Genomic DNA, 56595 nt, shown 5'->3' with positions numbered 1-56595 from the left:
TGAGTGGAGTGAGCACCGGTGCCGGTCACGAGCGCACGAGTCGCGCGATCGCCGCGGAAGCCTCGCGGATCTTCTCGTCCGCGACCTCGCCGCCCTCGCGGCTCGCCTCGGCGACGCAGTGGGTCAGGTGGTCGTTGAGCAGGGCGAGGGCGACGTTCTCGAGTGCTTTCGTCGCGGCGGACACTTGCGTGAGCACGTCGATGCAATAGGTGTCGTCCTCGATCATCCGATGGATGCCGCGCACTTGCCCCTCTGCTCGCCGCAACCGCTTGAGCAGATCCTCTTTGTCGTCGACGTATCCGACCATGCTTCCTCCAATACCCCTCACGGGTATCAGCAAGCATACCCCCTTGGGGTACCGAGGTGGTCGATGCGTCGGCGACGCCCTACTTCTCGACCTGCACGATCTCTCCCGACGCGATCTTGGCCCGGTAGCCGAAGATCTCCTTGCGGATGACGCGGGCCAAGAAGTAGAGCCCGAGGATGTTGGGAAGAGACATCGCGAAGATCATCGAGTCGGAGAAGTCGATCACCGGCTGCAGGGAGAGCGAAGCCCCCACCACGGTGAAGACGCAGAACACGATCTTGAACACGAGCTCGGCTCGAGCACTGTCGTTGAAGAGGTATCCCGTGGCCTTCATGCCGTAGTACGACCACGAGATCATCGTCGAGAAGGCGAAGAGGATGACCGCGACTGCGAGCAGGGTGGGGAACCACGGCGCGACAGTGGCGAACGCCGCCGACGTGGTCTCCACTCCCGGCTCGCTCGAGGTGTCGGCCCACGTTCCCGTGATCACGATCGCGAGAGCGGTCATCGTGCAGATCACGACGGTGTCGATGAACGGCTCGAGCAGGGCGACGAAACCCTCGGTCGCGGGCTCCTTGGTCTTGACCGCGGAGTGCGCGATCGCCGCGGAACCGACCCCGGCCTCATTCGAGAACGCGGCCCGACGGAACCCCTGGATGAGCACACCGACGATGCCGCCCGTGATCCCCTCCGGGTTGAAGGCGCCGACGAAGATCTCCCCGATCGCGCCGGGAACGGCTCCGAGGTTGAGGAAGATCACGGCGAGACATCCGGCGACGTAGATGATCGCCATGAACGGCACGATCTTCTCGGTCACCTTCGCGATCGACTTGATCCCCCCGATGATCACGGCACCGACGGCGACCGCGAAGACGAGGCCGATCACGAACCGCCAGTCGGCGAGGAAACCGTCTTCGCCACCCGTGACGTTGATGATCTGGCTCGTCGCCTGGTTGGCCTGGAACATGTTTCCACCGCCGATCGCGCCGCCCATGCAGCAGATCGCAAAGAACACGGCGAGCACCTTGCCGAGACGACGGTGGCCGATCTCGGCGAGACCGTCGCGCAAGTAGTACATCGGGCCGCCCGACACGGATCCGTCGGGGCGCTCGCGCCGGTACTTCACCCCGAGCATGCACTCGGCCATCTTCGTGCTCATGCCGAGGAAGCCCGCGAGGATCATCCAGAAGGTCGCGCCCGGACCACCGAGCGAGACGGCGACAGCGACACCCGCGATGTTGCCGAGACCCACGGTTCCCGAGACGGCGGTCGTGAGCGCCTGGAAATGCGACACCTCCCCCGCATCCTTCGGGTCGGAGTACTTGCCTCGCACGAGGTCGATCGCGTGCTTGAAACCGCGGATGTTCTGGAAACCGAGGTAGAGCGTGAAGAACGCCGCCGCGACGATGAGCCACACGACGATGATCGGCACCTCGACGAAGTTCTCACTCTCGGGGTCACCGAACGGGATCGAGTAGAAGATGATCCCGCTGATGAGGGTCGCGACGGGGCCGACGGCATCCGCGATCGCATCGTCGACGCTCGATGCACGCACCGCATCCGTGGCGCCCGCGGCCGTTGCTGCAAGGGCGGTGAGGGCGCTCACGGGATCACCGTCACAGGGGTCGCGGCGATCTGGATCAGTTTGGCCGGGGTACTCCCGAAGAGCACTTGCTTGAGCTTGGAGTCACCCGTGCGGCCCACGATGATGTGGGCGCCGTTGAGGCGGGCGGCCATCGACACGAGGACCTCGGCCGAACTCCCGTGCACGACCTCGGTCGCGGGGGTGACCTCGAACTCGCTCGCCGCCGCGAGAGCGGGCGAGATGATCTGCGATTGCGCCGCCTCGAGCTCCAGGGTTCTGCTCACCGAGCGATGCTCGTTCTCCGCGGGGGTCGTGAACGAGTACGGCGACCACGGGATGACGTGCACGAGGGTGAGCGTCGCATCCGACTCCGACGCGAGGCGAGCGGCGAACGCCACCGCCCGGCGACTGGATGAGCTTCGATCGACCCCGACGAGTAGTGACGACACTGTCTTTCCTCTCTTTTGGGCCCGCCCCTCCGGGGGAGCTCGACCCGCTGGCCTCGAGTGAATGCGTTCACCCTACGTCGCGACGGGGACCCAGACGAAGACGTAACCGGCAGTTAACGTGCGGTGGGCGAGCGGCAGGAGCACCCACCGAGCACGCACCGGGCAGGCAATAAGATCTCTCCCGTCGTCACGAGAGCATCGGTCGCGGTGCGGGAGCGGAATAGAGGTGGGCGTGGGGTCGAGCAGTCGCGTCGCGCGCACCGTGCGCGGTATCGCCGCCGCCGTCATCGCGACCCTCGTCGCCGGGGTGTTCCACGCGGCGGGTGGCGGCGCCTTCCCCCCGGCACCGATCCTCGCTCTCGCTCTCGCGTTCGCGGTGCTCCTGTGCATCGCCCTCGCCGGGCGTCGCGTCTCGAGCTGGCGACTCGTGCCCGCGGTCGTGGGGTCTCAAGCCCTCTTCCACCTCGTCTTCTCGATCGGCTCCCCCGCGTCGAGCGCCGGCCACACGGCGACCCCCGGCGACGCGGTCAGCCACGGTCACGCCGGGCACGCACTCGAGACCACCCTTCCGACGAGCGCCCTCGCCGATGCCGGCGCGTCGACGACGGCTCTCTCGCTCGATGCCGTGATGACCCTCGCCCACCTCGCGGCCGTCGTCGTCACGGTGCTCGCCGTGCGCTTCGGTGAGGCGGCATTCTGGTCGCTCGTCGACACGGCTCGCCTCGTGGTCGCGCCGCTCGTGCGCGTCGCGTCGGCGGCCATCGCCCTCGCGGTCGCGCCGGACATCCGCCCGCGGGGCACGCGGATCGACTCGCGCGGCTTCGTTCCCGTCGCCCGCGCCGACGACCTCTCGGCGCTCGGACTCCGTGGCCCGCCGTCGGTCGCCGTCTTCTAGAACTCCGGGCATCCGCCCTCGCGACGTCTCAGCTCGATCATCGATCGTGCGCGTCGCATCCCGACGACGGTCTCGTCGTCGACCATTTCTCGTGCCGCCTCGAGCGCGGCCGACAGCACGCAAGGAACACCATGAACACTCGCACCATCACCCGTTTGTCCGTCGCCGGCACCGCCGGTCTTCTCCTCGCCGTCGCGAGCCCCCTCGCGGCGAGCGCGCACGTGACCATCGACCCGGCGAGCGCCGAACCGGGGAGCTACACCGTCATCACCGTCAAGGTGCCGAACGAATCGGCTACCGCCGAAACCGAGAGCGTGGAGATCGCGCTGCCGACCGACACCCCGTTCTCGAGCGTGCGCTACGTGCCCGTCGCCGGGTGGACGACCGAACTCGTGCGCACGACCCTGCCCGAACCGGTCGAGGTCGAGGCGGGCGAGATCACCGAAGCCGTGACGTCGGTGGTCTTCACCGCCGAGCCGGGGTCGGAGATCGCCGACGGCGAGCTTCAGCAGTTCGAGCTCTCCCTCGGCCCGGTGCCCGACACGGGGTCGATCGTGCTGCCCGCGACGCAGACGTACACCGACGGCGACGTCGTGTCGTGGTCGGAGACCGAAGCCGACGCGCAGTACCCCGCGCCCGTGCTCTACATCACCGACGAGCCTGCCGGTGACGACCACGGCGCGCACTCCTCCGGCGACAGCGCGGACTCGAACACGGATGCGGCCGACTCGGCGAGCAGCGGGTCGACCGACGCAGGATCGACCGAGACATCCGCAGCGACCGACGTCGTCGCACGCGTGATCGGTGTCGTCGGTTTCGCCGTCGGCGCGATCGGAGTCGTGCTCGCCCTGCTCGCGCGTCGCAAGACCGCGAACTAGCGCGCGACCTCGCGGCCCGCACCGCTCCGGTGCGGGCCGCCCTCCCGCCGCAGGCCGCCGCCGCGGGCCGCGAGTAGGACCCCACCCGCGGCACGCCGCACCCACCGCGCCGAACCCCGCGCGCCGGCCGACGACTCCTACCCCGCGCACGAACCGCGCTAGTCACAGCCACACACGGCAGGATGAGCGCATGACCTCCCCCACCGTTCTCGTTGTCGGCGCCGGTATCTCGGGACTCGCGTGCGCTCGCGCCCTCCGCGACGCGGGGGCGACGGTGCGGGTCGTCGATCGGGGTCGCGCGCCGGGGGGCCGGATGTCGGGACGCCGGGTCGACGGTCGGGCGATCGATCTCGGCGCGTCCTACTTCACGGCCGAACCGGACAGCCGGTTCGAGGCGGTCGTGCACGACTGGCTCGCGCGCGGGCTCGCTCGCGAGTGGACCGATACGTTCCGCACGGCTGGCCCCGACGGCATCCGTGATTCGCGGTCGGGTCCGATGCGGTTCGCGTCACCCACAGGTCTGCGCGATCTCGTGATCGACCTCGCCGAGGGGCTCGACGTCGTGGCCGGGGAGACGGTCGAGGAGGTCACGCCGGCCACGGGTGACACCGCGTCGGTGTCGGTTTCCTTCACCGGCTCGACCGGCGCCGAGGGTTTCGACCACGTGGTGCTCGCGATGCCCGACCCTCAAGCGCGGCGGTTGCTCGCACCGGGGTCCCGCGCGCTCGACGTACTGCACGGCGCAGACGGGTGGCATCCGACGATCGCCGTCGCTCTGACCTTCGCCGAGCACGAGTGGGCGTCCGACCTCCACGGCGCTTTCGTCAACGACTCCCCCGAGCTCTCGTTCGTCGCCGACGACGGCGATCGCCGCGGTGACGGGGCGCCCGTGCTCGTCGCGCACTCGAGTGCCGAACTCGCCCACGCCCACCTCGACGACCCCGATGGGGCGATCGCCCCGATCACCGAGGCCGTCTCGCGGATGCTCGCCCTCACCGCCGCGCCCGTCGACGCGTTCGCGCACCGCTGGACTTTCGCGCGCCCGGCAGCACCCCACGACGACCCGTTTCTGCTCGACGACCGCGTCGGCGTGTGCGGCGACGCGTGGGGCGGCAAGGCGTCGGTCGCCGCGGCGTGGACCTCGGGCGACGCTCTCGGGCGCGCGATCGCTCGGGCGAGCGCGTTCCCGGGCTGACTCCGACCTGAGCGCCGCGAGCGCGATCATCGCGCGATGTCGAACACCGTCACGTTCGCGGCGTTCGCCCCGATCAGATCGGCGACGTCGAGGTGCACGGGATCGGGCAGGTAGGCGTCGCGGGCGTCGACGGTCGTGAAGCGCACGATGAACCCGTAGTCGTGAGCCCGTTCGAGGCCTTCCGTGCTCACGCTCGGACCCTCTGTCACCGAGTCGACCCCGGCGATCGTGGTCACGAAATCACGGACCTTCGCCCGCACCTCGTCTCGCGCTGCGATCGTCGCGGACTCGGCCCACTGGACGAGGACGATGTGGTCGATGGCGGTCACTGTCGGGGCTCCGATGCTGGAGCGCTCTCGGTGAGAGCGCGGATGAGGGATCGTGCGTCGTACGGTCCATGATGCCTCTCTCCGTTGATGAAGAAGGTCGGCACGGACGTGATGTCCATCGCCTCCGCATCGAGCACGTCATCGCGGACGCGCGCCGCGACCTCGGGCGAGTTGAGGTCGCGCTCGAACCTCTCGACATCGAGGCCGAGCTCCGCGGCCCGGCGCACGATGTCCGACGGCAACTGGTTCTCCTGGTCGGCGAAGAGGCTGCGCTCGTACTCGAAGAACCTGCCCTGGAGCGCCGCCGCCTCCGAGGCTTCGGCGGCGGCGACCGCGTTCGGTTGATAGCTCGCGAGCGACGCATGACGCCACACGTAGCGCACGCGGTCGCCGAGTTCCCGGCGCACCTCCTCGACCGCCCCGGTGGCCTTGAGGCAGAAGCCGCACGGGAAGTCGCCGTACTCGACGATCTCGAACGGCGCGTCGTCGGAGCCGAAGATGTGGTCACGCGACCGATCGACGGGCCGCACGAGCGTGTGCCCGACCGACTCGGCCGGCCGCGCGGCATCCGCGATCCTGAAGATCACGGCCGCGATCACGAAGGCGATGATCGACGCGGAGAGCACCCCCACGCGCGCTTCGTTGCGCACCGCGCCGGTGATGCCGACGAATTCGCCGATCACGAGCGCCGCGATGATGCCCCACGTGACGGGTGAGACGAGTGCCGCGGCGAGGATCCCGCCGCTCAACTGGACCCGGCCATACGGCACTCCTCGCGAGGGCGAAATGGCGGGGGTGCCCCCATCCTGCTCCTCGCGGGGGCGCAGTCACATCGTTTTCGTTCCGGTCTGAGCGAACATCGTCAGCGCCCGACGTAGGCCGCGAGGTGCTCCCCGGTGAGCGTCGACGAGGCCGCGACGAGGTCGGCGGGGGTGCCCTCGAACACGATCCGGCCGCCGTCGTGACCCGCCCCGGGTCCGAGGTCGATGATCCAGTCGGCGTGAGCCATGACCGCCTGGTGATGCTCGATGACGATGACCGACTTGCCGGAGTCGACGATGCGGTCGAGCAGACCGAGCAACTGCTCGACGTCGGCGAGGTGGAGGCCGGTCGTCGGCTCGTCGAGCACGAGAACGTCGCCCTTCTCCGCCATGTGGATCGCGAGCTTGAGTCGCTGCCGCTCGCCCCCCGACAGGGTCGTGAGCGGTTGCCCGAGGCTCAGGTAGCCGAGCCCGACATCGACGAGGCGGTCGAGAACCGCTTTCGCCGCGGGTGTGCGCGCCTCCCCCGTGCCGAAGAACTCGGCGGCGTCGGTGATCGGCATCGCGAGCACCTCGCTGATGTCGCGACCGCCGAGCAGGTGCTGCAGAACGGATGCCTGGAACCTCTTGCCCTCGCACACCTCGCACGTCGTGGCGACCGTCGCCATCATGCCGAGGTCGGTGTAGATCACCCCGTTGCCGTTGCACGTGGGGCACGCGCCCTCCGAGTTCGAGCTGAAGAGCGCCGGTTTCACCCCGTTGGCTTTCGCGAACGCCTTGCGGATCGGCTCGAGCACTCCCGTGTAGGTCGCGGGGTTGCTGCGCCGCGAGCCGCGGATGGCACCCTGATCGATCGAGACGACGCCGGGGCGTCGAGCGACCGAATCGTGGATGAGCGAGCTCTTGCCCGATCCGGCGACCCCCGTCACGACGACGAGCACGCCGAGAGGGATGTCGACGTCGACATCCCGCAGGTTGTGGGCCGTCGCCCCGCGGATCTGCAGCTCTCCCGTCGCGGGGCGGATCGTCTCTTTGAGGGCCGCGCGATCGTCGAGGTGCTGCCCCGTGAGGGTGTCGCTTGCCCGCAGACCCTCGACGGTGCCTTCGAAGCGGATCGTGCCCCCGTCGGTTCCCGCGCGCGGTCCGAGGTCGACGACGTGGTCGGCGATCGCGATCATCTCGGGTTTGTGCTCGACGACGAGCACGGTGTTGCCCTTGTCTCTGAGCCTCACGAGGAGCGAGTTCATCCGCTGGATGTCGTGGGGGTGGAGCCCGATCGTCGGCTCGTCGAAGACGTAGGTGACGTCGGTGAGCGACGACCCGAGGTGGCGGATCATCTTGGTGCGCTGGGCTTCGCCACCCGAGAGGCTCCCCGCAGAACGGTCGAGCGAGAGGTAGCCGAGGCCGATCTCGACGAAGGAGTCGAGTAAGTGCCGGAGTGCCGCGAGCAGGGGCGCCATGGTCGGCTCGTCGAGGGTCTGCACCCACGCCGCGAGGTCGCTGATCTGCATCGCGCACGCGTCGGCGATGGAGATGCCGCCGACCTTCGAGGAACGCGCCCCCTCGTTGAGTCGCGTGCCCCCGCAGTCGGGGCACGCCGTGAACGTGACGGCCCGGTCGACGAACTCGCGGATGTGAGGCTGCATCGCCTCCCGGTCTTTCGACAGGAACGATTTCTGGATCTTGGGGATGAGCCCCTCGTAGGTCATGTTCATCGACTGGAGCGACACCTTCGTCGGCTCTCTGTAGAGGAAGTCGGCGAGCTCGGTCTCGGTGTAGTCGCGGATGGGCTTCGCCGGGTCGAGGAAGCCCGACTCCGTGAAGATGCGCACCATCCAGCCCTCGGCGTTGTAACCGGGGATCGTGAGGGCGCCGTCGGCGAGCGACTTGGCGTCGTCGTAGAGCTGCGTGAGGTCGATGTCGCTGACCTTGCCCATGCCTTCGCAGCGCGGACACATGCCCCCGGTGATGGTGAATTCGCGTCGCTCCTTGACGGTTGCGCCGCCCTTCTCGAGCGTCACCGCGCCCGCGCCGGAGATCGACGCGACGTTGAACGAGAAAGCCTGGGGTGATCCGACGTGCGGGTCGCCGAGGCGACTGAAGACGATGCGCAGGAGCGCGTTGGCGTCGGTGGCCGTGCCGACGGTCGAGCGCGAGTTGGCCCCCATCCGCTCCTGGTCGACGATGATCGCTGTCGTGAGGCCCTCGAGCACGTCGACGTCTGGCCGGGCGAGCGACGGCATGAACCCCTGCAGGAACGCGCTGTAGGTCTCGTTGATCATGCGTTGCGACTCGGCCGCGATCGTGCCGAACACGAGCGAGCTCTTGCCCGAGCCCGAGACCCCGGTGAAGACCGTGAGACGGCGCTTCGGGATGTCGACGCTCACGTTCTTCAGATTGTTCTCGCGTGCACCCTGCACCCTGATGATGTCGTGGGTGTCGGCGACGTGCGGCGAAATCGAGCTCATCGGGTCTCCTCCGGTGCGGGCGGTGCTTGATTCAAGCAGGTGCACCCGACATCGGGAAAGGGCACGGCCAGCGGTGTCTAGGCTTGCGGCAATGGCTACAGTCATCCTCGTGCGGCACGGTCGCACCACAGCAAACGCGTCGGGACTTCTCGCGGGCCGCACCCCCGGTGTCCGACTCGACTCCGTCGGGCTCGAGCAGGCGGCGCGCACGGCCGAGCGGCTGAGCGCGGTTCCGCTCGCCGCCGTCGTGTCGAGCCCCCTCGAGCGGTGCCTCCAGACCGCGGGGATCATCCTCGATCGCCAACCCGGCACGACCGGCACGCCCGGCCCCCCGGCGGTGACGACCGACGACGCCATCACCGAGTGCGACTACGGCGAGTGGCAGGGACGCACCCTCGCCGAGCTCGCGAAGGAACCGCTGTGGTCGGTCGTGCAGAACCACCCGTCGGCGGCGGTGTTCCCGGGGGGCGAGTCGCTGCAGGCCATGCAAGCGCGATCGGTCGCCGCCATCCGTCGCACGGATGCCGTGATCGAAGCCGAGCACGGGCCCGGAGCCGTGTGGGTCGCGGTGAGTCACGGCGACATCATCAAATCGGTGCTCGCCGACGCTCTCGGCATGCACCTCGACCTGTTCCAGCGCATCGGCGTCAACCCGGCCTCGGTGTCGATCGTGCGCTACGGCACCGCGAGGCCCGAGGTCATCGCGACCAACACCGACTCGGGCGACCTCGCGTGGCTGCGGGCGGCGGCGCCGACTGTCGATGCCGCCGTCGGAGGCGGAGCGGGCCCTCAGCCATCTGCTGGCTGACGCTCCTAAGCTGACGTCATGGCCACACTCGTGCACGAATTAGTCTGGCCCGACCGCGTCGTGGTCGGCACCGTCGGGAGCCCGGGCTCGCGATCGTTCTACCTGCAAGCCCGTAGCGGACGCAGGCTCGTCTCGGTCGCTCTCGAGAAGGAGCAGTCGGCTCTGCTCGCCGAGAAGATCGACGAGATCCTCGACCACCTCATGACGACCGACGGCAACCCGTTCAGCGTGCCGTCGTCGACGCCGATCGAACTCGTCGACAACGAGCCGCTCGAGCAACCAGTCGAGCAGCAGTTCCGCACGGGGACCATGAGCCTCGGCTGGGACCCGTCGACCGTGCAGCTCGTGATCGAGATGTTCCCGATCGTGGAGGCCGATGCCGACGACCGCGACCCGTTCGACGACGCCGACGAGGAGCGCGACGACACCGTCGAGCCGTCGGAGATGGTCGTCGTCAAGATCCCCGTCGGCACGGCCAGGGCCTTCGCCAAGCGCACTCGCGAGGTCGTCGGGGCCGGCAGGCCGCTGTGCCCGTTCTGCGCGACGCCCATCGACCCCGAGGGTCACACGTGCGTTCTGCCTGACGGTTTCTGAGGGTGGCCGATGTCGGCGCCGACCTGCTGAGCGGCGACCTCGCGCTCAGCGGCCGCATCACGACAGCCTCGAACGCGACGTTCCTCGGAACCGTCGGCGACACCGTCGTGGTCTACAAGCCGATCGCGGGAGAGAAGCCGCTGTGGGACTTCCCCGACGGTGACCTCGCGCACCGGGAGGTCGCGGCCCACCTCGTCTCCGAGGCGTTCGGCTGGAACATCGTGCCGCGCACGTGGTTGCGCGACGGCCCCCTCGGCGAGGGGATGGTGCAGCTCTGGCAGGAGCTCGACCCCGAGCAGGATGCCGTCGACCTCGTGCCTTCCGGCGCGATGCCCGAGAGCGGCTGGCGTCACGTCTTCGACGGCACCGACGAAGACGACCGGGCCGTCGCGCTGATCCACGAGGACACCGCAGCCCTGCGACGGATGGCGGTGTTCGACATCGTCGTGAACAATGCCGATCGCAAGGGCGCGCACATCCTGCCGATGGCCGACGGTCACCGCTACGGCGTCGATCACGGCCTCACGCTGCACTCGGAGCACAAGCTGCGCACGGTGCTGTGGGGGTGGATCGGCGAGGAGCTCTCGACCGACGAGCGCGAGGGTGTCGAGCGCGTGCGCGAACAGCTCGACGCGGGCCTCGGCGAGAGACTCGGCAGCATGATCACCGACTACGAGGTCGAGGCCCTCAGACAACGCTGTGAGCGGTTGCTCACCCGCGGCGCGTTCCCGCCGCCGCGCGGCCAGATGCCCGCGGTGCCCTGGCCGCTGTTCTGACCCGAGCCTGCCTTCCGATCCTCAGAACAACCCCGCCGCGCCTCCCCAGTCGTCTGCGGAGGTGCCGCCGCCGCGGCGTGACCCGAGGTAGGCCCCCACGACCGCGGCCCCGAGATCATCCGTCTCCGGTGCCACGACCGACCCTCCCACGCGCCTCGCCATCGAGTCGATGAAGCGCGCGAGTCCGCGATCGTCGCCGAGCCTGAAGAAGGTCGTGTGCGCGCCGAGCCTCATCGAGTTGTCGAGCTCGCGCACCGCGACCGCGATCGTGAGCGGCGCGGGCGGGTAGTCGAAGAACACCTCTCCCCCCGGCTCGAGGTGCGACGTCGGTTCACCGTCGGTCACGATGAGCAACACGGGCTGCGCATTCGGATGCTTGCGGAAATGCCTGTTCGCGAGAAGCAGCGCGTGGTGCAGGTTGGTGCCCTTCTCCCACTGCGCGTCGAGGCCCACGAGCTCGTCGATCTGCATGACCGAGGCGGTGCGGCCGAACTGGATGAGCTGCAGATCGTCGCCGCGGAACCGGCTCGTGATGAGGGTGTGCAGGGCGAGTGCCGTGCGTTTCATGGGCACCCAGCGGCCGTCCATCGCCATCGAGAACGACGTGTCGACGAGCAGCGCGACGGCGGCCTGAGTGCGGGCCTCGGTCTCTTGGATCTCGATGTCGCCGACCTCGATGCGCACGCCGGAGCCGGTCGGACCACCCTCGCCCGCGGTGCGCGTCACCGCGTTGGTGATGGTGCGGGTGACATCCCACGGCTCGGTGTCACCGAACGCCCACTCGCGAGTGGCCCCCGAACGATCACCCGCCGCTCCCGCCTGCCGGAGGTCGCGCTGACCCTGCTTGCCCGAGAGCTTCTGCGCGACGTCGCGCAGGAGCGACTTGCCGAGCTGCCGCATCGCCTTCGGGGTCATCGTGAGCTGACCGTCGCTGCCGCGCTTGACCGTTCCGGAGTCGCGCAGTGCCTTCTCGAGCTGCTGGAGGGTGCGCGCATTCACGGCCGCGTCGGAGCCGAGCTGCTTGCTCAGGGTGTCGAGGTCGATGTCGTCGATGCTCGACCCGCTGTAGCTCTGTGCGAGCTGCTCGGCGAGCTCGTCGAGGTCGGCGATGTCCTGGAAGACCCCGGTGCCGTCGCCGAGCCCGAGACCCTGCTCGCCGTCCATGCGCTCGGAACCTCCCCAGTTCTCGCCGGGCCGCAACTGGCGGAGCGTGTCGTCGAGTTGCCCGAGAGACGACATCAAGTCGGGAGACCCGAAGGCCTGCTCGGCGAGAGCGTCGAGTTCGGCGCGCTGCTCGGGGGTCATCGAGTTGCGCATGCGCTGTGCTGCGGCGGCCCGCTGAGCGAGCGCATCGAGCAGCTCGTCGATCGACTCGGGACCCTCGGGAAAGAACTCGCCGTGCTTCTGCATGAAGTCGTCGAACTGCTCGGGAGTGTCGTCGCCGCGCTGGTGCGCGGCGAGCAGCTCGTTGAGGTCGTCGAGCATCGCCGTGATCGCCGCACGGTCGGCGTCGGTCGCGTTCTCGAGAGCGTTCTTCATTCCCGCGAAACGCTGCTCGAGCATCTCGCGCCCGAGGAGATCTTTGATCCTCTCGAAGTCCTCGCGCGCGGCGGGGCTCGTCCAGTCGTAGCCGCCGAGTTCGCTCACGGCGGCGGCCGGGGAAGCGGGGAGGTTGTCGAGCTGCATCTCGGCGAGCGCGCGGTCGCCGTCATCCATCGCCGTGTCGCGCGAGAGCTGCCCCCTCTCGGCGAGAACCGCACGATCGAGGAGCTGTTTGACCTCCTGGAGCGTGCCGTCGAGGTTGTGCTTGCGGGCGAGGTCGCGCCGCTTCTCGGCGACACGCTGCGCGAGGTCGTCGAGGCCCGTGAGGTCACGGCCCCCGCGGCGGAGGAACTCGCGCAGCGCCTGCTCGGGCGAATACCCCGCCATCACGTCGTCGCCGATGGCGCCGAGCGCCTCGGTCAGGTCGACGGGCGGAGCGAGAGGGTCGGGGCCGTCGACGTAGTGGCCGTAGCGGATGTCGCGCGTGAGCCGGCGATTCGCTCTAGCCATAGATCGTCTCGCCTCCCCCACTCTCCTTGCTCACGCGACGGCCGAGGTAGAGCCCCTCGAGAGCGAGCTCGATCGCGCCGGCACGTTCGCCGTCGTTCGCGGCGCCGAGTCGCTCGCAGATCTGGTCGTAGAGCTCCGACTCCCCGAGCGCGGGGAGCCCGGAGAGGAAGTCGCGGGCGGCGACCTGCTCCCCCGTCGTCACCATGACGCCGCCCTCGATCGCGTCGACGAGCACGCCGAAGTCGAGTCCGCGGAAGTGGGCGCGCACCGTCTCGGCGGTCGCGGTGCGCAGGAGATGGTCGAGGATCTCGTCTTCGCGCCCCTCCTCGCCCGACTCGAACTCGATCTTGCCCCCGAGCACGTCGACAGCGGTTTCGAGGTCGACGGGCCGCGCGACCGCGTCGTCTTCGCCCTGGCGCGTCGCCCGGTGGATCGCCGCTGCCGCGATCGTCTCGGCACCCGCGATGGAGAAGCGGGCGCTCACGCCGCTGCGCTGGTCGACCGATCCCGAGCCGCGCAGCGCCCGAGTGAATCGCGCGAGGATCTCGACGAGGTAGTCGGGCACCTCGGCCACGAGCTGGGCCTCCTGGCGGATGACGGCGACCTCGTCGTCGAGCTCGGTCGGGTAGTGGGTGCGGATCTCCGCCCCGAACCTGTCCTTGAGCGGAGTGATGATGCGGCCGCGGTTCGTGTAGTCCTCGGGGTTGGCGCTCGCGACGACGAGCACGTCGAGAGGCAACCTCAGCACGTACCCGCGGATCTGGATGTCGCGCTCCTCCATGACGTTGAGCATCGCCACCTGGATGCGCTCGGCGAGGTCGGGCAGCTCGTTGATCGCGACGATGCCGCGGTGGCTGCGGGGAATGAGGCCGAAGTGGATGGTCTCGGGGTCACCGAGACTCAGACCACCCGCGACCTTCATCGGGTCGACGTCGCCGATGAGGTCGGCGACGCTCGTGTCGGGTGTCGCGAGTTTCTCGACGTATCTCTCGCCTCGACTGCGCCACGAGACGGGGAGTTCGTCACCGAGCTCCTCCGCCCTCCGGATGCTCTCGACGGTGATGGGCTCGAACGGGTGCTCTCCGAGCTCCGACCCCTCGATGACGGGGGACCACTCGTCGAGGAGCCCCGCGAGGGTGCGGAGGATGCGTGTCTTGCCCTGGCCGCGCTCGCCGAGGAGAACGATGTCGTGGCCGGCGATGAGCGCGCGTTCGAGCTGCGGGATGACGGTCGACTCGAATCCGTGGAGCCCGGGCCAGGGATTCCGACCGTCGCGGAGGGCCGCGAGGAGGTTGCCGCGGATCTCTTCGCGGAGGGACGTGGCCACGTGGCCGGATGCGCGCAATTCGCCGAGTGTGGCGATGGTGGGGCGGGTCATGGCGTCAGGCTACGCCTGCTTTTCTGGAGCGGACCCTGAGCGTCGTGCGGCGGGGTGCACGCGCGGTTTCCCGCGCGGCGGTGCCGTCGATTCCCTCACCACGAGTTTCGTCGCGAGCTCGATGTGCATCGACTCGACCGGTTCGTCGCGCGTGAGTCTGAGCACTGTCCGCAGGGCCGTTGCACCGATCTCGAAGAGGGGTTGGGCGACCGAGGTGAGGCGCGGAACGGTCTGATCGACGAGCGGTGTGCCATCGAAGCCCACGACGCTCAGGTCGTCGGGCACCCTGATCCCCCGACGGTGCGCCTCGGTCATGACGCCGATCGCGATCGAGTCGCTCGCCGCGAAGATCGCGGTCGGCAGGTCTCCCGTGTCGCACAGCGCGGCGAGCCCCTCGGTTCCCGTCGCGCTCTCGAAGGGCCCGTGGCGGATGACCGCGGGGTCGGCCGTGATTCCCGCGTCGGCGAGTGCGGCGTGGTAGCCGTGCAGTCGCGCGCTCGCGCAATCGGCACCGAGCGGCCCACCGAGGTAGCCGATGCGTCGGTGGCCGAGCGAGATGAGGTGGTCGACGGCCGCCCGACCGCCGGCCCAGTTGGTCGACCCAAGGGTCACGACGTCGTCTTGCGGCGTGCTGAACGGGTCGATGAGAACGACCGAGATGCCGTGCGCGCGCAGCTCATCGAGTTGGGTCGCGTCGACCTCGCTCGCGACGAGGATGAGGCCGCGCCTGCCTGCGGCGCTCAGCCGCTGCGCCCACACCGCGCCGTCGGTCGACGGTGCCTGCCGGGAACTGAGCGTGCTGATGACGACCTCGACGCCCTCCGACGCGGCGACGTCGACGATGCCCCGCATGACCTCGACCGAGTACGCGGAGGTGAGGAGGTCGGTCACGAGGTCGACGAGCGCCGGCGCGGTCGCAGCTCTCCGGCGCTGCTGGGGAGACGCGTATCCTCGCGCGCGGATCGCGCTCGTGACCCGCCGGCGCGTGCTCTCGGCGACGTCGGCCCGACCGTTGAGCACTTTCGAGACCGTCGGCACCGAGACGCCGGCGTCGGCAGCGATCTGCCGCAGGGTGAGCTTGGGTGTGTTCGTGGCCACAGCTCAGGGTAGCGAGAATCCGAAACTTTTCGCTCGGTGTCGGCGAACTCGGCGCGCTTGACCGCCGTCATCGCACTGGGTAGCGTCGTGGATGTCGGCTCCGCTTGCGAAAAGTTTCTGCCGACACGTTCAGCCACTGCGATATCGGGCTGCTTCGACGGCGAAGCGGTGAGTTGACACCCACGCCCACCCTCGAAAGACGAGAACACCATGACACCCAGCCTCAAACGCGCCCTCATCGTTCGAGGGGGGTGGGATGGCCACCAGCCCGTCGAGGCGACGGAGATGTTCATCCCCCACCTCGAGGCCCACGGTTTCGAGGTGAGCGTGCACGAGTCGACCGCCGTCTACGCCGACGCGACGGTCATGGCCGACATCGACCTGGTGGTGCAGTGCAACACCATGACGACGATCGAGAAGGAGGAGATCGCGGGGCTCCGTGCCGCGATCGAGGCGGGCACCGGGATGGCCGGATGGCACGGCGGCATCGCCGACTCCTACCGCAACACCGCGGACTACCTGCAGCTCATCGGCGGACAGTTCGCCCACCACCCCGGAGTGCACCCGAGCGAGGCGAAGGGTGAGCAGGCCGACAACTACCTGCCCTACCGCATCGACGTTCTCGAGTCGGCGGCCGACCACCCGATCACGCGCGGCATCGAGAGCTTCGACGTCGTGACCGAGCAGTACTGGGTGCTGAGCGACGACTACAACGACGTGCTCGCGACCACGACCCTCCCGGCTCGCGAGTGGGATGCCTGGAACCGCCCCATCACGTGCCCCGCCGTCTGGACCCGGCAGTGGGGCGCCGGTCGCATCTTCGTGAGCACCGCGGGCCACAACGTCGCCGTTCTCGAGAACGAGACCGTGCGCACCATCATCGAGAGGGGACTCCTGTGGGCGAGCCGTTGAACGTCGGGATCATCGGGTGCGGGAAGATCATCGCGCAGTACCTCGAGACCTTTGCGCGACTCGACGACGTGCGCCTCGTCGCCGTCGCCGACCTCGACCTCTCGAGGGCACAGGAGGTCGCCGACGCGACCCCCGGAACCGAAGCCCTGAGCGTCGACGAGCTGCTCGCCGACGACCGCATCCGAGTCGTCGTCAACCTCACCGTTCCGGCGGCGCACGCCGAGGTGTCTCACCGCATCATCACGGCGGGCAAATCGGTCTACGTCGAGAAGCCCATCACCGCGACGACCGACGAGGCCCGCTCGGTTCTCGCCGCGGCGGAGGCCGCGGGCGTGAGAATCGGCAGCGCCCCCGACACGGTGCTCGGCTCGGGCGTGCAGACGGCCCGCAAAGCCATCGACGACGGGCTCATCGGATCCCCCATCTCGGCGACCGCGACCATGGTGACGCCGGGCCACGAGCGCTGGCACCCCAACCCTGACTTCTACTACGTGCCCGGCGGCGGGCCGCTCCTCGACATGGGGCCGTACTACGTCACCGCCCTCGTGACGCTGCTCGGTCCGGTCGCTCGCGTCGTCGGGGCCGCGAGCGCCACGAGGTCGACGCGCACCATCCAGTCCGGTGAGCGCGAGGGAGAGGTCATCCCCGTCTCGACGCCGACGCACGTCACGGGCCTGCTCGTGCACGAGTCCGGCGCGATCTCGACCCTCGTCACGAGCTTCGACGCGGTCGCGACGACGGCGTCGAACATCGAGGTGCACGGCGAGAGGGGCACCCTCGGAGTGCCCGACCCCAACCACTTCGCGGGAGACGTGCGGCTCTGGTCGCTCGGAGACACCGAGTGGACCACGCTCCCCGTCTCCGCGGGCTACACGCGGGCGGCCCGGGGCTACGGTGTCGCCGACATGGCGTGGGGGGCGGATGCCTCGGGCCCGGGGGAATCGCGAGCGAGCGGCACCCTCGCCTTCCACGTTCTCGAGGTCATGGAGTCGCTCCTCGTCTCGGCGCAGACCCTCGAGTACGTCACCATCACGACCACGGTCGAGAGGCCCGAGGCGGTGCCGCTGACCGAGAAGTGACGCTGGCCGACCGGTGATCGCCGAGCCCCGACCGATCAGCGCAGCAGGGTGGTTCCGAGGGCGGCGAGAACGCCGAAGGCGACACCCCAGATGATGATCGAGATGGTCTGCCAGAGGATCACCGCGTTCTTCGACGCCCCGAACGAGACCATGGCGGCCGAGGTGATCTGGCTCGGCAGGATGGTCTGACCGAGGAGGCTCACTCCGGGGACCCCGAAGCGATCGAAGCGCTGGCGGAGTTTCTCGCGCCGCGGCGACAGCTCCTTGGGTTGGGTCACCTTCGAGCGCACACCGTGGGCACTGAGGACGAACACGACCATCGAGATGACGTTGCCGACGACCGCGGCGACGATCGCGACGACCGGGTTGATGCCGGCGAGCACGCCGATGACCGCACCACCGTAGGACTCGATGAAGGGGATGGCGGACGCGAGCATGACCCCGAGCCACTGCAGCACGGGCGGGAGCGAGGCGGTGAAGTCTTGCAGGGAGTCGATCACGGGGTGCCTTTCGTCGGGGTGCGCCAGCAGACGAATTCGCGCTGGCTCGGTGGTTCCGCTATCGAGTCTCGCGGGCGGGGGTGCCCGGGTGAAGTGTCGCGACGTCACCTCGGTGCAGGCGTTCTCGCACGGGTGACCGTGACAAATGTCACTGGCCTAGCCTGTGGGGATGGACGCTGACCGCACCCGACCCCGCCCCGCACCGGGGCGCGGCGTGCAGGCGACGTGGACATACACTCTCGGGTCGATCGTGTTCATCTTCGTCGCGCTCGACGCCGTTCTGCTCCTCGCGACGCTCGCGGGTTTCTCGATCACCCGGTCGCCGGTCGACGCGATCCTCGTCGCGCTCATCCTCGTCTCGGGTGCGCTCCACGTGAGGTACACCTGGTTCTTGAGGGTGGGGCTCCGGGGCGGGCTCCCGCGCACGGTGTGGACCGTCGCCCTCGTGGTGCCCGCCGCGCTCACCGCCCTCGTCGGGCTCGCGGCCCCGGGGGCGGCCCTGATCTCGGGTGTCCCCCTCTGGATCGCGGTCAACCTGGTCGCCGCTCTCGTCGACAAGCGCCCGCGAAACCTGCTGATCGCCGCGGGCGCCGTCGTCGTCGCGGCCCACGGCGCCGTCGTCACGGCGACCGAGGGTTCCCTCCCCCCGAGCGAGACACCCGGTTTCTGGATGCTCCTCGTCTACTCGGTGCTCCTGCCGCCCATCCTCCTCAGCAGCCTGTGGTGGTGGGACGTCGTGCGCACTCTCGACCGGCACCGCTCGATGGCCGGGGAACTCGCGGTCGCGCAAGAACGCCTGCGGTTCGCATCCGATCTGCACGACATCCAGGGGCACCACCTGCAGGTCATCGCCCTCAAGACGGAGCTCGCCGAGCGGATGCTGTCGGTCGACGTCGAAGCCGCGCGCGAGCACGTGCACGCGAGCCGCCTCATCGCGAAGCAGGCCCTCGAGGAGACCCGCTCGCTCATCGCCGGCTATCGCGAGGTCGACCTCGAGCAGGAGCTCGAGAACGCCCGGGAAGTGCTGACAGCCGCGGGCGCCGCGTGCAGCCTCGACGTCGCCGAGCTCCCCCGCGACCCCGAAGCCCAGCGCACCCTCGCGCTCGTCGTACGCGAGGCGACGACGAACATCCTGCGCCACAGCGGGGCGACGAAGGCCTCGATCCGCATCGCCCCGTCAGATGACGGCTCGAGTCTCGTCGTGAGCAACAACGTCCTCGCCGACTCGGCGACGCCGGGGCAGGCCGCGAGCACCGGCCTCGACGGCCTGCGGGCTCGACTGGCCGCGCTCGGCGGCACCCTCGACGTCGAGGCGGATGCCGCGGCCGACCTCTTCGAGCTGCGCGCGTGGGTGCCGGCTCGCGCGGAGGTGACCACGTGAGCGAGACCGGAGCGCCGGGCGCGGAGCACGCGGGCCCGGTCATCCGCTTGCTCGTCGCCGACGACGAGCACCTCATCCGCGGGGCCATGTGCGCCCTGCTCGGGCTCGAGGTCGACATCGAGGTCGTCGCCGACGTCGACAACGGACTGTCGGCGATCGACCGCGCGGTCGAGACCCGGCCGGACGTGTGCCTCCTCGACCTCGAGATGCCCGGAGCCGACGGTCTCGAGGCGGCGTCACGCATTCTCGCCCTCGTGCCGACGCGAGTGATCATCGTCACCCGTCACGCGCGACCCGGAGTGCTGAGGCGCGCCCTCGCGGCGAAGGTGTCGGGTTTCGTGCCCAAGTCGACCCCCGCCGAAGACCTCGCCGACGTGATCCGCGCCGTCGCGGCCGGCAAGCGCTACATCGATCAGGAGATCGCCGCGACCGCCCTCGCGGCCGAGCGCTGCCCGCTCACCGACCGCGAACTCGACGCGCTGCGCGTGAGCCAGTCGACGCGCAGCGTGCAGGAGATCGCCGACCGCCTGCACCTCGCACCGGGAACCGTGCGCAACTACCTGTCGGCGGCCATGACGAAGCTCGATGCGAGCTCACGTCACGAAGCCGCCGACATCGCGTGGCAGCACGGCTGGATCTGACGACGTCGGCCCCGATCAGCGCCGCACGGCGTCGATCTTGAGCATGCGCGCGATGACGCTGTCGAGCTGGCTGTCGTCGAAGATCTTCTTCCAGTCGTCTTTCACGATCGACTCGCGCCCGTAGTCCATGGCGATGTGGCAGGCGTCCGAGAACGGGTTGGAGCCGCGCAGACCGTTGGTGAGGGCGATCCAGGTGTGGCCGTAGAGCATCGCGCGAGCCGCTTCGTACGGCACGCCGACGCCGTCGACGGTCTCCTCGAGCGCCTCCTTGAGGAAGGCGCCGATCATGCACGCGATCGTCTCGACGAGGGTCGGCTCGAGCACGGCGAGCTGTTTGACGGTCACGTAGTGCACCGCGATGACGGGGGCGTAGATCGTCGAGATCACGCCGGTCGCGAGTTCCCGCACGGGCGACGACTCGTCGACGCCCTCGAGGGCCGCGATGACCTCCTGGGGTGCCGCCACTCCCCCGAACGTGTCGGCCCACTCCTCTTTCGTTGTGCGCTCGAGGAAGACCGAGGGGTGGCACGGGTGCGCGACCGCGTAGTGGATGTCGTCGCGGCTCGCGAGGAGCCCGGCGTAGGCGGCGGCGGGGTCGAGGGTGAGGATGATCGCGCCGCTCTTCATCGCGGGCACGACGCTCTCCGAGACCCGTCCGAGCACGACGTCGGGAACGGCGAGGATCACGACGTCGGCGTTCGCGACGGCCTCCTCGGTCGGCGTGACCGTGCGCCCGAGCGACTCGATGAGCTCGACGCCCGCGGGCGACGCTTCGCTGTAGAGGGCGGTGTACGAGCTCTTCGCGAGGTTGTTCGAGACGCGCTGGCCCATCTTCCCGCCCGCGCCGATCACGGCGACGGTGATGTCGGCCGATCCCTGACCGTCGGCGTAGGTCACGCTGGTCTCGGGTGCGGTGGTCTCGGTTGCGCTGGTCTCGGTTGCGCTGCTGTCATTCGCACTGTGCAGGGTGTCAGTCATTGTTCTTCCTCCTGAGGTGTTCGATGGTCTTCGTTGTCCACTCGGCTTCCAACCGGCTGGTGGTCTCGGGGTCGCCCTGCCAGGGCAACCAGTGCTCGACGATCTGGTTCACCGACGTCGTGCCGCCGTCGCGGGCGTCGAGGGCCGCGCGGATGCCGTCGTAGTCGAGGCGCCCCTGACCGAGGGGCGTGCTCGTGAGTGCGAAGCCGACCCAGCCGTCTTTGCGCGAGAACGCGAAGTCTTTGACGTGCCAATTGGCGACGTGGGGCAGGCACCGAGCCGTGACGTCGGCCGGGTGCTCGAGGTTCGCGACGGTGTTCGCGGGGTCGAGCACGATTTTGAGGCGGGGGCTCGCGATGGCCTCGACGAGCGCCACGAGGTCGCTCGACGTCACCTGCTCGTAGGTCTCGAGCGCGAGGGTGACCCCGGCCGCCTCGAACTGCGGGAGCACTTCCCGCAGTCGCCGCTCGACCTCGACGGCGTCCGGGCGATCGTCGCCCGCCGTCCACATCGTGCGCACGAGGGTCGCCCCGAGAATGCCGGCGATGTGCAGATAGCACTGCAGAGCCTCGGGGTCGGTTCCGCGAGTGCCCACCTCGAGCGTGACACCGAGGTCGTCGGCGAGCGAACGCACGTCGGCGAGCTCCCCGTCGCTCAGGTGTGCGAGAGGGGCGTGGTCACAGATCTGGAACAGACGGATGCCGAGGGCCGCGGTGTCACGGATGGCGTCGTCGAGCGTCATCGCGTTCGGGTTCGTCGCAGACATCCGCCAGAAGTAGGCGTAGGTGCTGAGCCCGATCATGAGTCGACGTCGATGCCCACGGGTGCCGCCGAGCCGTCGTACTCGCAGATCGCCGCGACCTTGTCGGCCGACGCGCTCGCCGTGTCGAATCGGTAGGTGAGCCATTCCCTCGCGAGGCGCCTCATGAGTTCCACGCCGATGACCCTCTGACCCATGCAGAGCACCTGCGCATCGTTGGAGAGAACGCTGCGCTCGACGGAGAACGAGTCGTGCGCCGTGACCGCGCGCACTCCCGGAACCTTGTTGGCCGCGATCGCGACGCCGAGCCCGGTGCCGCAGATGAGGATGGCGCGGTCGGCTTCGCCGGCCGCGACCATGCGAGCGGCCTCGACGGCGATGTGAGGGTAGGCCGTGTGCGACTCGGCGTCGACACCGACGTCGACGATGCTCGCGACCCCGGTGTTCGCCGCGAGATCGGCCTTGAGGATCTCTTTGTAGTCGAAACCCGCGTCGTCGGACCCGAGGATTATGCGCAACTGGTCGGTCATGATGATGCCCTTTCGGTGGAACTGAGGTCGGTCGGCGAGTCACGGTCGGCTGCGGCGGCGAGCACGCCCGCGACCGTGCGGGCGATGAGGGCGAGGGAGGTCGCGCCGGCGTCGGGCGTGCCGAGGCTGCGTTCGGCGTGGGGGCGGGCACGGCCCATCTTCGGCAGGAGGTGAGCGGTCGCCGCAGCCGCGTCGTCGGCGACGGCCGCGGCGACGGCCCACGCGGTCGCGAGGTCTGCGCCCGCCTCCACCTCGGCCGTGAGCGCGCTCTCGAACGGCACGAGCACGTCGACCATCGTCTTGTCGCCCGGCACGGCACCGAACTCGAGGATCGCGCGCGTCGCGGCAGCGATTCCCGCGGCGACGGAGTGACGGTCGGGCGCCGCACCGTCGGTCACGGTCGCCCCGATCGTCTCGAGGGCGGCCCCCCAGAGCGCACCCGAGGTGCCACCAGCACGATCCGACCAGGCGTCGCCGGCGATCGACAGCACGGTTCCCGCGCCGGCCCCCGCGTCGGCGGCCGTGCGCGCGGCGGCGAGCGCCGCCGTCACTCCGCGCTGCATGCCGATGCCGTGGTCGCCGTCACCGGCGACCGCGTCGATGCGTCCGAGTTCGTCTGCGTGGTCGTCGATCGTCTCGGCGATCGCCTCGAGGGCGGTCACGACGGTGCGCGCGGCCGCGGCGGACTCCGCACTCGCGACGGGGATGTCTGCGACCGCGAGAATGGGCGCGTCGAGGTCGTCGACCCGCTCCGCCGCATCCACCGACCCCTTCTTGTATGCGGGGGCGTCCGCGGGCGCCGCCCACAGCGACTCGAGTTCGTCGTCGAGCCAGAAGAGCGTCAGCGAGACTCCCGCCATGTCGAAGCTCGTGACGAGTTCGCCGACCTCGGGTTCGACGACGTCGACCCCGGCCGCCGCGAGGAGCGCGTCGACCTTCGCGTAGACGACGAAGAGCTCTTCGTACTTGACCGACCCGAGCCCGTTGAGGATGACCGCGACGCGGCGCCCGGCCACCTCGGTGACACCCTCGGGCAGTTCGGCGAGGAGGGAGTCGACGAGGAGCGCCGCGAGTCCGTCGGCCGTCGGCACGTCGGCCTCGGCGATCCCCGGTTCGCCGTGGATGCCCATGCCGATGGCCATGCGCCCCTCAGGCACCGTGAAGAGCGGTTCGCTCGCGCCGGGGAGCGAACACCCGGAGAACGCGACGCCGAAACTGCGGGTGTGCTCGTTGGCCTTGGCCGCGACGCGTGCGACCTCGTCGAGCGACCAGCCCGCCTCGGAGGCGGCCGCGGCGACCTTGAAGACGGTGAGGTCACCGGCGATCCCGCGACGCTTGTGCTTCTCCTCTGCGGGAGCGCTCGAGATGTCGTCGGTCACGACGACCGTGCGGGTCTCGATGCCCTCGGCGACGAGCCGCGCCTGGGCCGCGTCGAAGTTGAGCACGTCGCCCGCGTAGTTGCCGTAGCTCAGAAGCACACCGGCGCCGTTGTGCGCCGACTTGGCGACCGATCGCACCTGCTGCCACGACGGAGACGCGAAGAGGTTGCCGAGAGCGGCGCCGTGGGCGAGCCCCTGGCCGACGAGCCCCCCGAATGCCGGGTAGTGACCCGACCCGCCTCCGATAACGAGCGCGACGGTGTTCGGCGTCGACCGCGTCGCGCGGACCACACCGCCGTGCACGCGGCGCACCCAGCGCGCGCTCGCGGCGACGAAGCCGTCGATCATCTCGTCGGCGAAGTCGTTCGGATCGTTGTAGAGGCGTGTCATGAGGTCTCCTGAGGGGCGAAGTGGTCGGTGTCAGCCACAGCTCGGGGGCGCAGGCGCTGCGCCCCCGGCCGCGTGGTTCGGCTGACTCAGTCGAGCCCGGCGCTCGCCGTGAGGGTTTTCGCCTCGGCGCTGTCGACGAAGCCCTCGGGCTTCTTCATGCGGCTGAGCACGACCATGAGCACCGCGGACAGGAGCATGAAGAAGCCGACGATGAACATCGGCACCTCGTAGTTGCCCGTCCAGTCGGTCACCGCGCCCGTGATGTACGGCGCACTGAATCCGGCGAGGTTGCCGATCGTGTTGATGAGCGCGATGCCCGCGGCTGCGGCCGCTCCCGTGAGGAACTGGGTCGGGAGCGTCCAGAAGTTGGGCAGCGCGGCGAAGATCGCCATGGCCGTGATCGCGATGACGGCGATCGTGGCGGCCGGGGATCCCGCGAAGAGAGCGAGAGGGATGCTGAGCCCACCGACGACGGCCGGCCCGACGATGTGCCAGGTCTTGAGTCCGCGTCGGGTGGCGTCGCGCGACCAGAAGTAGAGCGCGATCGCGGCGGGCACGTAGGGGATCGCCGTGATGAAGCCGCGCTCGATGACGGTGAACTCGGTGCCGTACTGCTCCTGGAACCCCCCGATGATCGTGGGGAGGAAGAACGCGAGAGCGTAGAGGCCGTAGACGAAGCCGAAGTAGATGAGGCTGAGCATCCAGACCCGGCCGTTGCCGAAGACCTTCCACACGCTCGGGTGCTTGCCGTTGACAGCCGACCCCGTCTTCGTCGCCGCTTCGCGCTGCAGCGCTCCCGTGAGCCAGACCTGTTCCTCGTGGGTGAGCCACTTGGCGTCTGCGGGCTTGTCTTTCAGGTAGAACCACGCGATGACACCCACGACGATCGCGGGGATCGCGACTCCGGCGAACATGAAGCGCCAGCCCGCGAGGCCGAAGATGCCGTCGAAGCTGATGAGCCAGCCGGCGAGGGGCGCACCGATCACGGTCGTGAGCGGCTGTGCCAGGTAGAAGAGGGCCAGGATCTTGCTGCGGTGCGCCGCGGGAACCCAGAGGCTCAAGAAGAGGATGGCGCCGGGGAAGAAGCCGGCCTCCATGACGCCGAGCAGGAAGCGCAGGGCGACGAGCTGCTCGAAGTTCTGCACCCACGTGAAGAGCAGCGCGACGATGCCCCACGAGACCATGATGCGGGCGAGCCACTTGCGCGCACCGAAGCGGTGCAGGGCGAGGTTCGACGGCACCTCGAGCAGGATGTAGCCGATGAAGAAGACGCCGGATGCGAAACCGAACTGCGCGGCCGACAGGGCGAGGTCGGCCTCCATGCCGTTGGGGGCGGCGAACCCGATCGCGGTGCGATCGAGGTAGTTGATGAAGAACATGAGTGCCACGAACGGCACGAGGCGGATGGCGACCTTGCGGATCGCGGATTTCTCGACGGCGCTCTGCGCCTCCGCCGAACGGGGTGGGGTGTCCACATCGACTCCTAGGTGATCTAACGACGTTGTTGGATGGCGCCCCGCCGACGATGCGGTGGAGTGCGCGAGATTCATCGTGCCGACTTCGTTAGCGGTTGTCAACCGGTTGACCAATACTGGCGCCGCTTGGGCGCCCCGTGCCGCGCGGCCGATGCGCACCGCCTCGTTAGGCTGGGTGCGTGCCCGCCTACCCCGACGACGATCCGATGAACCTGCGGCTCGAGCTCGAGGTCGTCCCCCAGGGGACCGCCGTCGGCGAAGTCGTCAAACAGCTCATCGGCCTCCTGACCGCCGGCGAACTGACCCCGGGCTCGAGACTCCCCCCGGAACGCCTCCTCGCCGAGCAGCTCGGCGTCGGCCGTTCGGCCGTCCGGGAGGCCCTCGCGGCCCTCGAGATCCTCGGCATCGTGTCGGTGCGCCCCGGCTCGGGCACCTACCTGCGCGACAACACCTCGGAGCTGCTCCCGACCACCCTGAGCTGGGGCATGATGCTCAACGCCGCGCGCACGCGAGAGCTCATCGAGGTGCGCAGCGGTCTCGAGATGCACGCGGCGACTTTCGCCGCCGAACGAGCCGGAGACGACGACATCGCGAAGATGCGCGGATTCGTCGAGGTCATGCGCGACAGCATCGACGACATCGACACCTTTCTCCAGGCCGACATCCGCTTCCACCTGCAGATCGCCATCAGCGCCGACAACGTGGTGCTGCGCGACCTACTGCAGAGCACGCGGTCTCTGCTGCGACTGTGGGTCGAGCGCGGACTGAGCGAACGGGATCAGGCCGAAGCCGCCTACCGCGAGCACCTCGCGGTGTTCGAGGCGATCGAAGCGCGCGACCCCGCGGCGGCGTTCACCGCGATGCGCGACCACATGGCCACCGCGGGGCACCGACTCGAGAGCGCGAGCGCCGCACCGCAGGCTCCGCGCTAGCGCGGAGTGGGAGCTCCCCCGGCGCCGGTCGAGCCGCCCGACTTGCCGTACCTCTTGCGCACGAAGGGCAGGACCTTGCGGATGACCATCCAGGCGATCGGAATGAATCGGAACATCGTTTACTCTCCCAGAGTCTTGCCGTCGGCGCCGAGATAGTCGCGCCACGAGCGTTTCGGAGTCCAGCCGAGCAGTCGCCGGGCTTTCGCGGTGGAGATGCCCGAGGCATCCGGTCGGTCGATCTCGCGCAACTCGATCTGGTCGCCGTAGTTCTTGGCGAGCATCTCGGCGAAGTCGTGCCCGCCGACATTGTCGGGCGACGCGATGTAGAAGAGTTCGTGGCCCGCGAGGTCGGACTCGGTCGCGAGCACGATGGCGTCGGCGAGGTCGTAGACGTCGATGTAGCTCCAGAGTCCGGGGCTCGGTTTCGACTCCTCGGTGATCTGCGGGCCGAGGTTGTGCTCGTAGTTGCCCTCGAACTGCACCCAGCTCGGGCGGATCGAGATCGTGCGCATGTCCGACCTCTCGGTCGCGGCGACCATGAGCTGCTCGCCGAAGTGCTTCGAGAGGGCGTAGGGGTCTTGCGGGTGCACGGGGTGGTTCTCGTCGATCGGGGCGTACTCGGGCAAGAAGTCCCGCTCGGCGAAGAAGAAACCGGGCACGGTCTCGCTCGAGATGTAGACGAACCGTGAGACGCCCGCACGCACGGCGGCCTCGAGAACGTTGAAGGTCGCCATGAGGTTGGTCTGGAACACGACGTGGGGCGCGTTGCCGGTGGGCTCGGGGATCGCGGCGATGTGCACGACGGCGTCGACGTCGCGCACGACCGCGTAGGCCTGGCCCGCGTCGGTGAGGTCGGCTTGCGTGTACTTCGGGTCGCTCGCGGGTTTGCGGTCGAAGTTGGGGCGCGAGAGGTCGGTCGTGCGCACCTCGTGGCCCGCGTCGACCATCGCCAGGGTCACGGCACGACCGACCTTGCCGTGGGCGCCGGTGATGAGGACCTTCATTGTGTCTCCTAGGGATCGTGGCACCCGCCGACGGATCCGATCGGAGTCGAAGGATCGGTCAGGCCGCGGTGACCCCAGTCAACTTACCCCGCTCCGCCCGGGTCATCGGGGGGATCGACGACAACAGCTCGCGCGTGTATGCGTGATTCGGCCTTTCGAAGATCTGCTCGACGTCGCCGACCTCCACGGCCGACCCGTGGTACATGACCATCACGCGATGGGCGAGGTTGCGCACGACCGAAAGATCGTGCGAGATGAAGAGGATGCTGAGCCCGAGACGCTCCTGGATGCCGACGAGGAGGTCGATGACCTGGGCCTGAATGGTGACGTCGAGCGCGGAGACGGGCTCGTCGCACACGAGCACGTCGGGGTCTCGCATGAGCGACCGTGCGATCCCGATGCGCTGGCGCTGACCACCGGAGAACTGGTGGGGGAAGCGGTCCATCATGTCGGGCTGCAACCCGACGAGCTCGAGCAGTTCGGCGACCCGGTCGCGACGGGATGCCGCCGTGCCGACCCGTCCGACGGCGTGGGGCTCGGCGATGACATCCTTGACCCGCATTCGCGGATCGAGCGACGTGTAGGGGTCTTGGAACACCATCTGCACTCCCGCTTGAGCGCTCGGGCGCCGCCCGCGGGTGCGGCGCGTGACGTCGCGCCCCCGATACATCACGGTGCCCTCGTCGGCGGACTCGAGGCCCACGATCATGCGCGCGAGCGTGGACTTCCCGCTGCCCGACTCCCCCACGATCCCCACCGTCTCCCCGCGCTTGAGGGTCAGGTCGACCCCGTCGACGGCGCGCACGGCGTTGCGGCGCAGGAGCGGGCCGGTCGTGAAGACGCGAGTGAGCCCCGTGACGTCGAGAACCGGGGCATCCGCGTCGAGCTCGGGAGGGAGCACTCGCGCACGTTCGGGCTTCGGGGCCGAACCGAGCAATTGTTGGGTGTAGGGCTGGGTGGGGAAGGCGAAGATCTGGTCGGCGTCGCCGTGCTCGACGACGCGCCCGCGATGCATGACCACGAGTCGGTCGGCGACCTCGGTCACGACCCCGATGTCGTGGGTGATGAGGAGCACTCCCATGTCGAGACGCTGCCTGAGGTCGTGCAGCAACCGGAGGATCTGCGCTTGCACGGTCACGTCGAGCGCCGTCGTCGGCTCGTCGGCGATGAGGAGTCTCGGTTGCAGTGCGATGGCCATGGCGATGAGGATGCGCTGACGCATCCCGCCCGAGAACTGGTGCGGGTAGTCGTCGACGCGCGCGGCCGGTGACGCGATGCCGACGAGGTCGAGCAGTTCGATGGCCGACGCTCGCGCACTCTTGCGGCTCGCACCGCGGTGCACACGGAAGATCTCGCCGATCTGATCTCCGATGGTGAGCACGGGGTTGAGCGACGAGAGCGCGTCTTGCAGCACCATGCTCATGCTGTCGCCGCGGAGCCTGCGCCGCTCTTCGGCGTTGAGGGAGAGCAGCGACACGTCACCGAGGTCGAGTCGATCCGCTGTCACGATCGCGGCGTCGTCCTGGATTCCCATGATGGCGCGCGCCGTCACGGTCTTGCCCGAGCCCGATTCGCCGAGCAGGGCGACGAGCTCTCCGGCCCGCACGTCGAGGTCGAGACCGGAGACGGTTGCGAGGGGGCCGGAGGTGCTCTCGAAGGCGATGTCGAGACCACGCACGGTCAATACGCGTGCGGACTCGGGGGTTGATGCGTCCATGCGTCCATCTTGCCGCCTCCATCGCGCCGGAATGTTTCATGCAAATAAACTTTGTGCCGAATTGACCCATTCTGATTGACATATCTGCCGAACAAAGAGGATTCTCAGTTCAGCAAGAGGATCCGGCGGGCGCCTGCCCGCCGCCCCACACGTGCATGACTGAACGGAGAACCCCGTGCTCGAACCAGCGGAGCGCTACACCGGCTACACGGCATACGACTACTTGGAGAAAGGCACCGACTACCGCGCCTTCGAGTACGCGAAACAACTCGGCAGAGTTCCGGAGTACTCCGGACTCGATTTGACCCCCGAGCAGGCCGAGAGGTCGGCGCGACTGCTCGAGAACGAGACCGTGATCTCGCTGCACGAGCACGTGCAGGTGTTCCCCCAAGACATGGGTCAGCTGCGCGACCACATCCGCCAGGGTCGCGAACCCACCGGATACGAGGGGCTGTCGCGGTCGGGCCTCACCGCGGTCTTCGACAACGGGATGGACGGCACGTGCTGCATCTCGAGCGACGCGGGCTGGAAGTACCAGGACGTGCTCCACGACCTCGGCGTGCGCATGGCCGACCTCGCCCACCAGGACTTCGTCATCAAAGGCGAGACGCTCAAAGACATCGAGTACGCCAAAGAGACGGGTCGCATCGCCCACGTCTTCGCACTCGAGGCCGCGACCCCCATCGAGAACGAGGTCGACCGCCTCGACGTTCTCTACGGGTTCGGCGTGCGTCAGATGGGCATCGCCTACTCCGAGGCCAACTACCTCGGGAGCGGGCTCAAGGAGCGCGGCGACGGCGGCCTCACCTACTTCGGCGAGCGCGCTGTCGCCCGCATGAACAAGCTCGGAATCGCGATCGACATCTCGCACTCGGGCGACCGCACGTGTGTCGACGTCATCAAGGCGTCGAAGAAGCCCGTCTTCATCACGCACGCCGGCGCCCGCGGGCTGTGGCCGACCAATCGCATGAAGACCGACGAGACGATCATCGAGTGCGCCAAGCGCGGAGGGGTCATCGGCATCGAAGCCGCGCCCCACACGACGCTCTCGCCCGCGCACCCCAAGCACTCGCTCGAGTCGGTCATGGACCACTTCTCGTACTGCGTCGACCTCGTCGGCATCGAGCACGTGAGCTTCGGGCCCGACACCCTCTACGGAGACCACGTCGGCCTGCACCACGCTTTCTCGGCGCAACTCTCGATCGGCCAGGCCCACGGCCACGTCGACTACGAGGAGGTCGACTACGTCGACGGCGTCGAGAACCCCACCGAAGCCATGGGGAACATCATCAGCTGGCTCGTCAAGCACGACTATTCCGACGACGAAATCCGCGCCGTCGTCGGTGGCAACACGGTGCGGGTCCTAGAGGAGGTTTGGGTCTGATGCGTCAGAGAAGAGTCATCGTCGCCGGCATGGCGACAGCAGCAGTACTGGCATTGAGCGCGTGCGCTCCGCAAGCGCCGGAGAGGTCGGGTGAGTCGACCCCCGAGGCGGGGAACGACACCCTCACGATCGCGACGACGACGGATGTCGTGAACTACAACCCGCTCATCGGCAACAGCCGGAGCGACTACTGGATCACCAACCTCATGTACCCCCACCTGCTGAGCATCGGCGACGACGGCTCGAAGGAGCCGGAGCTCGCGACCGAGTGGGGTTACGTCGACGACACGACGGGGTACTACGAGATCCGCGACGACATGACCTGGAGCGACGGTGAGGCTCTCGACGCCGACGACGTCGCCTACACGATGAACGCCGTCAAGCAGGATGCCCCCGCCGGAACGTTCTACGGGCAGATGGCCAACTTCGAGTCCGCCGAAGCCGTCTCCGACACGCGCATCGAGATCGAGCTCACGCAACCGGATTCGTCGATCGTCGAGGAGATCGGCTTCTGGGGCAACGTCGTGCCGCAGCACGTCTTCGAACCCGGTGGTTCTGTCGCCGAGTTCGCCAACGACGGGTCGGACGGCGGCTGGGTCAGCGCCGGACCGTTCCTCCTGACAGACGCACAAGCGGGCCAGTCGTACACTCTCGAGCGCACCGAGGACTATCCACTCGTCGAGGGCGGAACCCCGATCCCCGCTCAAGTGGTCTATCGAGTGTTCCCCGACGTCAACACCGAGATCCTCGCGTTGCAGAGCGGCGAGGTCGACGCGATCGCCAACTCGCTCCCGCCCGCCCAGGTCGAGCAGCTCGAGAACACCGACGGCATCGAGATCGTCGAGGTCACCGGACTCGGGTACGCCCACATGACCTACAACATGACCAATCCCGACCTCGCGAAGACGGATGTGCGCCGGGCTCTCGCCCACGCCGCCGACTACGAGGCCATCCGCAACGTCGTATTGCAGGGCCAGGCCGTGTCGACGGGGTCGAGCCCCCTCATGCCGGTGCTCGCCGACTACTACGACGAGTCCATCACCGAGTACGAGTACGACCCCGAGATGTCACGCGAGCTCATGGAGTCCGCGGGATACGAGGCCGACTCGAGCGGCATGTTCCCTGTGTCGTTCCGACTCATCTACTCGTTGCAGGACCCCGTGACGAGCCAGTGGGCTCAGCTCGTGCAAGACGGCGCCGCCGAAGCCGGGATCACGATCGAGTTGCAGGGCACGGAGCGCAACACCTACCTGGCTCAGACCAACGAGGGTGACTACGACATCTACGCCGGCAACTTCGCGATCATGGACGACCCGGTGACGAACTTCGCGCTGTCCTACCTCCCCGACGGGGCGATCAACTACACCTACGTCGACGACGATGAGCTCAATGCTCTCATCGCCGAGGCGGCGGAGACGTTCGACGAGGAGGAGAAGATCGCGATCATGCGCGAGGCCGCCGCGATCGTGCACGAGGAGGTCTACGACAACATCATGTACACGCAGAACCTCTACGTGGCGCACAGTTCGGAGTGGGCCGGATTCATCTCCAAGCCGAGCGAACTGCTGTCGATCGTCAACCCCGTGTCGCTCGCGAACGCCTACCGCGTCGCCGAGTAGCCGGTCGCCGAGAGATAGAGAGAGGCCGCCCGCGTGTCTATAGCCCTGTTCGTTCTCCGCCGTCTCGGCAGGGGGGTGTTCACGATCCTCTTCGCAGTGACCGTGACCTTCCTCCTGCTGCGGCTCCTCCCCGGAGACCCCGCCCTGGCCATCGCGAGCCCGAGCATGACAGACGAGACGCGGGCGGCCATTCTCACCCAGTACGGCCTCGACCAGCCGATCATCGTGCAATACGGCCTCTACCTGTGGCAACTGCTGCAGGGCAACCTCGGAACATCGTTCACCCAGTCGATTCCCGTCGTCGACGTGCTGCTGCAGAGACTGCCCTGGACCCTCCTGCTCACGGTGAGCGCACTCGTGCTGACCGTCGTCATCGGCATCCCCCTCGGCGTGATCGCGGCCTCCCACAAGAACCGCTTCCTCGACCGCTTCGTGCAGGTGTTCGGAGTCACGGGGCAATCGCTCTTCGTTCCGAGCGTCGGTGTGGTGCTCCTGCTCGTCTTCGGTCTCAACCTCGGGTGGTTTCCGATCGGCGGAGCCTTCAGCGACGGGGTCTACGGAATGGAGTGGTACGCCTCCGTGCTCTCCCACCTCGTGCTCCCCGCGCTCTCCCTCACCCTCATCCAGCTCGGGAGCTATGTGCTCACGATGCGCGGCACCCTCATCGACGCTCTCGGTGACGACTACGTCACCCTCGCGAAAGCGAACGGGCTCTCGCCCCGCCGCATCCTCTGGAAGCACGCCCTGCGCAACGCCCTCCTCCCCGCGACGACCCTCATCGGACTCCAGCTCGGTTTCGTCGTCGGCGGGGCCGTGCTCACCGAGACGGTGTTCGCCTACCCGGGCATCGGTCGCGGCATCTACGAAGCGGTGACGCAACTCGACTTCCCCGTGCTCCAGGGCGCGTTCCTCCTCCTCGCCATCACCGTCGTGATCGTCAACATGCTCACCGACATCGCCTACGGATTCCTCGACCCGAGAGTCAAGACCTCATGACCGCTCCCCTGCCCGAGTCCGAGCTCAACCCGACCTTCGTCGAGTCCGCGGGAACGAACGGTCGGCGGGCGAGCCGCGCCACGTGGCACGCGTTCCGCAAACAGCCGCTCGGCATGATCTCGCTCGTCATCCTCGGGGCGCTCGTGCTCGTCGCGATCTTCGCGCCGCTGCTCGCGCCCTACCCCGCGAGCTACGGCACCGAGGTGCTGCGGCCCCCGTCGTTCGACAACATCTTCGGCACCGACTCGCTCGGCCGCGACGTGTACGCCGAAGTCGTCTGGGGCACGCAGCAGTCCGTGCTCGTCGCCGCGGCGGCGTCGGCGATCGCGATCGTCTTCGGCACCCTCGTGGCCGTGATCGGCGCCTACGTCTCCCGCCTCGATACCGTCATCAGCGTCATCGTCGACCTCACGCTCTCGCTCCCGGTTCTGCCGCTCATGATCCTCGTCGCGGCCCTCGCCGGACCGAGCACGTCGACGATCATCCTCGTCGTCGCGGCGTTCTCCTGGCCCGAGGTCACGAGGCTCGTGCGCTCTCAAGCCCTCACGGTCGTCAAACTCCCCTACATCGACGCCGCGCGACTCATGACGCGCAATCACGCCTGGATCCTCGGCCGCCACGTGATCCCCGCGGTCACGCCCGTGATCGTCGTCTCCGTCGTCGTGACCGCCTCGCGCGCCGTGCTCTCCGCGGCGGGCCTCGCCTTCCTCGGGCTCGGCGACCCGACGACGTGGTCGTGGGGTCGCATCCTCTACGAAGCGCAGACCTCCGGGGCGATGGTCTCGGCGTGGTGGCTCACCCTCTTCCCCTCGCTCGCGATCCTCGCCCTCGTGCTCTCGGCGACCCTCCTCTCGATCAGCTACAACGACGCCAGAAACCCGCGGAACCATGACCGCTGATGCCCTCACCGAGGCGCCGTTCGACCCGCGACTCTCGGTCGCGACCTACGACGCGATCCAGCGCCGCGTGATCGACCGTCTGGGCGACGAGAGCCTCCCCGCGATCGTGACCGACGACCCCGAAGACGTCTCCTACCTCACGGGCTTCTTCCACCACCCCGGCGAACGCCCCGTCGCCGTGCTGCAGACCGCCGACGGGCGCACGATCCTCCTCGTTCCCGAGCTCGAACGCCAGCACGCCGAGGAGCAGCATTCGCGCGCCGAGATCGTCGCGTTCGCCGAGTACCCCGGTCTGGAGAACCCTTTCGCACCCCTCGCCCGAGCGTCGACGGCGCTGCGCGGACGGGTCGGTGTGACGACATCCATCACCCTCCACCGCCTCGCGATGCTGCGCTCCGCGTTCCCCGACGTGGAGTGGGTGCCGACCGACCTGATCGGACGAGCGCGCCATGTGAAGTTCGCCGAGGAGGTCGCCCAGCATCGCGAGGCCGCGCGCATCACCGACCTCATGCTCACCTCGGGAGTCGAACTCGTGGCCGACGCGGTGTCGGCGGGAGGCGCTCTTCCGTCGGAGGCCGAACTCGCGAGCCATGTCGGCCGCATCGGTGTCGGCACGATGTATTCCGAGCACGCGGATGTCGTCGTCATCTCGTTTCTCGCGGGCGGCCTCGTCTACGCCGGGGCGAACTCGGCGATCCCGCACGGCCTCCCGTCGGGATACCGTCTTCGCGACGGCGACACCTTCATGCTGTCGCTCGGCGCCGCGGTCGGCGGACGTTTCGTGGAGGGCGAGCGCACGTTCGTGCTCGGTGAGCCGACCCCCGACCAGCGCCGCTACCACGACACCGTGCGGCTCGCGCAAGCCGAAGGGTCTCGCGCGATCGCCCCGGGAGTCGCGTGCGCGGCGAGCAACGAGAGGTGCCTCGACGTCATCCGTGACGCCGGGCTCGCGCAGTATCTGCGACACCGTCAGGGGCACGGCATCGGTCTCGGGATGCACGAGCCCCCGTGGCTCGAAGCCGGCGACCCGACCCCGCTCGAGGCGGGGATGATCGTGTCGAACGAGCCGGGCATCTACATCCCGGGGCACGCGGGCTACCGCATCAGCGACAGCATGCTCGTGACCGACGAGGGCTCCGAGCCCCTCACGTCCTACCCGCGATCGCTCGAGGATTGCGTCATCCCCCTCTGATCGACGATCACTCTCCCGTTCGAACCGCGACACGAAGGAACACCATGACCGACGAGACCGTCTCCCCCGAATTCGCCGCCGCGACCACCACGGCCCAGCGCGTCACCATCAACGGCAACGAGCTCGCGGTCGAGGTGCTCGGCCCCGAGGGTGCGCCCGTGATCCTCACGCACCACGGGGCGCCGGGCCTCGGATCGCGAGCGGAACCGCGCGCGAGCTTCGGCCGCCTCGCCGACCAGTACCGCGTCGTCGTCTTCGACGCGCGCGGGAGCGGTGCGAGCGAGGGGTCGGGCGTCTTCAGCCACGAGCAGTGGGCCGCCGACATCGACGGTCTCCGCGAGTGGATCGGTGCCGAGACGGTCATCATGGCCGGCGGGTCTTACGGCGGCTTCATGGCCATGGAATACGCGATCCGCTACCCGGATCGCGTGAGCGCTGTCGTCTTGCGCGACACCTCGGCCGACAACGGCAACGCGCATCTCGCGCGGGAGAACGCTCTCGCGAGTGACCGCGTGACGATCGACATGGAGAAGTTCGACCGCATCGACGAGGGTCGGGTGCGTGACGACGCCGACCTCGAGGACTGCTGGCGGGAGATCCTGCCGCTCTACGACTTCCACTACGACCCCGAGGCGACCGAGCGCAAGGTCAAGGCGACCCCCTACCGGTTCGAGGCGCACAACTACGCCTTCTCGGTGAACCTCCCCGCCTACGACCTCAAGCCGCAGTTGCCGAGCATCACGGTGCCGACGCTCATCACTGTCGGACGCACCGACTGGATCACGCCGGTATCGTGCAGTCAGACCATTGCGGACCTCATCCCCGACTCGCAGCTCGTCATCTTCGAGGAGTCGGGGCACTCTCCGCAGATCGAGGAGGCCGAGAAGTGGACAGCGACGGTTCGGTCGTTCCTGAACACGGTGGTTCCCCCGCGGTGAATCCCGCCATCCTCGAGAGGCTCTCCGACCTCGACAAGCGCATCGTCGTCGCCCTGCAGGGCGACGGTCGGGCGAGCTGGCGCGCCGTCGCCGACACGGTCGGTGCTCCGGTGACCACGGTCGTGCGCCGCGGCCAACAACTCCTCGCCGATGGGGTCGTGCGTGTCGCCGTCGTTCCGGCTCTCGCCGCCGACGGCCGCTACGACTCGTTCCTCGTGCGCATCAACACCAAGCCCGGCGAGCACATCGCGGTCGCCGCGGCCCTCGTCGACAACCCCGACGTGCGATTCGTGACCCTCGTCACGGGTTCCTACGACGTCATCGCCGAGCTCATCGTGCGCGGCGGTGCCACGCGATATCCGCGCATCATCGGCGAACTGCAGTCCATCCAGGGAGTCGAGCGATGGCGCAGCGACCTCATCCTGCACGTCTACAAGGTGAGCTTCGACTGGGGGCGCCAGCTCTACGGCGGGCACTTCGAGGTCGATGCCGACCGCGAGGTGGGCACCGCGGCCGAACTCGAGGATTGCGCGCCCGAGCACTTCGATGAGGCCGACCGCAGCATCCTCTCGGCGCTTCGCGACGACGGTCGGGAGACCTTCCAGAACATCGCCGACCGGGTGGGCTTGAACGAGTCGAGCGTGCGCAGGCGATACGACCGAATGAGGGCCGCACGCTGCGTCGACGTGCTGACCCTCATCCCCTCCGCCGCGCTCGGTATGGAAGCCGAGACCCTCCTCACCGTGACCGTGCACCCGTCGCGGCTCGAGGAGGTAGCCCGCGAGCTCGCGCGGTATCCGGCGGTGCGATACCTCGCCGCCCTGCTCGATGAGAACGCCCTGCTGTGCGAGGTCATCGCGCCCTCGGCGACGGAGCTGCACACCTTCATCACCGAGTCGCTCGCCCACCTCGACGGCGTCTCGGGATGGACCGCGAGCATGGAACTGCTCTACCTCAAGCGTGGCTTCGTCGAGACGCCGTGGTGGCGGTCACAGCTCGGCTACTCGTAGCGCAGCGACTCCACGGGGTCGGCTTTCGCGGCCCGCGCCGCAGGCAGGGTGCCCGCGATGAACGCGATCGCCATGACGAGCAGGATGATCGCGGCGATCGACACGGGGTCGAACGCGATGAGCGTGAGCCCCGGCAGGTCGGCGAGGAGGGTGTCGGCGAGCGCGGCACTGATGCCGGAGCCCGCGAGCATCGCGAGACCGATGCCGATGGCACTGCCGAGGAACCCGAGGAACGCGGCTTCGAGGCTGAATAGCGCGAACACCCTCCCTGACCCCATCCCCATCGCCTTCATGAGTCCGATCTCTCGCGTGCGCTCCTGCACCGACATGTAGAGGGTATTGACGATGCCGAAAGCCGCGGCGAGCAGGGCGATGATGGCGAACGCGTTGAGCACGAGCACGATGCCGTCGATCACGGTCGTGACGATGCCGAGCTGGTCGGCGATCGTCGTGCCGGTGTAGCCCTCGTCGGCGAGGCGGTCCTGAAGTGCCTCGACCTCGGTTTCGGTCGCGTCGGGGTCGAGCCACACGGTCGCCGAGGAGTAGCGGTCGGCCTGGTCTGTCGTGAGCCCGGTGCTCTGCGCGTCGAAGAGGGCGTCGGTCAACGCGTCGTTGGTGAGGATGCTCGACCCCGTCGGGCTCACGAGAGCCTCCTCGGTGACGCCGACGACGGTGGCCTCGAGAGTGTGCCGGGTGCGTTCGGCATCCGTTATCGCGACGGACACGGTCTCCCCGAGCGCGGCGTCGGCGGAGTCGAACCCGAGCGGCTCGACGTAGGCGACGGGGAGCGCGACCTCGAAGTCGGTCGCTGCACTATCGGGTTCGTCGCCCGCGGCGAAGACCGCGGTCTGGCCGGGGATGAGACTGCCGACACTCGCCTCGTATGCCGTGCCGTCGCCGAAGCGGATGTAGTCGGGCGTGATGGTGCGCGCCGCGTCGACGTCGAGCACCCCCTCGATGCCCTCGAGTTCGTCGATGTCGTCGGATGTCAGGGCGATCACGGTCTGACCACCGACCCCGGTTGCGACGGCGTCGGGGTCGTACTCGACGGGCCCCGAGTCCCCCGTGCCGGGGAGGCCGGCACCGTCGTCGTTCGGCTTGGTCACCGACATCGCGTCGGATGCTCCGACCCCCGAGACGGTGTCGTCGATGTAGGCGTTGATCCCCGTTCCCAGTCCGCTCGTGAGGGCGAGGGTGAAGGCGCCGACGAAGATCGCGAGGATCGTGAGAATGGTGCGGGTCTTGGATCGGAAGGTGTTCGCCACGGCCGATCCGACGAGCGCCGAGGTTTTCACTCGGCGACCTCCCGAGCCGAATCCTCGACGATGAGTCCGTCGCGAATGAGGATGCGGCGATCGCACCGCGCCGCGAGGTCTTCGTCGTGGGTCACGACGATGAGCGTGATGCCGTGCTCCCGATTGAGCCCGAAGAGGATGTCTTCGACCACGGCGCCCGTGGCCGTGTCGAGGTTTCCCGTGGGCTCGTCGGCGAAGATGATGCGCGGGTTGTTGACGAGGGCGCGCGCGATGACGGCGCGCTGTTTCTGACCGCCCGACAGGTTGGCGGCCTTATTGCCCGCCTTGTCGGCGAGTTCGAGCTGCTCGAGGGCGGCGAGCCCGCGTCGTTTGCGCTCGCTCGACCCCACACCGGCGATCGTGAGCGGGAGCACGACGTTGTCGAGCACCGAGGTGTTGCCGGTGAGGAAGAACTGCTGGAAGACGAAGCCGAAGGTCTTGTTGCGCGTCTTGTTGAGGCGTGACCCGCGCAGGGTCGCCGCGTCGGTGCCTTCGAGGGCGATCGAGCCCGAACCGGGAACGTCGAGCAGGGCGAGCAAGTGCATGAGGGTGGATTTGCCCGACCCGCTCTTGCCGACGATCGCGACGCTCTCGCCCTCGCGGATGTCGAAACTCACCCCCTTGAGCGCGTCGAAACGGTTCTGGCCGGTGCCGTACGACTTGCGCACGTCTCTCACCGAGAGGATCGGGGTGGTCATGGTGCTCCTGGGTCGGGGTTGCTGAACGGGGTCGCTCACGGGGCTCGCTGCCGGGGTGGCTGAGCGACTCCTCCAGCGTCGCCGCGACGTCGGTCGCAGACATCCCCCATCGGCAGACACCCGACTACCGCGGTTGCGGTACATCGGATTGCCGCGCTGGGGTGACCCGTGGGCGCGCGCGAGCCGACAGACTGGAAACGTGATCCGTCCGCCCTCCGAGACCGCCGCCCCGGCGAGCACGCACCACCGCGTTCCCCGGTGGCTGCCCGACCTCGTGCTCGGCGTCGTGATCGTCGCGACGGCGTTCCTCCCCGCGCCGGTGCTCGAGTTCCGCACGAACGGCGCGACCGTCGCGCTCGTGCTGTCATCCGTTCTGCTGCTGCCGTGGCGCACGCGGTGGCCGGTGCCCGTGCTCGCCGTCCTCCTCGCGCTCTTCGCGGTCACCGCGATGCTCGGCACCCTCTCACCGGGGATCGGTCTCGCGATCGCCGCCGCCGTCTTCCGCCTCGCCGATCGCGGTCCGCGTCGCCGCGCGTTCGTCGCCGCGGGCTTCGTCGTCGTCTCGGTCATTCTGCTGAGCCTTCCGTCGTCGATCAGCAGCGTCTTCGAACCGAGGGTGCTGCAGTTCGGTCTCGTGGTCGCCCTCGCCGCCGTCGCGGGCGACGGTGCGCGATCGCGGCGCGACTACATCACGGCCATCACGGAGCGCGCCGAACGCGCTGAACGCACGAGGGAAGCCGAGGCGCAGCGCCGCGTCAGCGAGGAGCGCTTGCGCATCGCGCGGGACCTGCACGACGCCGTCGCGCACCAGATCGCGGTCATCAGTTTGAACGCCGGCGTCGCGTCGTCGAGCATCGACAGCCGGCCGGAGAAGGCCAAGGATGCCCTCGTCACGATCCGCGGGGCAGCGCGCACCGTTCTCGGGGAGATCGGCGACCTCCTCGGGGTACTGCGCACCGACGACACGACGGGCGGTGGCGACGCGTCTCCGCAACCGGGCCTCGACCGACTCGACGACCTCGTCGAGCAGTTCGCGCGCGTGGGCCTCGACGTGCACACGCGCACCGAGGGTGACCTCTCGGCGGTGTCGGGCACCCCGGCATCCGTCGGCTACCGGGTGCTGCAGGAGGCCCTCACGAACGCCCACAAGCACGGCTCCGAGCACCGCGCCCACGTGCTCGTCGAGGTGACCGACGCTGCCCTCGCCCTCACGGTGACCAACCCGAGCGACGCGTCGACGTCACGGGAGAGCGTCGAGAGCTCGGGGCTCGGGCTTGTCGGCCTCCGCGAGCGTGTCGCCGCGGCGAGGGGAACCGTCGACGCCGCGCCCTCAGCCGGCGGATGGAAGCTCGCCGCCCGGATACCCCTCGGCCCGGGTGGGGAACGATGACGCGCGTGCTCGTGGTCGACGACCAGGCCCTCATCCGGCAGGCGGTGACCGACATCCTCTCCGGCGAAGCCGACATCGAGGTCGTCGGCGACGCCGTGAACGGGCGCCGAGCTGTCGAGCTCGCGACCGAACTGCGTCCCGACGTCGTCGTCATGGACATCCGCATGCCCGATCTCGACGGCATCGCGGCGACCGCCGAGATCTGCGCCGACCCCGCGCTCGGCGACGTGCGCGTGCTCATCCTCACGACCTTCGAAGAAGACGAGTATCTCGTCGGCGCCCTGCGCGCCGGGGCGAGCGGGTTCGTCGGAAAGGGTGCCGAGCCCGATGAGATAGTGCGGGCCGTGCGCGCCGTGCACGCGGGAGAGGCACTGCTCTCGCCGGTTGCGACGCGCGCGCTCATCGACCGTTTCGTGCAGACGAGGCCCGACGCCGTGGCGATGGACAGCCCCGGGCTCGCTACCCTCACCGATCGCGAGCGCGAGGTGCTCCTCCTCGTCGCGCGCGGTCGCTCCAACGCCGACATCGCGAGCGACCTCGTCATCTCCCCGCACACGGCGAAGACGCACGTGAATCGCATCATGACGAAGCTCCACGCCCACGACCGGGCCCAGCTCGTCGTCGTGGCCTACGAGTCGGGACTACTGACCCCCGGGGCCTGACCTTCGACGACCGCCGGCTCGAGCTGGAAGCGGTACCCCATCCCCGACTCGGTGAGGAGGTAGCGCGGGTTCGCCGGGTCGGGTTCGATCTTCTTGCGCAATTGCGCGATGTAGAGGCGCAGGTAGCCCGTGTCGGTGATGTGCTCCGACCCCCAGATGTCCGTGAGAAGCGTCTGCCGGGTCACGAGCCTGCCGGCGTTGCGGACGAGGATGTCGAGCACCTCCCACTCGGTGGGGGTGAGCCTCACGAGCTCCGGTCCGCTCGGTGCCGCCCTCGTGATGCTCCGCGCGGCGAGGTCGATCGTGACGTCGGCGATGCGGATGACCGGCGACTCGTCCTGGCTCGCGATGCGCCTCGTGAGGGCCCGGATGCGCGCGAGGAGTTCGTCGATCGAGAACGGCTTGGTCACGTAGTCGTCGGCGCCCGCGTCGAGGGCGTCGACCTTGTCTGCCGCCCCCGTGCGCCCTGACACGACGAGGATCGGCGCCGTCGACCACCCGCGCACCCCCTCGATGACCTCGATGCCGCTCAGTTCGGGCATTCCGAGGTCGAGCACGAGGACGTCGGGGTGATGCTCGATCGCGGCGTTGACGGCTTCGACCCCGTTGGTCGCCGTGACGACCTCGTATCCGCGCGCGCCGAGGGTGACGCGCAGGGCGCGGAGCATCTGGGGGTCGTCGTCGGCGACGAGGATCCTCATCACGAGCGCGGCACCGCTCGCGCGTCAGCGCCGGGCATGTCAGCGACCCGACCCTCGGCCTTCGCGACCTCGGCCATCGGCAGCGCGACGACCATAGTGAGCCCACCGCCCGGGGTGTCTTCGGCCTCGAGGGTGCCGCCCATCCCCTCCGTGAAGCCCTTCGCGATCGCGAGCCCGAGGCCGAGACCCGTGAGGTTGTCGGTGTCGCCGAGTCTCTGGAAGGCCGCGAAGATCTCGTCGCGGCGTTCGGGGGCGACGCCGGGGCCGTGGTCGGCGATGCGGATCTCGACGATGCCCCCGAACGCGCTCGTCGAGATGCGCACGCGGGTTCCGGGCGGGGCGTAGCGGCGGGCGTTGTCGAGCAGGTTCACCACCACGCGCGTGAGCAGACCGGGGTCGGCGAGCATCGGCGGGAGGTCTGCTCCGAGGTGCAGCGCGACATCCGCCGGCCCGATTCCGAGCTCGTCGAACGCGGGCAGAATGACGTCTTCAGCGTCGATCCTGGTCACGGCGACCGCGAGCACGCCCGCCTCCACGCGACTCACGTCGAGCAGGTCGGTGATGAGCGACGCGAGGGTGGCGAGGCTCTCTTCGGCCGTGGCGAGCAGTTCTTCGCGGTCGGCGTCCGACCAGCGGATGTCGGGCGACCGCACCCCGCTCACGGCCGCGGTCGCGGCGGCGAGCGGCCTCCGCAGGTCGTGGCTCAGCGCCGACAGGAGGGCACTGCGCATGCGGTCGGTCTTGGTGAGCGGTCCCACTTCGCGCGCGGTCTGCAGGAGGTAACCGTGCTCGATGGCCGCCTCGATCTGCGTCGCGATCACGGTGAGCAAGCGCCGTTCGGATGCCGCGAGGTCGGCGCCGTGCAGTTCGAGAACCGCCCGCTCGCCCACGGGCACGGCCGTCGCGGTGTCGTCGGGCGTCGGCTCCCCGTCTTTGTGCGTCGTGGTGCCGTCGACGACGAGCCGCACCCCGGTGAGTCCGAACGCTTCGCGCGTGCGGCTCACGAGCGCCTGCAGCGCCCCCTCGCCGCGCAGCACGCTCCCCGACACGGTCGCGAGCAGCTCCGACTCGGCGGCGGCACGTCTGGCGGTGCGCGAGCGCCGTGCCGCCTGGTCGACGACGTAACTGACGAGCACGGCGTTGACGAGGTAGAGCCCGAGCGCGAACAGGTGCAGAGGGTCGGCGATCGTCACCGTGTGGAGCGGTGCGACGAAGAAGAAGTCGAGGGTGAGACCCGAGAGCAGGGCAGCGAAGAGCGCGGGCCAGATGCCCCCGACGAGGGCGACGATGATCACGAGCAACTGGTAGCTCAGCACGTCGCTCGTGATCGTCTCCTCGCTCCGCAGCGCGGTGAGCGCGAGCGTGACGAGGGGGCCTCCGACGAGGGCGAGCACGAAGCCCGCGATGCGCCGCTTCATCGTGAGCGCGCCGCCCAGGCGAGGCAGCGAGAACCGCCCTCCCGCCGCCTCGTGATTGACGATGTGCACGTCGATCGAGCCGGCCTCGCGCGTGACGGTCGACCCGATTCCGGGGCCTGTGAGGGCGGCCACGAGTCGGCTGCGCCTGCTCACGCCGATCACGAGCTGAGTCGCGTCGACGCTGCGCGCGAAGTCGACAAGGGCGCGCGGAACGTCGCTCCCGACCACCTGGTGAAAGCTCCCGCCGAGTTTCTCGACGAGCGCGCGCTGCTGGGCGAGGGCTTCGGGTCGCGCGACGCGCAAGCCGTCCTGGCTCGTCACGTGCACCGCGAGCAGCTCGCCGCCGCCGGAGCGTGCGGCGATGCGGGCACCGCGGCGCAGCAGCGTCTCGCCCTCGGGCCCGCCCGTGAGGGTCACGACGACTCGCTCGCGGGCCTCCCACGCGCTGTCGATGCCGTGGTCGGTGCGGTAGAGCTTGAGGGCGCTGTCGACCTCGTCGGCGAGCCACAGCAGCGCGAGTTCGCGCAGCGCAGTCAGATTGCCGAGGCGGAAGTAGTTCGAGAGCGCCGCGTCGATGCGCTCGGCGGGGTAGACCCGGCCGCCCGCGAGCCGGTCGCGCAACGCTTCGGGAGCGAGGTCGACGACCTCGATCTGTTCGGCCGACCGCAGCACGTGGTCGGGGATCGTCTCCCGCTGCGGCGCCCCCGTGATCTTCTGCACGACGTCGTTGAGCGACTCGATGTGCTGGATGTTGACGGTCGAGATCACGTCGATGCCGGCATCCAGGATCGTCTGCACGTCTTGCCAGCGCTTCTCGTGCGCGGTGCCCGGAGCGTTCGTGTGGGCGAGCTCGTCGACGAGCGCGAGGTCGGGGCGACGTGCGAGCACGGCGTCGACATCCATCTCGGTGAGCTCGACACCGCGGTGGGTCACGACCGCGCGCGGCACGATCTCGAGACCCTCCGTCATCGCGGTCGTGGCGGCGCGACCGTGGGTCTCCACGACCGCGACAACGACGTCGGTGCCCTCATCGCGAAGGCGCCCACCCTCTTCGAGCATCGTGTAGGTCTTGCCCACACCGGGTGCCGCCCCCAGAAGCACCCGCAAGCGCCCACGTTTCATCGTTCAACTCACAACTCGTCGAGAGCGACATTCAGCAGCAGCACGTTCACCCGCGCCTCGCCCAGAAGCCCCAGGTCTCTGTTCTGGATGTTATCGCTCACCAGTTCGCGAACGCTCTCCTCGGGCAGCCCGCGCTCGGTCGCGACCCGCGGCACCTGCTGCAGCGCGTATTCCGGGCTGATGTGCGGGTCGAGCCCCGAGGCGGAGGCGGTGACGGCGTCGGCGGGGATCTCGTCGGGCGCGACGCCGTCGAACTCCGAGATCTGCGCCTGACGTTCGCCGATGGCCGAGACGAGGTCGTCGTTCTCGGGCCCCCAGTTCGAGCCGCTCGAGGCGGCACCGTCGTACCCGTCGCCCGCCGCCGAAGGCCGCGGTTGGAACCACTCGGGCAGCGGATCGCCGTCGGCGTCGCTGAAGCTCTGGCCGATGAGGGCCGAGCCGACGGTCTCGCCGTCGACGGTCACGAGCGAGCCGTTCGCCCGAGTGGCGAAGGCGAGCTGCCCGACGCCCGTGACGACGAGCGGATAGCCGACCCCGAGCACGACGGTGAAGACGAGGAGGGCGCGGATGGCGACGCCTGCGGTGCGCAGGCCGGTGCGAGGTGCACTCATGGTGGTGTTCTTCTCTCTTGAACGGTGCCGGTCAGAAACCGGGGATGAGGGTCACGGCGAGGTCGATGATCTTGATGCCGACGAACGGCGCGATCACTCCCCCGAGGCCGTAGACGAGGAGGTTGCGGCCGAGCACCTTCGACGCGGTGAGCGGGCGGTACTTCACGCCGCGCAACGCGAGCGGGATGAGCGCGATGATCACGATCGCGTTGAAGATGATCGCCGAGAGCACGGCAGACGCGGGCGAGTGCAGGCCCATGATGTTGAGCACCGCGAGGCCCGGGAAGACCCCGGTGAACATCGCGGGGATGATCGCGAAGTACTTCGCGATGTCGTTCGCGATCGAGAACGTCGTGAGTGCGCCGCGCGTGATGAGCAGTTGCTTGCCGATCGCGACGATGTCGATGAGCTTCGTCGGGTCGGAGTCGAGGTCGACCATGTTGCCGGCCTCCTTCGCTGCGGAGGTTCCCGTGTTCATCGCGACCCCGACATCCGCTTGCGCGAGCGCCGGGGCGTCGTTGGTGCCGTCACCGGTCATCGCCACGAGGTGGCCGCCCGCCTGCTCCTTCTTGATGAGCTCCATCTTCTGCTCGGGTGTCGCCTCCGCGAGGAAGTCGTCGACTCCCGCCTCCGCGGCGATCGCCTTGGCGGTGAGGGGGTTGTCTCCCGTGATCATGACGGTGCGGATGCCCATCGAGCGCAACTCGGCGAAGCGCTCCCTGAGGCCGGTCTTGACGACATCCTTCAAGTGCACGACACCGAGGATGCGGCCGACACCCGCGTCGCTGATCGTCGCGACGACGAGCGGCGTGCCTCCGCTGTTCGACACGCGTTCGACCTGCGCCTGGAGCTCGGAGCGCACCGACGGCGACGCCCCCTCGCCGATCCACGCGAGCACCGCCGACCCTGCACCCTTGCGGATGCGGGTGCCGTCGGGCTGGTCGAGCCCCGACATGCGGGTCTGCGCCGTGAACGGCGCGAACTCGCCCGCAGCAGAATCACCATCGACGTGCACGCCCTGTTCGGCGGCGAGGTCGACGATCGACTTGCCCTCGGGGGTCGGGTCGGCGAGCGACGAGAGCGCTGCGGCGCGGATGAGCTGCTCGGGGTTCACCCCGACGAGCGGCACGAACTCCGAGGCCTGGCGGTTGCCGTAGGTGATGGTGCCCGTCTTGTCGAGCAGAAGCGTTGTGACATCCCCCGCGGCCTCGACCGCGCGACCCGACATCGCGAGCACGTTGCGCTGCACGAGGCGGTCCATCCCGGCGATGCCGATGGCCGAGAGCAGCGCGCCGATGGTGGTCGGGATGAGGCACACGAGCAGGGCGATGAGCACGGGAACGCTCGCGCTCGCGTCGAGGTACGACGCGATCGGGTTGATCGTGAGCGTCACGATGACGAAGACGATCGAGAGGCTCGAGAGCAGCACCGTCAGGGCGATCTCGTTGGGCGTCTTCTGCCTCGCAGCCCCCTCGACGAGGGCGATCATCCGGTCGACGAATGTCTCGCCGGGCTTCGAGGTGATGCGCACGACGATGCGGTCGGAGAGCACGCGCGTGCCACCGGTGACGGCGCTGCGGTCACCGCCCGATTCGCGCACGACGGGGGCGGACTCGCCCGTGATCGCCGACTCGTCGATCGAGGCGATGCCCCACACGATGTCGCCGTCACCGGGAACGAGCTCGCCCGCTGTCACGACCACGACGTCGCCGAGGCCGAGGTCGGCAGACGAGACATCGCGGATGTCTGCGGCCTGAGCCCCGGCGTCACCGCTCCCGTCGTAGGCGCTCACGAGCCGTGCCGTGGTGCTCGTGCGGGTCTTGCGCAGGCTGTCGGCCTGGGCTTTGCCTCGACCCTCCGCGACGGCCTCGGCGAGGTTGGCGAAGATCACGGTGAGCCACAACCAGACGGCGATGCCCGCCGTGAAGGTCACGGGGATCGTCGAGCCGCCCGACGACTCGGGGCCGCCCAGGAACGGCTCGGCGATCGCTATCGCGGTGGTGAGAACGGCTCCGATCTCGACGATGAACATCACGGGGTTGCGCCACATGAGCCGCGGGTCGAGCTTGCGGATGGCGCCGGGCACGGCGGCGACGACAGCGTCGGAACTGATGGTCGTGGTGGTCATGGCTTAGAGCAGTCCTTCTGCGAGAGGCCCGAGGGTGAGCACGGGAAAGAAGGTGAGGGCGGTCACGATGACCGTCACACCGACGAGGAGGCCGACGAAGAGCGGCCGGTGGGTGGGGAGGGTTCCCGAGGTCGCGGGCACCCTGTCGCCGGCGGCGAGCGAGCCGGCGAGCGCGAGAACGAGCACGATCGGCACGAAGCGCCCGAGCAGCATCACGACGCCGAGCGCCGTGTTGAGCCACGGGGTGTTCGCCGTGAGCCCCGCGAAGGCGGATCCGTTGTTGTTCGCCGCCGAGGTGAAGGCGTAGAGCACTTCGGAGAGCCCGTGGTTTCCGGGGTTCCAGATCGACGTGTTCAGCACGTCGTCACGGATGCCCGGGATCGCGAAGCTCAGCGCCGTGCCGACGAGCACGAGGGTCGGCATCACGAGGATGTAGAGGCTCGCGAGTGTGATCTGCCTGGGGCCGATCTTCTTGCCGAGGTACTCCGGTGTGCGGCCGACGAGCAGCCCCGCGACGAACACGGCGATGATCGCGAGGATGAGCACCCCGTAGAGGCCCGCTCCGACACCGCCGGGGGCGACCTCGCCGAGCATCATGTTGAGCATCGGCATCATGCCGCCGACCGCCGTGTACGAGTCGTGCATCGAGTTGACCGCACCGGTCGAGGTGAGCGTGCTCGAGGTGCCGAAGAGGGTCGACCCGTCGATACCGAATCGCACCTCTTTGCCCTCCATCGCGCCTCCCGCGAGCTCGGGCGCGGTGCCGAACCCTGCCCGCTCGAGGAGCGTGACGATCGTGAGAGACGCGATGTAGAAGAACGCCATGAACGCGAGGATCGCGGTGCCCTGTCGGCGGTCGCCGACCATCCGTCCGAAGGTGCGCGGGAGCGAGAACGGGATCATGAGCATGAGCACGATCTGCAGCACGCTCGTCCACGGGCTCGGGTTCTCGAACGGGTGGGCCGCGTTGGCGTTGAAGAACCCGCCGCCGTTGGTGCCGAGGTTCTTGATCGCCTCCTGGGAGGCGACAGGGCCGCCCGGAAGCGTCTGCGTGGCACCGCTGAGTGTCGGCACGTCGGTGAACCCGGTGAGGTTCTGGATCACCCCGCCCGCCATGAGGATGATCGCGGCGAGCACCGAGATCGGCAGCAGCAGCCGGAGGGTTCCGCGGGTGAGGTCGACCCAGAAGTTGCCGAGGGTGCCCGTGCGAGTGCGGGCGAAACCGCGCACGAGGGCGACGGCGACGGCGATGCCGACGGCGGCCGACACGAAGTTCTGCACGGCGAGGCCCGCCATCTGCACGGTGTAGCCGAGGGTCACGTCGGGCGAGTAGGACTGCCAGTTGGTGTTGGTGACGAACGACGCTGCGGTGTTGAACGACAGCCCCTCGGGCACCGCGGGGAGCCCGAGCGAGTAGGGCAGCACGGACTGGAAGCGCTGCAGGAGAAAGACGAGGAGAACGCCGATTCCAGAGAACCACAGCACCCCGCGCAGGTAGGCCTGCCAGGTCTGTTCCGACGACGAGTCGACGCCGATGAGGCGGTAGAGGCCGCGCTCGATCGTCAGGTCTTTCTTCGACTCGTAGATGCTGGCCATGTAGTCGCCGAGCGGGCGGTAGAGCACCGCGAGAACGAGGGCGACCGTGGCCACTTGGAGGATGGGGAGCAGCACGTCCATGTCAGAACCGCTCCGGTCTCACGAGGGCGTACACGAGGTAGACGATGGCGGCGACGCCGAGGCCCGCCGCGAGAAAGGAGAAGACGATCACAGCTTCTCGACCCCCTTCGCGACGAGGCCGACGAGCACGAACGCGGCGATGATGCCGAGCACGTAGGCAAGATCGAGCGGGGTGAGAAGGTCGAGCACTGTGGTGTCCTTCAGCAGAAGTGAACGCGCGGCACGGTGAACGCGCCGGCGGGTGCCCGGTGGGGCACGACATCCGATACAACTCCCGAGCGGGCGGCCGTCGGCGCGTCCTAACGGAATCCACACGGGTGCGCGGCGAAACCTAACGGCGCCCTAACGCGAGGGCCGCTCACCGCGCTAGCGTGCTGCCATGACCTTCGCGAACGTGGGAACCCTCGGTGCTGTGGCCGGCAAGCGCGACGAGCTCGTGGCGCACCTCGTCGGCCGCAACGACGCTCTGCGCGAGGTCGGATGCCTCGCCTACGAGGTGGGGGTGAGCGACGACCAACCCGACACCGTGTTCGTCGTCGAGCTGTGGACCTCCGCCGAGGCGCACCAGGCCTCGCTCGCCCTCCCCGAGGTGCAGCAGGTCATCGCCGCGGCGCGGCCGCTGCTCTCGGGCGAGTTCGGCGGCTTCCGCTTCGACGTGGTCGGGTCGCCGCTGCGAGAGTGAGGTGGGTCGGGCTCAGCGCACCCCGTTCGCGTCGGCCGCCCTCCTGCACCAGACTCGGGGGATGACTTCACCCGCGTCAGCGTCCGCCTCCGCCGCGCCAGCCACCCCCTCTCCCCTGCACGAGCTCGCGGCCGCCCACGGCGTCTCCACGTCGTTCACCGATTGGCGCGACACGGTCGTCGACGTTCCCGACGAGGCCATCCGCGAGGTGCTCGCCGCGATGGGAGTGGATGCCGCAGACCCCGCCGCCGCACTCGCCGAGCACGCGATGGCACCGTGGCGCCGCCTCCTGCCGCCGTCGCTCGTCGTGCGCGAAGGTGACGACATCCGCCTTCTCGCCCACGTCGGCGAGCGCGACGAGCTCGAGCTGACGCTGACCCTCGAGAGCGGGATCGAGCAGTCGCTCGGTGGTCACGATGGCACCGCGCAGCTCGTCGACACCGAGACGCGGGATGTCGACGGTGTCACCGTCTCGGCCATCCCCGTGCCGCTGCCCACCGACCTGCCGCTCGGTTACCACACCGTGCGCGCGAGCTCGGGTGACCGCTCGGCCGAGTGTGTGCTCGTGGTCACGCCGCGCTGGCTCGGCCTGCCCGACTCGTTCGGCGAGGGCAGCTCGTGGGGGTTCGCGACGCAGCTCTACAGCGTGCGCTCGCGCGGCTCGTGGGGTGTCGGAGACCTCGCCGACCTCACCGACCTCGCCGTCTGGTCGGGTGCCGAGCTCGGCGCCGACTACCTGCTCATCAACCCTCTGCACGCGGCCGAGCCTGTCGCACCGCTCGAACCGTCACCCTACTTGCCGTCGTCGCGTCGCTTCTTCAACCCGCTCTATCTGCGGGTCGAGGAGGTTCCGGAGTTCGCGCAGCTGAACGCCGACGACCGCGCCACCGTCGACGGGATCGCCGCGCGCGTGCACCGTGAGCTCGACGAGAAAGACGCGATCGACCGCGACACCTCGTGGACGGCCAAGCGCGAAGCGCTCAAACTCATCTTCGCCCTCCCGCGCCGCGCCGGTCGCGAACTCGACTACCAGGCGTTCACGAAGCGCGAGGGCGAGAGCCTCGAGCAGTTCGCCACCTGGAGCGTGCTCGCGATCGAGCACGGCAATGACGCCCGCGAGTGGCCCGAGGCGCTGCAGGGTGCGACGACCATCGCCGTCTCCGACTTCGCGCGCGCCCACGCCGACGACATCGAGTTCGAGATGTGGCTGCAGTGGCTGCTCGACGAGCAGTTGCAGCGCGCTCAGGGCAAAGCGGTGAACGCCGGAATGTCTCTCGGCATCATGCACGACCTCGCGGTGGGAGTGCACCCGGGTGGAGCGGATGCGTGGCGCCTGCGTGACGCGTATGCCACCGGCATCCGCGTGGGTGCACCGCCGGACGCCTTCAATCAGGTCGGTCAGGACTGGCAGCAGCCGCCGTGGCGCCCCGATCGCCTCGCCGAGCTCGCCTACGCGCCGTTCCGCGACCTCATCGCCGGTGTGCTGCGGCACGCGGGCGGGGTGCGCATCGACCACATCATCGGGTTGTTCCGCCTGTGGTGGACTCCCGAGGGCCGCACCCCCGCCGAGGGCACCTACGTGCGCTACGACCACGAGGCCATGATCGGGGTGCTCGCCCTCGAGGCGCAGCGTGCCGGAGCGGTCGTGGTCGGGGAGGATCTCGGGGTCGTCGAGCAGTCTGCGCGCGACTACCTCCTGGAACGCGGCATCCTCGGCACGTCGATCCTCTGGTTCGAGCGCGACGAGAACGGCGACCCTCTGCCCGCCGAGAGGTGGCGCGAACTGTGCCTCGCCTCGGTCACCACGCACGACCTGCCGCCGAATGCCGGTTACCTGCAGGGCGAGCACGTGAAGCTGCGCGACAAGCTCGGCGTGCTCACGCGTCCCGTCGAGGAGGAGGCGGCCGCCGACGAGGCCGAGCGCGGCAGTTGGCTCGATGAGATCCGCAGCCGGGGGTTGCTCGCACCCGAGTCGGGGAGCTCGAGCCCCTCGATCGCCGACACCATCACCGCGCTGCACCGCTACCTGGCGCTCGCGCCGTCGCGACTGCTCAACGTCGCGCTGACGGATGCGGTCGGCGACCGTCGCACGCAGAACCAGCCGGGCACGATCGACGAGTACCCGAACTGGCGCGTGCCGCTCTCCGGCCCCGACGGTTCGCCCCTGTGGCTCGAAGACGTGGTCGAGTCGGAGAGCGCCGCAGCCCTCGCGCGAGCGGTCTCTCATCCGGCACCCGCCGCCGACGCGCCCGACGACACCGTCGCCCCGCGCCCGGAGGAGCAGATCGCCGACGTCGCCCGGTCGACGCCCGATGTGGCAGACCACGGCGAGGTCTAAGCACCCTTCCCCCGCGAAGTGGGGGCGGACCCGGCCGTCCGACCGCACCAAACAGCCGTTTTAAGCAAGATTTTCTCGATATATTCATCCCTGAACCGACCGCCGAGCACTCGCTCGGGAGGGCATGTCGTGTGAGTCTGCGCGCGCCCGGCGTGGTCGCCGCCCGTCAGAGGAGATCGACATCGTGACCGACACCACCGGCCCCACCGGGCACGACCCGCAGAACCCCGACGGCACGACCCCGCCGCCCGCTCCCGAGCCCGCGCCCGCGCCCGCGCCCGCGACGACCCCAGTCCCGGCCCCGGACGCGGCTCCGGCCCCCGGCGCCGCAGGTGGTCTCCCGACCGGGAACCCGCCCCAGCAGCCCTCGCCGTCCGGCGACCAGGCGCCGAAGAAGCTCGGAACGGGTGCCATCATCGGCATCGTCGCCGGTGGCGTCGTTCTCCTCCTCGTGCTCGCGGTCGTCGTAGTCACGTTCGCCGTGCGCAGCGCGAACAGCTCCGCGTCTGGCGACGGCGACGGCGCACCTGCGGCCGCGACATCCACCCCCGACGGCGCTGTGCGCGGCTATCTCGAGGCTCTCGCCGCCTCGGACGCCGAGACCGCGCTGTCGTTCGTCGGTGACGCGCCCGCGGCATCCGGTTTCCTCTCCGATGAGGCGCTCGAAGCCTCCAACGCGATCGCACCGATCACCGCCATCGAGGTGACCGAGCCTGCCGAAGCCGACTTCTCGACGACCGTCACGGCGACCTACTCGCTCGGCGATGTGCCCGTGTCGGCCGAGTTCTCGGTCAACGAATACGACACCGAGGGCTCGTGGCAGATGTCGGCGGCCACCGCCGAGCTCGACTTCGGTTCGCGGTTCGAGGGCCTCGATCTGACCCTCAACGGTGAGCCGCTCGAGTCGACGACCGTCGAGGTCTTCCCCGGCAGCTACGAGCTCGCCACGACGACCCCGAACTTCACGATCGAGGGCGAGACCGTTCTGACGGTGCGCGAACCGTTCGACTACCCGAGCCAGAGCGACATCAACGCGGCCCTGACGGATGAGGGTCTCGCCGTGTTCCGCGCTGCGGTGCGCGACGAGGTGGAGGAGTGCCTCGCCTCCAAGAACTTCGAGGCCGGTTGCGGACTCGACCTCCCCGAGGTTCTCGACGACGGCTCGCGTCTCGTCGAAGGTTCGCTCACGCGCACCCTCCTCGCCGAGACGCAGGCCACGCTCGACAACCTGCAGCCACAGGAGCTCGTCACCGACCCGCTCGTCGTGAGCAGCGAGTTCATCGGCGGCGTCAACGTGGAGGCCGACGTGGCGCAGAACGGTTCGACCGGTCGCGGCGACGTGCTCTTCGCCCCGAGCCTCGCCGCCCCCGTCGTCGACTTCACGTCGGGCACGCCCGTCGTGCGCTGGGACTGACGCTCGAGCTTTCGCGTGAGGTGGCGTCGCCGCGCTAGGCACGCCACCTCACGTCGTCGCGCGCAGGCCCTCCTCGCGCACTCTTTCAGGCTACGGTTGAGCGCCCCCAGTTCAAGGAGATTCGTATGTCTGTCGGTCTGCTCGCTGTCGTCGATGACATCCTCACCGCCGCCCTCAAGGCGAGTGCGAAATCCGCGGGGGTCGTCATCGACGATGCCGCCGTCACGCCGCAGTATGTTCACGGCCTCACGCCGGCTCGGGAGTTGCCGGTCGTCTGGCGCATCGCCCTCGGCAGCATCTTCAACAAGTTCGTCATCATCATCCCGCTCGCCCTGCTCCTGTCGGCGTTCGCCCCCTGGGTGCTGCCGTGGCTGCTCATCATCGGGGGCACCTACCTGTGCTTCGAGGGTGCGGAGAAGGTCACCGAGTGGTTCGGCGTGCATCACGCCGCCAAAGACGACGGGCCGCGCGACGAGAAGAAGCTCGTCGCGGGCGCGGTGCGAACCGATCTCATCCTCAGCGCGGAGATCATGCTCATCTCCCTCGCGAACCTCGACCCCGATTTCGGTCTCTGGCCCACGCTCGGGGCGCTGATCGTCATCGGCTTCGGCATGACCGTCATCGTCTACGGCTCGGTCGCGCTGCTCGTGAAGATCGACGACATCGGGTTGCGTCTCATGAAGAGCCCCAGCCGCCAGGTGCGTCGCTCGGGGGCGCGCATCGTCATGTCGATGCCCGCGGTGTTCCGCTTCATCAGCATCGTCGGAACGGTCGCCATGCTGTGGGTCGGTGGCCATCTCGTGATCGCGAACCTCGCCGAGACGTTCTGGCACGCCCCCTACGATCTGGTGCACGCCGCGACCGAGGCGGTGGCCGCGGCGGGACCGGTGGTCGTGTGGCTCACCGACACCGCCATCTCGGCGGTGTTCGGAATCATCCTCGGGCTGATCGTCGTGGTCGTCGTGACCGCGGTGTCGCGCTTGCGCACGCGTGATCAGTCGAAGGTCGACGCGCACTGACGGTGACCCTCCGCGGTTAGGGTTGCTGCGGTGGATCTGTTATTTACGTCGGCCGGAGCTGTGCTCGTCGTTCTCGGACTTCTGGAGGTGTTCCGCACCCTCCTCCACCCCGAGGGGCGCGGGCGGCTCTCCCGTCGGGTGGCGAGCGGGGTCTGGCGCGTCGTCGTCTCGTTCGGTCGGCCGGCGCGCGCGGTCGCCGGACCGATCGCGATCGTCGCGGTGTTCGTCTTCTGGTCGCTTCTGCAGGTCGTCGGCTGGGCGCTCATCTACCTGCCGCACGTGCCCGAGGGTTTCTCCTACGACCCGGGCCTCGATCCCGCCGCCTATCCGCCGTTCCTCGAGGCGGTCTACTTCTCGTCCGTCGCCCTCGCGACCCTCGGGCTCGGGGATGTCATCGCCGCCGACCCGTGGATCCGCTACTTCGCCCCGGCGCAGGCCATCATCGGGTTCGCGCTCATCACCGCGATCGTGTCGTGGCTCATGCAGCTCTACCCCGCCCTCCTGCAGCGCCGCTCCCTCGCGCTGCAGCTCACCGTGCTCAAGCGCAGCGACCTCGCGGGTGACCTGAGGCGGATGCATCCGGCCACGGCCTCCTCGAATCTCGACTCGATTACCTCCGCCCTCACCTCCGTGACCATCGACCTCGTGCAGACCACGGAGAGTTTCTTCTTCTCGGAACGCTCCCCCGCCATGTCGCTGCCCGCGCGAGTCTCCTACGTGCGCACGCTCACGGCCGAGGCGAAACGCTCCCGGCACCGCGCCGTGCGGTCGAGTGGCGCCGCCCTCGACCAAGCGGTCGCCGCGTTCGCGGAGGAGCTGAGCGACACCCTCGGGTTCGCGAGCACGCGGACCGACGACATTCTCGCCGAGTATTCGAGACGGCACGGCGGCGGGATGTGAGCGCCGACGAGCGTCGCGCCGGCGGCAGCGGCAGCGTCGACGGCAGCATAGACGGCAAGGAGCGCGCTTCCGAGGCTCTCGCTGCGCGCCTCGACAGGCCCATGGGAGTGCTCGGGCTCATCTTCTTGTTCGTCGTGCTGGGTCAGAACCTTGCGCAGGAAGCGTGGCTCGTCACCACGCTGAGCGTGCTCGGGTGGCTGTTCTGGGTGGTGTTCGTGGCGGAGTTTCTGTTGCGGGCCTACGTCGCCGGGTTCAGCGCGACGTTCTGGCGCAAGCACTGGTGGCAAGTGCTGTTTCTGGTGCTGCCGTTTCTTCGCTTCTTCCGGGCGCTCACCGTGTTCCGTTTCGCCCGTGTCGCCCGCGTGGCTCGGCTCGGTGGTGTGCTCTCGGCGGGCGTGCGCGGTTCTCGCTCCGCCGGCCGCCTGCTGTCGAACCGCATCGCGTGGCTCGCTGCGGTCACCGCCGTGGTCATCCTCGGGTCGAGCCAGTTGCTCTACGTCGTCGACGGCACGATCACTTACGGCGACGCCCTGTTCCAGACGGCGATGGCGACCATCACGGGCGCGGGGCTCGAGGGGGACGACACTTTCGTGCGTCTCCTGCAGGTGACTCTCGCGGTCTACTCGGTCGTCGTGTTCGCAACCCTCGCGGGATCGTTCGGGGCGTTCTTCCTACGGCAGCCTGCGGCAGAAGCGACCGCCGTTCCGGGGCCTGAGCCAACGACTACGGCTGCGGCTGCGGCTGCGAAGAGCAACGATCGGAATCCGCCGATCTAGCCGCGCGCCACGACGCCAGCTACGGCCCGGCCCGACCACCGATCGGATGCACCGCCTCGGTCGCATACGCGCGGCCCATCGGGCTCGTCCACGTCAAACTGCCGGAACCACCACGTGCTTGAGTGACACCCCATCCCGCATCCTTCGTTTTGTGATGGCCGCGACACAGGTGGGCGAGGTTGTCGTGAACCGTGAGTCCGTCACCGTTCCAGGGGATGGTGTGGTCGATGTCGCAGAATCGGGCTCGCCGCGAGCATCCGATGAACCGACAGGTCTCGTCCCGATAGCGCAGATAGCGTCTGAGTTCGGATGGCACCGCGTAACGGTCTTTGCCGAACGACAGCACTACCCCGGTCTCAGGGTGGGTCAGAATGCGCGTGAACCCCGTCGCCGTCGCCGCGAGTTCCCGTGCCGTCTCGGGATCGATCGGTGCGACACCCTCGAGCATCCCCGGAGTGGCTGCCTTGCCCATGAC

Annotated in this window: 52 protein-coding genes; 26 read left to right on the top strand and 26 right to left on the bottom strand. The window is 68.9% G+C overall.

All coding sequences use genetic code 11. From position 1 onward, the window contains the following. Positions 1 to 25 precede the first annotated feature (25 nt). The 3 genes from ACLHIH_RS00260 to ACLHIH_RS00250 all read right to left on the bottom strand — a co-directional run bounded on the left by ACLHIH_RS00260 (position 26) and on the right by ACLHIH_RS00250 (position 2290). Positions 26 to 307 carry a metal-sensitive transcriptional regulator gene (locus ACLHIH_RS00260; RefSeq protein ID WP_411314721.1) on the bottom strand — a complete coding sequence of 94 codons (282 nt, stop codon included), beginning with the start codon at positions 305 to 307 and terminating at the stop codon, positions 26 to 28. A gap of 79 nt (positions 308 to 386) precedes the next feature. After that, positions 387 to 1913 (bottom strand): alanine/glycine:cation symporter family protein, encoded by a 1527-nt coding sequence (locus ACLHIH_RS00255; protein WP_411314720.1) that lies wholly within the window; start codon positions 1911 to 1913, stop codon positions 387 to 389. Further along, complete coding sequence (locus tag ACLHIH_RS00250) at positions 1910 to 2290, bottom strand: universal stress protein (RefSeq protein ID WP_411314719.1); 381 nt, start codon at positions 2288 to 2290, stop codon at positions 1910 to 1912. The genes ACLHIH_RS00255 and ACLHIH_RS00250 overlap by 4 nt, the downstream gene beginning before the upstream one ends. Before the next feature lie 283 nt (positions 2291 to 2573). Here ACLHIH_RS00250 and ACLHIH_RS00245 point away from each other — a divergent pair, with 283 nt between their 5' ends. The 3 genes from ACLHIH_RS00245 (at position 2574) to ACLHIH_RS00235 (ending at position 5309) form a co-directional block, all read left to right on the top strand. Further along, complete coding sequence (locus ACLHIH_RS00245) at positions 2574 to 3236, top strand: hypothetical protein (protein ID WP_411314718.1); 663 nt, start codon at positions 2574 to 2576, stop codon at positions 3234 to 3236. A 131-nt stretch (positions 3237 to 3367) separates the two neighbouring features. After that, complete coding sequence (locus ACLHIH_RS00240) at positions 3368 to 4114, top strand: YcnI family protein (protein ID WP_411314717.1); 747 nt, start codon at positions 3368 to 3370, stop codon at positions 4112 to 4114. Positions 4115 to 4304: 190 nt separating this feature from the next. After that, entirely contained in the window at positions 4305 to 5309 is a 1005-nt protein-coding gene (locus tag ACLHIH_RS00235; RefSeq protein WP_411314716.1) for an NAD(P)/FAD-dependent oxidoreductase, read from the top strand. A gap of 26 nt (positions 5310 to 5335) precedes the next feature. Here the strand turns inward: ACLHIH_RS00235 and ACLHIH_RS00230 are convergent, their stop codons facing one another. From ACLHIH_RS00230 to ACLHIH_RS00220, 3 genes are all read right to left on the bottom strand, one after another. Continuing rightward, positions 5336 to 5638, bottom strand: a complete 303-nt coding sequence (locus tag ACLHIH_RS00230; RefSeq protein WP_411314715.1) for a Dabb family protein — start codon at positions 5636 to 5638, stop codon at positions 5336 to 5338. Then, positions 5635 to 6387 carry a thioredoxin domain-containing protein gene (locus tag ACLHIH_RS00225; protein WP_411314714.1) on the bottom strand — a complete coding sequence of 251 codons (753 nt, stop codon included), beginning with the start codon at positions 6385 to 6387 and terminating at the stop codon, positions 5635 to 5637. Before ACLHIH_RS00225 ends, ACLHIH_RS00230 begins: the two co-directional genes overlap by 4 nt. A gap of 113 nt (positions 6388 to 6500) precedes the next feature. Beyond that, on the bottom strand, positions 6501 to 8867 hold the full coding sequence (locus tag ACLHIH_RS00220; RefSeq protein WP_411314713.1) for an ATP-binding cassette domain-containing protein: 2367 nt from the start codon (positions 8865 to 8867) through the stop codon (positions 6501 to 6503). Between the two features lie 91 nt (positions 8868 to 8958). On the opposite strand from ACLHIH_RS00220, the gene ACLHIH_RS00215 reads away from it, so the two are divergent. The 3 genes from ACLHIH_RS00215 to ACLHIH_RS00205 are packed head-to-tail and all read left to right on the top strand — an operon-like array spanning position 8959 to position 11045. Then, positions 8959 to 9675, top strand: a complete 717-nt coding sequence (locus ACLHIH_RS00215; RefSeq protein WP_411314712.1) for a histidine phosphatase family protein — start codon at positions 8959 to 8961, stop codon at positions 9673 to 9675. Between the two features lie 18 nt (positions 9676 to 9693). Then, complete coding sequence (locus ACLHIH_RS00210; RefSeq protein ID WP_411314711.1) at positions 9694 to 10269, top strand: DUF3090 domain-containing protein; 576 nt, start codon at positions 9694 to 9696, stop codon at positions 10267 to 10269. After that, positions 10266 to 11045, top strand: a complete 780-nt coding sequence (locus ACLHIH_RS00205; protein ID WP_411316268.1) for an SCO1664 family protein — start codon at positions 10266 to 10268, stop codon at positions 11043 to 11045. Before ACLHIH_RS00210 ends, ACLHIH_RS00205 begins: the two co-directional genes overlap by 4 nt. A 21-nt stretch (positions 11046 to 11066) precedes the next feature. On the opposite strand, the gene ACLHIH_RS00200 is transcribed toward ACLHIH_RS00205, so the two are convergent. The 3 genes from ACLHIH_RS00200 to ACLHIH_RS00190 are packed head-to-tail and all read right to left on the bottom strand — an operon-like array spanning position 11067 to position 15573. Then, positions 11067 to 13097, bottom strand: a complete 2031-nt coding sequence (locus ACLHIH_RS00200) for a vWA domain-containing protein (protein WP_411314710.1) — start codon at positions 13095 to 13097, stop codon at positions 11067 to 11069. Continuing rightward, entirely contained in the window at positions 13090 to 14475 is a 1386-nt protein-coding gene (locus ACLHIH_RS00195; RefSeq protein ID WP_411314709.1) for a magnesium chelatase, read from the bottom strand. The genes ACLHIH_RS00200 and ACLHIH_RS00195 overlap by 8 nt, the downstream gene beginning before the upstream one ends. A gap of 9 nt (positions 14476 to 14484) precedes the next feature. Beyond that, positions 14485 to 15573 (bottom strand): LacI family DNA-binding transcriptional regulator, encoded by a 1089-nt coding sequence (locus tag ACLHIH_RS00190; protein WP_411314708.1) that lies wholly within the window; start codon positions 15571 to 15573, stop codon positions 14485 to 14487. Positions 15574 to 15783: 210 nt separating this feature from the next. Between ACLHIH_RS00190 and ACLHIH_RS00185 the strand changes: the two genes are divergently transcribed. Together ACLHIH_RS00185 and ACLHIH_RS00180 are read left to right on the top strand one after the other, a co-directional pair. Further along, positions 15784 to 16485: a ThuA domain-containing protein gene (locus tag ACLHIH_RS00185; protein ID WP_411314707.1), complete on the top strand. Its 702-nt coding sequence runs from the start codon at positions 15784 to 15786 to the stop codon at positions 16483 to 16485. Then, the gene (locus ACLHIH_RS00180; protein ID WP_411314706.1) at positions 16470 to 17564 is read left to right on the top strand and encodes a Gfo/Idh/MocA family protein; all 1095 of its coding nucleotides are present in this window, start codon (positions 16470 to 16472) and stop codon (positions 17562 to 17564) included. The genes ACLHIH_RS00185 and ACLHIH_RS00180 overlap by 16 nt, the downstream gene beginning before the upstream one ends. Positions 17565 to 17599: 35 nt before the next feature. Here the strand turns inward: ACLHIH_RS00180 and ACLHIH_RS00175 are convergent, their stop codons facing one another. Further along, a complete protein-coding gene (locus tag ACLHIH_RS00175; protein ID WP_411314705.1) occupies positions 17600 to 18064 on the bottom strand; it encodes a hypothetical protein in 465 nt (154 codons plus the stop codon). A gap of 169 nt (positions 18065 to 18233) precedes the next feature. On the opposite strand from ACLHIH_RS00175, the gene ACLHIH_RS00170 reads away from it, so the two are divergent. Next, positions 18234 to 19445, top strand: a complete 1212-nt coding sequence (locus tag ACLHIH_RS00170) for a sensor histidine kinase (RefSeq protein WP_411314704.1) — start codon at positions 18234 to 18236, stop codon at positions 19443 to 19445. Then, a complete protein-coding gene (locus ACLHIH_RS00165) occupies positions 19442 to 20086 on the top strand; it encodes a DNA-binding response regulator (RefSeq protein WP_411314703.1) in 645 nt (214 codons plus the stop codon). Before ACLHIH_RS00170 ends, ACLHIH_RS00165 begins: the two co-directional genes overlap by 4 nt. Before the next feature lie 15 nt (positions 20087 to 20101). Here the strand turns inward: ACLHIH_RS00165 and ACLHIH_RS00160 are convergent, their stop codons facing one another. The 5 genes from ACLHIH_RS00160 to ACLHIH_RS00140 form a co-directional block, all read right to left on the bottom strand. Further along, positions 20102 to 21064 carry a phosphogluconate dehydrogenase C-terminal domain-containing protein gene (locus tag ACLHIH_RS00160; protein WP_411314702.1) on the bottom strand — a complete coding sequence of 321 codons (963 nt, stop codon included), beginning with the start codon at positions 21062 to 21064 and terminating at the stop codon, positions 20102 to 20104. Further along, a complete protein-coding gene (locus tag ACLHIH_RS00155; protein WP_411314701.1) occupies positions 21057 to 21866 on the bottom strand; it encodes a sugar phosphate isomerase/epimerase family protein in 810 nt (269 codons plus the stop codon). Before ACLHIH_RS00155 ends, ACLHIH_RS00160 begins: the two co-directional genes overlap by 8 nt. Further along, the gene (locus ACLHIH_RS00150) at positions 21863 to 22354 is read right to left on the bottom strand and encodes a ribose-5-phosphate isomerase (protein ID WP_411314700.1); all 492 of its coding nucleotides are present in this window, start codon (positions 22352 to 22354) and stop codon (positions 21863 to 21865) included. Before ACLHIH_RS00150 ends, ACLHIH_RS00155 begins: the two co-directional genes overlap by 4 nt. After that, the gene (locus ACLHIH_RS00145; RefSeq protein ID WP_411314699.1) at positions 22351 to 24123 is read right to left on the bottom strand and encodes a dihydroxyacetone kinase family protein; all 1773 of its coding nucleotides are present in this window, start codon (positions 24121 to 24123) and stop codon (positions 22351 to 22353) included. The genes ACLHIH_RS00150 and ACLHIH_RS00145 overlap by 4 nt, the downstream gene beginning before the upstream one ends. Positions 24124 to 24209: 86 nt before the next feature. After that, complete coding sequence (locus tag ACLHIH_RS00140; protein ID WP_411314698.1) at positions 24210 to 25598, bottom strand: MFS transporter; 1389 nt, start codon at positions 25596 to 25598, stop codon at positions 24210 to 24212. Between the two features lie 179 nt (positions 25599 to 25777). Between ACLHIH_RS00140 and ACLHIH_RS00135 the strand changes: the two genes are divergently transcribed. Beyond that, positions 25778 to 26530, top strand: a complete 753-nt coding sequence (locus tag ACLHIH_RS00135) for a FadR/GntR family transcriptional regulator (RefSeq protein ID WP_411314697.1) — start codon at positions 25778 to 25780, stop codon at positions 26528 to 26530. A 119-nt stretch (positions 26531 to 26649) separates the two neighbouring features. On the opposite strand, the gene ACLHIH_RS00130 is transcribed toward ACLHIH_RS00135, so the two are convergent. Both ACLHIH_RS00130 and ACLHIH_RS00125 read right to left on the bottom strand, forming a co-directional pair. Continuing rightward, a complete protein-coding gene (locus tag ACLHIH_RS00130; protein WP_411314696.1) occupies positions 26650 to 27534 on the bottom strand; it encodes an NAD-dependent epimerase/dehydratase family protein in 885 nt (294 codons plus the stop codon). Positions 27535 to 27592: 58 nt separating this feature from the next. Continuing rightward, entirely contained in the window at positions 27593 to 29251 is a 1659-nt protein-coding gene (locus ACLHIH_RS00125) for a dipeptide ABC transporter ATP-binding protein (RefSeq protein ID WP_411314695.1), read from the bottom strand. 175 nt (positions 29252 to 29426) lie between these two features. Between ACLHIH_RS00125 and ACLHIH_RS00120 the strand changes: the two genes are divergently transcribed. Genes ACLHIH_RS00120 through ACLHIH_RS00090 form a run of 7 tightly spaced genes read left to right on the top strand, consistent with a single transcriptional unit; the run spans position 29427 to position 37289 of the window. Then, positions 29427 to 30635, top strand: a complete 1209-nt coding sequence (locus tag ACLHIH_RS00120; RefSeq protein WP_411314694.1) for a dipeptidase — start codon at positions 29427 to 29429, stop codon at positions 30633 to 30635. After that, the gene (locus ACLHIH_RS00115; RefSeq protein WP_411314693.1) at positions 30635 to 32254 is read left to right on the top strand and encodes an ABC transporter substrate-binding protein; all 1620 of its coding nucleotides are present in this window, start codon (positions 30635 to 30637) and stop codon (positions 32252 to 32254) included. The genes ACLHIH_RS00120 and ACLHIH_RS00115 overlap by 1 nt, the downstream gene beginning before the upstream one ends. A 33-nt stretch (positions 32255 to 32287) precedes the next feature. Continuing rightward, entirely contained in the window at positions 32288 to 33250 is a 963-nt protein-coding gene (locus tag ACLHIH_RS00110) for an ABC transporter permease (RefSeq protein ID WP_411314692.1), read from the top strand. Beyond that, positions 33247 to 34149: an ABC transporter permease gene (locus ACLHIH_RS00105; RefSeq protein WP_411314691.1), complete on the top strand. Its 903-nt coding sequence runs from the start codon at positions 33247 to 33249 to the stop codon at positions 34147 to 34149. Before ACLHIH_RS00110 ends, ACLHIH_RS00105 begins: the two co-directional genes overlap by 4 nt. Beyond that, entirely contained in the window at positions 34139 to 35341 is a 1203-nt protein-coding gene (locus tag ACLHIH_RS00100; protein WP_411314690.1) for a M24 family metallopeptidase, read from the top strand. The genes ACLHIH_RS00105 and ACLHIH_RS00100 overlap by 11 nt, the downstream gene beginning before the upstream one ends. A gap of 44 nt (positions 35342 to 35385) precedes the next feature. Continuing rightward, a complete protein-coding gene (locus tag ACLHIH_RS00095; RefSeq protein WP_411314689.1) occupies positions 35386 to 36279 on the top strand; it encodes an alpha/beta fold hydrolase in 894 nt (297 codons plus the stop codon). Beyond that, a complete protein-coding gene (locus ACLHIH_RS00090) occupies positions 36276 to 37289 on the top strand; it encodes an Lrp/AsnC family transcriptional regulator (protein WP_411314688.1) in 1014 nt (337 codons plus the stop codon). Before ACLHIH_RS00095 ends, ACLHIH_RS00090 begins: the two co-directional genes overlap by 4 nt. Here ACLHIH_RS00090 and ACLHIH_RS00085 read toward each other — a convergent pair. Together ACLHIH_RS00085 and ACLHIH_RS00080 are read right to left on the bottom strand one after the other, a co-directional pair. Further along, a complete protein-coding gene (locus ACLHIH_RS00085; protein ID WP_411314687.1) occupies positions 37280 to 38554 on the bottom strand; it encodes an ABC transporter permease in 1275 nt (424 codons plus the stop codon). The two genes, ACLHIH_RS00090 and ACLHIH_RS00085, sit on opposite strands and share 10 nt — an antisense overlap. A gap of 26 nt (positions 38555 to 38580) precedes the next feature. Beyond that, positions 38581 to 39282, bottom strand: coding sequence for an ABC transporter ATP-binding protein (locus tag ACLHIH_RS00080; RefSeq protein ID WP_411314686.1), 702 nt, complete (start codon positions 39280 to 39282; stop codon positions 38581 to 38583). Between the two features lie 199 nt (positions 39283 to 39481). Here ACLHIH_RS00080 and ACLHIH_RS00075 point away from each other — a divergent pair, with 199 nt between their 5' ends. Further along, entirely contained in the window at positions 39482 to 40672 is a 1191-nt protein-coding gene (locus tag ACLHIH_RS00075) for a sensor histidine kinase (protein WP_411314685.1), read from the top strand. Continuing rightward, a complete protein-coding gene (locus ACLHIH_RS00070; protein WP_411314684.1) occupies positions 40669 to 41334 on the top strand; it encodes a response regulator transcription factor in 666 nt (221 codons plus the stop codon). The genes ACLHIH_RS00075 and ACLHIH_RS00070 overlap by 4 nt, the downstream gene beginning before the upstream one ends. Here ACLHIH_RS00070 and ACLHIH_RS00065 read toward each other — a convergent pair. The 6 genes from ACLHIH_RS00065 to ACLHIH_RS00040 are packed head-to-tail and all read right to left on the bottom strand — an operon-like array spanning position 41301 to position 49082. Further along, on the bottom strand, positions 41301 to 42035 hold the full coding sequence (locus tag ACLHIH_RS00065) for a response regulator (protein ID WP_411316267.1): 735 nt from the start codon (positions 42033 to 42035) through the stop codon (positions 41301 to 41303). The genes ACLHIH_RS00070 and ACLHIH_RS00065 overlap by 34 nt on opposite strands. Continuing rightward, positions 42035 to 44575, bottom strand: a complete 2541-nt coding sequence (locus ACLHIH_RS00060; RefSeq protein ID WP_411314683.1) for an ATP-binding protein — start codon at positions 44573 to 44575, stop codon at positions 42035 to 42037. The genes ACLHIH_RS00065 and ACLHIH_RS00060 overlap by 1 nt, the downstream gene beginning before the upstream one ends. Before the next feature lie 8 nt (positions 44576 to 44583). Continuing rightward, positions 44584 to 45186, bottom strand: a complete 603-nt coding sequence (gene kdpC, locus ACLHIH_RS00055) for a potassium-transporting ATPase subunit KdpC (protein WP_411314682.1) — start codon at positions 45184 to 45186, stop codon at positions 44584 to 44586. 31 nt (positions 45187 to 45217) lie between these two features. After that, positions 45218 to 47314, bottom strand: a complete 2097-nt coding sequence (gene kdpB, locus ACLHIH_RS00050) for a potassium-transporting ATPase subunit KdpB (protein ID WP_411314681.1) — start codon at positions 47312 to 47314, stop codon at positions 45218 to 45220. Positions 47315 to 47317: 3 nt separating this feature from the next. Continuing rightward, a complete protein-coding gene (gene kdpA / locus ACLHIH_RS00045; RefSeq protein WP_411314680.1) occupies positions 47318 to 48991 on the bottom strand; it encodes a potassium-transporting ATPase subunit KdpA in 1674 nt (557 codons plus the stop codon). Between the two features lies 1 nt (position 48992). After that, positions 48993 to 49082, bottom strand: a complete 90-nt coding sequence (locus tag ACLHIH_RS00040) for a potassium-transporting ATPase subunit F (RefSeq protein ID WP_411314679.1) — start codon at positions 49080 to 49082, stop codon at positions 48993 to 48995. 288 nt (positions 49083 to 49370) lie between these two features. Between ACLHIH_RS00040 and ACLHIH_RS00035 the strand changes: the two genes are divergently transcribed. From ACLHIH_RS00035 to ACLHIH_RS00010, 6 genes are all read left to right on the top strand, one after another. Beyond that, positions 49371 to 49673 (top strand): putative quinol monooxygenase, encoded by a 303-nt coding sequence (locus ACLHIH_RS00035; RefSeq protein WP_411314678.1) that lies wholly within the window; start codon positions 49371 to 49373, stop codon positions 49671 to 49673. A gap of 61 nt (positions 49674 to 49734) precedes the next feature. Further along, positions 49735 to 52011: a 4-alpha-glucanotransferase gene (gene malQ / locus ACLHIH_RS00030; RefSeq protein WP_411314677.1), complete on the top strand. Its 2277-nt coding sequence runs from the start codon at positions 49735 to 49737 to the stop codon at positions 52009 to 52011. 184 nt (positions 52012 to 52195) lie between these two features. Next, complete coding sequence (locus tag ACLHIH_RS00025) at positions 52196 to 53425, top strand: hypothetical protein (protein WP_411314676.1); 1230 nt, start codon at positions 52196 to 52198, stop codon at positions 53423 to 53425. 125 nt (positions 53426 to 53550) lie between these two features. Continuing rightward, positions 53551 to 54444 (top strand): DUF808 domain-containing protein, encoded by an 894-nt coding sequence (locus tag ACLHIH_RS00020; RefSeq protein WP_411314675.1) that lies wholly within the window; start codon positions 53551 to 53553, stop codon positions 54442 to 54444. A 30-nt stretch (positions 54445 to 54474) separates the two neighbouring features. After that, positions 54475 to 55344, top strand: coding sequence for a potassium channel family protein (locus ACLHIH_RS00015; protein ID WP_411314674.1), 870 nt, complete (start codon positions 54475 to 54477; stop codon positions 55342 to 55344). Continuing rightward, on the top strand, positions 55341 to 56120 hold the full coding sequence (locus tag ACLHIH_RS00010) for a hypothetical protein (protein WP_411314673.1): 780 nt from the start codon (positions 55341 to 55343) through the stop codon (positions 56118 to 56120). The genes ACLHIH_RS00015 and ACLHIH_RS00010 overlap by 4 nt, the downstream gene beginning before the upstream one ends. Before the next feature lie 19 nt (positions 56121 to 56139). On the opposite strand, the gene ACLHIH_RS00005 is transcribed toward ACLHIH_RS00010, so the two are convergent. Next, a partial coding sequence (locus ACLHIH_RS00005; protein ID WP_411314672.1) for an HNH endonuclease occupies positions 56140 to 56595 on the bottom strand: 456 nt, incomplete at its 5' end.

The organism is Marisediminicola sp. LYQ134 (assembly GCF_046599635.1).
Taxonomy (GTDB): Bacteria; Actinomycetota; Actinomycetes; order Actinomycetales; family Microbacteriaceae; genus Marisediminicola.
The sequence above is the reverse complement of the archived record's forward strand: the minus strand, read 5'-3'. Positions and strand labels throughout refer to the sequence as shown.

Bases quoted from the DNA above. Each gene is read 5' to 3' on its own strand.
- ACLHIH_RS00195 (WP_411314709.1), bottom strand. From the start codon at position 14,475: ATGACCCGCCCCACCATCGCCACACTCGGCGAATTGCGCGCATCCGGC.
- ACLHIH_RS00220 (WP_411314713.1), bottom strand. From the start codon at position 8,867: ATGAGCTCGATTTCGCCGCACGTCGCCGACACCCACGACATCATCAGG.
- kdpB (WP_411314681.1), bottom strand. From the start codon at position 47,314: ATGACCACCACGACCATCAGTTCCGACGCTGTCGTCGCCGCCGTGCCC.
- ACLHIH_RS00020 (WP_411314675.1), top strand. From the start codon at position 53,551: ATGTCTGTCGGTCTGCTCGCTGTCGTCGATGACATCCTCACCGCCGCC.
- ACLHIH_RS00130 (WP_411314696.1), bottom strand. From the start codon at position 27,534: ATGAAGGTCCTCATCACCGGCGCCCACGGCAAGGTCGGTCGTGCCGTG.
- kdpA (WP_411314680.1), bottom strand. From the start codon at position 48,991: ATGGACGTGCTGCTCCCCATCCTCCAAGTGGCCACGGTCGCCCTCGTT.
- ACLHIH_RS00060 (WP_411314683.1), bottom strand. From the start codon at position 44,575: ATGAAACGTGGGCGCTTGCGGGTGCTTCTGGGGGCGGCACCCGGTGTG.
- kdpC (WP_411314682.1), bottom strand. From the start codon at position 45,186: ATGAGTGCACCTCGCACCGGCCTGCGCACCGCAGGCGTCGCCATCCGC.
- ACLHIH_RS00145 (WP_411314699.1), bottom strand. From the start codon at position 24,123: ATGACACGCCTCTACAACGATCCGAACGACTTCGCCGACGAGATGATC.
- ACLHIH_RS00235 (WP_411314716.1), top strand. From the start codon at position 4,305: ATGACCTCCCCCACCGTTCTCGTTGTCGGCGCCGGTATCTCGGGACTC.
- ACLHIH_RS00155 (WP_411314701.1), bottom strand. From the start codon at position 21,866: ATGATCGGGCTCAGCACCTACGCCTACTTCTGGCGGATGTCTGCGACG.
- ACLHIH_RS00080 (WP_411314686.1), bottom strand. From the start codon at position 39,282: ATGACCACCCCGATCCTCTCGGTGAGAGACGTGCGCAAGTCGTACGGC.
- ACLHIH_RS00160 (WP_411314702.1), bottom strand. From the start codon at position 21,064: ATGACTGACACCCTGCACAGTGCGAATGACAGCAGCGCAACCGAGACC.
- ACLHIH_RS00150 (WP_411314700.1), bottom strand. From the start codon at position 22,354: ATGACCGACCAGTTGCGCATAATCCTCGGGTCCGACGACGCGGGTTTC.
- ACLHIH_RS00200 (WP_411314710.1), bottom strand. From the start codon at position 13,097: ATGGCTAGAGCGAATCGCCGGCTCACGCGCGACATCCGCTACGGCCAC.
- ACLHIH_RS00065 (WP_411316267.1), bottom strand. From the start codon at position 42,035: ATGAGGATCCTCGTCGCCGACGACGACCCCCAGATGCTCCGCGCCCTG.
- ACLHIH_RS00215 (WP_411314712.1), top strand. From the start codon at position 8,959: ATGGCTACAGTCATCCTCGTGCGGCACGGTCGCACCACAGCAAACGCG.
- ACLHIH_RS00170 (WP_411314704.1), top strand. From the start codon at position 18,234: ATGGACGCTGACCGCACCCGACCCCGCCCCGCACCGGGGCGCGGCGTG.
- ACLHIH_RS00100 (WP_411314690.1), top strand. From the start codon at position 34,139: ATGACCGCTGATGCCCTCACCGAGGCGCCGTTCGACCCGCGACTCTCG.
- malQ (WP_411314677.1), top strand. From the start codon at position 49,735: ATGACTTCACCCGCGTCAGCGTCCGCCTCCGCCGCGCCAGCCACCCCC.
- ACLHIH_RS00070 (WP_411314684.1), top strand. From the start codon at position 40,669: ATGACGCGCGTGCTCGTGGTCGACGACCAGGCCCTCATCCGGCAGGCG.
- ACLHIH_RS00125 (WP_411314695.1), bottom strand. From the start codon at position 29,251: ATGGACGCATCAACCCCCGAGTCCGCACGCGTATTGACCGTGCGTGGT.
- ACLHIH_RS00115 (WP_411314693.1), top strand. From the start codon at position 30,635: ATGCGTCAGAGAAGAGTCATCGTCGCCGGCATGGCGACAGCAGCAGTA.
- ACLHIH_RS00095 (WP_411314689.1), top strand. From the start codon at position 35,386: ATGACCGACGAGACCGTCTCCCCCGAATTCGCCGCCGCGACCACCACG.
- ACLHIH_RS00210 (WP_411314711.1), top strand. From the start codon at position 9,694: ATGGCCACACTCGTGCACGAATTAGTCTGGCCCGACCGCGTCGTGGTC.
- ACLHIH_RS00240 (WP_411314717.1), top strand. From the start codon at position 3,368: ATGAACACTCGCACCATCACCCGTTTGTCCGTCGCCGGCACCGCCGGT.
- ACLHIH_RS00185 (WP_411314707.1), top strand. From the start codon at position 15,784: ATGACACCCAGCCTCAAACGCGCCCTCATCGTTCGAGGGGGGTGGGAT.
- ACLHIH_RS00035 (WP_411314678.1), top strand. From the start codon at position 49,371: ATGACCTTCGCGAACGTGGGAACCCTCGGTGCTGTGGCCGGCAAGCGC.
- ACLHIH_RS00105 (WP_411314691.1), top strand. From the start codon at position 33,247: ATGACCGCTCCCCTGCCCGAGTCCGAGCTCAACCCGACCTTCGTCGAG.
- ACLHIH_RS00260 (WP_411314721.1), bottom strand. From the start codon at position 307: ATGGTCGGATACGTCGACGACAAAGAGGATCTGCTCAAGCGGTTGCGG.